The sequence below is a fragment of the Trichococcus patagoniensis genome (genome assembly GCF_003051085.1).
Taxonomy (GTDB): domain Bacteria; phylum Bacillota; class Bacilli; order Lactobacillales; family Aerococcaceae; genus Trichococcus; species Trichococcus patagoniensis.
Genome location: NZ_QAOM01000012.1, coordinates 1 through 57,671, shown reverse-complemented (window position 1 = coordinate 57,671; position 57,671 = coordinate 1). Strand labels below are relative to the sequence as shown.

General features: G+C 47.6%; 48 protein-coding genes and 1 other annotated feature. Of the genes, 5 read left to right on the top strand and 43 right to left on the bottom strand.

The genetic code is table 11. The features are described 5' to 3' along the window. Positions 1 to 110 precede the first annotated feature (110 nt). The 4 genes from C8U37_RS09395 to C8U37_RS09380 form a co-directional block, all read right to left on the bottom strand. Complete coding sequence (locus C8U37_RS09395; RefSeq protein ID WP_108032985.1) at positions 111 to 1,733, bottom strand: glycoside hydrolase family 43 protein; 1,623 nt, start codon at positions 1,731 to 1,733, stop codon at positions 111 to 113. 84 nt (positions 1,734 to 1,817) lie between these two features. Then, positions 1,818 to 3,230: an MFS transporter gene (locus tag C8U37_RS09390; protein WP_245879806.1), complete on the bottom strand. Its 1,413-nt coding sequence runs from the start codon at positions 3,228 to 3,230 to the stop codon at positions 1,818 to 1,820. Positions 3,231 to 3,400: 170 nt separating this feature from the next. After that, on the bottom strand, positions 3,401 to 5,836 hold the full coding sequence (locus tag C8U37_RS09385; RefSeq protein ID WP_108032984.1) for a GH39 family glycosyl hydrolase: 2,436 nt from the start codon (positions 5,834 to 5,836) through the stop codon (positions 3,401 to 3,403). A gap of 208 nt (positions 5,837 to 6,044) precedes the next feature. After that, complete coding sequence (locus C8U37_RS09380) at positions 6,045 to 7,586, bottom strand: DUF5597 domain-containing protein (protein ID WP_108032983.1); 1,542 nt, start codon at positions 7,584 to 7,586, stop codon at positions 6,045 to 6,047. Positions 7,587 to 7,695: 109 nt separating this feature from the next. Here C8U37_RS09380 and C8U37_RS09375 point away from each other — a divergent pair, with 109 nt between their 5' ends. After that, on the top strand, positions 7,696 to 8,514 hold the full coding sequence (locus C8U37_RS09375) for an AraC family transcriptional regulator (RefSeq protein ID WP_108032982.1): 819 nt from the start codon (positions 7,696 to 7,698) through the stop codon (positions 8,512 to 8,514). A 106-nt stretch (positions 8,515 to 8,620) separates the two neighbouring features. Here the strand turns inward: C8U37_RS09375 and C8U37_RS09370 are convergent, their stop codons facing one another. Then, entirely contained in the window at positions 8,621 to 10,825 is a 2,205-nt protein-coding gene (locus C8U37_RS09370) for a glycoside hydrolase family 3 N-terminal domain-containing protein (RefSeq protein WP_211306164.1), read from the bottom strand. A gap of 115 nt (positions 10,826 to 10,940) precedes the next feature. After that, on the bottom strand, positions 10,941 to 11,897 hold the full coding sequence (locus tag C8U37_RS09365; protein WP_108032981.1) for an alpha/beta hydrolase: 957 nt from the start codon (positions 11,895 to 11,897) through the stop codon (positions 10,941 to 10,943). 879 nt (positions 11,898 to 12,776) lie between these two features. On the opposite strand from C8U37_RS09365, the gene C8U37_RS09360 reads away from it, so the two are divergent. After that, the gene (locus tag C8U37_RS09360) at positions 12,777 to 12,965 is read left to right on the top strand and encodes a type II toxin-antitoxin system HicA family toxin (protein WP_108032980.1); all 189 of its coding nucleotides are present in this window, start codon (positions 12,777 to 12,779) and stop codon (positions 12,963 to 12,965) included. A 63-nt stretch (positions 12,966 to 13,028) separates the two neighbouring features. Continuing rightward, positions 13,029 to 13,409 (top strand): type II toxin-antitoxin system HicB family antitoxin, encoded by a 381-nt coding sequence (locus tag C8U37_RS09355; RefSeq protein WP_108032979.1) that lies wholly within the window; start codon positions 13,029 to 13,031, stop codon positions 13,407 to 13,409. Positions 13,410 to 13,650: 241 nt separating this feature from the next. Here C8U37_RS09355 and mmuM read toward each other — a convergent pair whose 3' ends face one another. The 17 genes from mmuM to C8U37_RS09270 form a co-directional block, all read right to left on the bottom strand. Further along, the gene (gene mmuM / locus C8U37_RS09350) at positions 13,651 to 14,571 is read right to left on the bottom strand and encodes a homocysteine S-methyltransferase (RefSeq protein ID WP_108032978.1); all 921 of its coding nucleotides are present in this window, start codon (positions 14,569 to 14,571) and stop codon (positions 13,651 to 13,653) included. Further along, positions 14,561 to 15,970 carry an amino acid permease gene (locus tag C8U37_RS09345; RefSeq protein ID WP_108032977.1) on the bottom strand — a complete coding sequence of 470 codons (1,410 nt, stop codon included), beginning with the start codon at positions 15,968 to 15,970 and terminating at the stop codon, positions 14,561 to 14,563. The genes mmuM and C8U37_RS09345 overlap by 11 nt, the downstream gene beginning before the upstream one ends. A gap of 53 nt (positions 15,971 to 16,023) precedes the next feature. Further along, positions 16,024 to 16,251, bottom strand: a binding site (T-box leader). Between the two features lie 338 nt (positions 16,252 to 16,589). Beyond that, entirely contained in the window at positions 16,590 to 17,336 is a 747-nt protein-coding gene (locus C8U37_RS09340) for an SDR family oxidoreductase (RefSeq protein WP_108032976.1), read from the bottom strand. Between the two features lie 533 nt (positions 17,337 to 17,869). Next, the gene (zwf, locus tag C8U37_RS09335) at positions 17,870 to 19,375 is read right to left on the bottom strand and encodes a glucose-6-phosphate dehydrogenase (protein ID WP_108032975.1); all 1,506 of its coding nucleotides are present in this window, start codon (positions 19,373 to 19,375) and stop codon (positions 17,870 to 17,872) included. Positions 19,376 to 19,646: 271 nt separating this feature from the next. Continuing rightward, entirely contained in the window at positions 19,647 to 21,413 is a 1,767-nt protein-coding gene (locus tag C8U37_RS09330; protein ID WP_108032974.1) for a 1-deoxy-D-xylulose-5-phosphate synthase, read from the bottom strand. Positions 21,414 to 21,760: 347 nt separating this feature from the next. After that, positions 21,761 to 22,564 (bottom strand): gluconate 5-dehydrogenase, encoded by an 804-nt coding sequence (locus tag C8U37_RS09325; RefSeq protein ID WP_108032973.1) that lies wholly within the window; start codon positions 22,562 to 22,564, stop codon positions 21,761 to 21,763. Positions 22,565 to 22,587: 23 nt separating this feature from the next. Further along, positions 22,588 to 23,427 carry a 5-dehydro-4-deoxy-D-glucuronate isomerase gene (kduI, locus tag C8U37_RS09320; RefSeq protein WP_170100241.1) on the bottom strand — a complete coding sequence of 280 codons (840 nt, stop codon included), beginning with the start codon at positions 23,425 to 23,427 and terminating at the stop codon, positions 22,588 to 22,590. Between the two features lie 69 nt (positions 23,428 to 23,496). Then, positions 23,497 to 24,144: a bifunctional 4-hydroxy-2-oxoglutarate aldolase/2-dehydro-3-deoxy-phosphogluconate aldolase gene (locus C8U37_RS09315; RefSeq protein WP_108032972.1), complete on the bottom strand. Its 648-nt coding sequence runs from the start codon at positions 24,142 to 24,144 to the stop codon at positions 23,497 to 23,499. A 25-nt stretch (positions 24,145 to 24,169) separates the two neighbouring features. Beyond that, positions 24,170 to 24,481: an L-rhamnose mutarotase gene (gene rhaM, locus C8U37_RS09310; RefSeq protein WP_108032971.1), complete on the bottom strand. Its 312-nt coding sequence runs from the start codon at positions 24,479 to 24,481 to the stop codon at positions 24,170 to 24,172. A gap of 27 nt (positions 24,482 to 24,508) precedes the next feature. Then, positions 24,509 to 25,363 (bottom strand): AraC family transcriptional regulator, encoded by an 855-nt coding sequence (locus C8U37_RS09305; RefSeq protein ID WP_170100249.1) that lies wholly within the window; start codon positions 25,361 to 25,363, stop codon positions 24,509 to 24,511. Between the two features lie 97 nt (positions 25,364 to 25,460). Beyond that, positions 25,461 to 26,303 carry a sugar phosphate isomerase/epimerase family protein gene (locus C8U37_RS09300; RefSeq protein WP_108032969.1) on the bottom strand — a complete coding sequence of 281 codons (843 nt, stop codon included), beginning with the start codon at positions 26,301 to 26,303 and terminating at the stop codon, positions 25,461 to 25,463. 6 nt (positions 26,304 to 26,309) lie between these two features. Next, positions 26,310 to 27,605 (bottom strand): TRAP transporter large permease, encoded by a 1,296-nt coding sequence (locus C8U37_RS09295; RefSeq protein WP_108032968.1) that lies wholly within the window; start codon positions 27,603 to 27,605, stop codon positions 26,310 to 26,312. Positions 27,606 to 27,607: 2 nt separating this feature from the next. Next, positions 27,608 to 28,102 (bottom strand): TRAP transporter small permease, encoded by a 495-nt coding sequence (locus C8U37_RS09290; protein WP_108032967.1) that lies wholly within the window; start codon positions 28,100 to 28,102, stop codon positions 27,608 to 27,610. Between the two features lie 10 nt (positions 28,103 to 28,112). Next, positions 28,113 to 29,126, bottom strand: coding sequence for a TRAP transporter substrate-binding protein (locus C8U37_RS09285; protein WP_108032966.1), 1,014 nt, complete (start codon positions 29,124 to 29,126; stop codon positions 28,113 to 28,115). 24 nt (positions 29,127 to 29,150) lie between these two features. Next, positions 29,151 to 30,257, bottom strand: coding sequence for a beta-galactosidase BglB (gene bglB, locus C8U37_RS09280; protein WP_108032965.1), 1,107 nt, complete (start codon positions 30,255 to 30,257; stop codon positions 29,151 to 29,153). A 728-nt stretch (positions 30,258 to 30,985) separates the two neighbouring features. Beyond that, complete coding sequence (locus C8U37_RS09275; RefSeq protein ID WP_108032964.1) at positions 30,986 to 32,224, bottom strand: MFS transporter; 1,239 nt, start codon at positions 32,222 to 32,224, stop codon at positions 30,986 to 30,988. 112 nt (positions 32,225 to 32,336) lie between these two features. Next, positions 32,337 to 34,715 carry an alpha-L-rhamnosidase gene (locus C8U37_RS09270; protein ID WP_245879805.1) on the bottom strand — a complete coding sequence of 793 codons (2,379 nt, stop codon included), beginning with the start codon at positions 34,713 to 34,715 and terminating at the stop codon, positions 32,337 to 32,339. Between the two features lie 168 nt (positions 34,716 to 34,883). Here C8U37_RS09270 and C8U37_RS09265 point away from each other — a divergent pair, with 168 nt between their 5' ends. After that, the gene (locus C8U37_RS09265) at positions 34,884 to 35,837 is read left to right on the top strand and encodes an AraC family transcriptional regulator (RefSeq protein ID WP_108032963.1); all 954 of its coding nucleotides are present in this window, start codon (positions 34,884 to 34,886) and stop codon (positions 35,835 to 35,837) included. A 331-nt stretch (positions 35,838 to 36,168) separates the two neighbouring features. On the opposite strand, the gene fic is transcribed toward C8U37_RS09265, so the two are convergent. The 16 genes from fic to sufC form a co-directional block, all read right to left on the bottom strand. Then, positions 36,169 to 36,771 carry a protein adenylyltransferase Fic gene (gene fic / locus C8U37_RS09260; protein ID WP_108032962.1) on the bottom strand — a complete coding sequence of 201 codons (603 nt, stop codon included), beginning with the start codon at positions 36,769 to 36,771 and terminating at the stop codon, positions 36,169 to 36,171. A 330-nt stretch (positions 36,772 to 37,101) separates the two neighbouring features. After that, on the bottom strand, positions 37,102 to 37,545 hold the full coding sequence (locus C8U37_RS09255) for an Lrp/AsnC family transcriptional regulator (protein WP_108032961.1): 444 nt from the start codon (positions 37,543 to 37,545) through the stop codon (positions 37,102 to 37,104). A gap of 86 nt (positions 37,546 to 37,631) precedes the next feature. Beyond that, positions 37,632 to 38,825: an MFS transporter gene (locus C8U37_RS09250; protein ID WP_108032960.1), complete on the bottom strand. Its 1,194-nt coding sequence runs from the start codon at positions 38,823 to 38,825 to the stop codon at positions 37,632 to 37,634. Positions 38,826 to 38,837: 12 nt separating this feature from the next. Beyond that, positions 38,838 to 39,590 (bottom strand): amino acid ABC transporter ATP-binding protein, encoded by a 753-nt coding sequence (locus C8U37_RS09245; RefSeq protein ID WP_108032959.1) that lies wholly within the window; start codon positions 39,588 to 39,590, stop codon positions 38,838 to 38,840. Between the two features lie 26 nt (positions 39,591 to 39,616). Continuing rightward, complete coding sequence (locus C8U37_RS09240; RefSeq protein WP_108032958.1) at positions 39,617 to 40,588, bottom strand: NAD(P)-dependent oxidoreductase; 972 nt, start codon at positions 40,586 to 40,588, stop codon at positions 39,617 to 39,619. Between the two features lie 16 nt (positions 40,589 to 40,604). Beyond that, a complete protein-coding gene (locus tag C8U37_RS09235) occupies positions 40,605 to 41,825 on the bottom strand; it encodes an aminotransferase-like domain-containing protein (protein ID WP_108032957.1) in 1,221 nt (406 codons plus the stop codon). Between the two features lie 13 nt (positions 41,826 to 41,838). Next, positions 41,839 to 42,585, bottom strand: a complete 747-nt coding sequence (locus tag C8U37_RS09230) for an amino acid ABC transporter ATP-binding protein (RefSeq protein ID WP_108032956.1) — start codon at positions 42,583 to 42,585, stop codon at positions 41,839 to 41,841. Next, positions 42,582 to 43,292, bottom strand: a complete 711-nt coding sequence (locus C8U37_RS09225; RefSeq protein ID WP_108032955.1) for an amino acid ABC transporter permease — start codon at positions 43,290 to 43,292, stop codon at positions 42,582 to 42,584. The genes C8U37_RS09230 and C8U37_RS09225 overlap by 4 nt, the downstream gene beginning before the upstream one ends. Positions 43,293 to 43,307: 15 nt before the next feature. Then, entirely contained in the window at positions 43,308 to 44,126 is an 819-nt protein-coding gene (locus C8U37_RS09220; RefSeq protein ID WP_108032954.1) for a transporter substrate-binding domain-containing protein, read from the bottom strand. A gap of 14 nt (positions 44,127 to 44,140) precedes the next feature. Continuing rightward, on the bottom strand, positions 44,141 to 44,914 hold the full coding sequence (locus C8U37_RS09215; protein WP_108032953.1) for an amino acid ABC transporter permease: 774 nt from the start codon (positions 44,912 to 44,914) through the stop codon (positions 44,141 to 44,143). A 592-nt stretch (positions 44,915 to 45,506) separates the two neighbouring features. Beyond that, positions 45,507 to 46,280: a hypothetical protein gene (locus C8U37_RS09210; protein ID WP_108032952.1), complete on the bottom strand. Its 774-nt coding sequence runs from the start codon at positions 46,278 to 46,280 to the stop codon at positions 45,507 to 45,509. Between the two features lie 396 nt (positions 46,281 to 46,676). Then, positions 46,677 to 48,071, bottom strand: coding sequence for a Fe-S cluster assembly protein SufB (gene sufB / locus C8U37_RS09205; RefSeq protein WP_108032951.1), 1,395 nt, complete (start codon positions 48,069 to 48,071; stop codon positions 46,677 to 46,679). Further along, complete coding sequence (gene sufU / locus C8U37_RS09200) at positions 48,068 to 48,553, bottom strand: Fe-S cluster assembly sulfur transfer protein SufU (RefSeq protein ID WP_108032950.1); 486 nt, start codon at positions 48,551 to 48,553, stop codon at positions 48,068 to 48,070. Before sufU ends, sufB begins: the two co-directional genes overlap by 4 nt. Beyond that, on the bottom strand, positions 48,540 to 49,775 hold the full coding sequence (locus tag C8U37_RS09195; RefSeq protein WP_108032949.1) for a cysteine desulfurase: 1,236 nt from the start codon (positions 49,773 to 49,775) through the stop codon (positions 48,540 to 48,542). The genes sufU and C8U37_RS09195 overlap by 14 nt, the downstream gene beginning before the upstream one ends. Beyond that, entirely contained in the window at positions 49,772 to 51,064 is a 1,293-nt protein-coding gene (gene sufD / locus C8U37_RS09190) for a Fe-S cluster assembly protein SufD (RefSeq protein ID WP_108032948.1), read from the bottom strand. The genes C8U37_RS09195 and sufD overlap by 4 nt, the downstream gene beginning before the upstream one ends. Before the next feature lie 11 nt (positions 51,065 to 51,075). After that, the gene (gene sufC, locus C8U37_RS09185) at positions 51,076 to 51,849 is read right to left on the bottom strand and encodes a Fe-S cluster assembly ATPase SufC (protein ID WP_086629058.1); all 774 of its coding nucleotides are present in this window, start codon (positions 51,847 to 51,849) and stop codon (positions 51,076 to 51,078) included. 255 nt (positions 51,850 to 52,104) lie between these two features. On the opposite strand from sufC, the gene C8U37_RS09180 reads away from it, so the two are divergent. Then, positions 52,105 to 52,830, top strand: coding sequence for a gamma-glutamyl-gamma-aminobutyrate hydrolase family protein (locus tag C8U37_RS09180; RefSeq protein WP_108032947.1), 726 nt, complete (start codon positions 52,105 to 52,107; stop codon positions 52,828 to 52,830). A 284-nt stretch (positions 52,831 to 53,114) separates the two neighbouring features. Here C8U37_RS09180 and C8U37_RS09175 read toward each other — a convergent pair whose 3' ends face one another. The 4 genes from C8U37_RS09175 to C8U37_RS09160 all read right to left on the bottom strand — a co-directional run bounded on the left by C8U37_RS09175 (position 53,115) and on the right by C8U37_RS09160 (position 56,188). Beyond that, entirely contained in the window at positions 53,115 to 53,471 is a 357-nt protein-coding gene (locus tag C8U37_RS09175) for a glycine cleavage system H family protein (protein WP_108032946.1), read from the bottom strand. Between the two features lie 18 nt (positions 53,472 to 53,489). Beyond that, positions 53,490 to 53,843, bottom strand: a complete 354-nt coding sequence (locus C8U37_RS09170; RefSeq protein ID WP_108032945.1) for an arsenate reductase family protein — start codon at positions 53,841 to 53,843, stop codon at positions 53,490 to 53,492. A 30-nt stretch (positions 53,844 to 53,873) separates the two neighbouring features. After that, a complete protein-coding gene (locus tag C8U37_RS09165) occupies positions 53,874 to 55,070 on the bottom strand; it encodes an FtsW/RodA/SpoVE family cell cycle protein (protein WP_108032944.1) in 1,197 nt (398 codons plus the stop codon). Positions 55,071 to 55,198: 128 nt separating this feature from the next. Next, positions 55,199 to 56,188 carry a YihY/virulence factor BrkB family protein gene (locus C8U37_RS09160; RefSeq protein ID WP_108032943.1) on the bottom strand — a complete coding sequence of 330 codons (990 nt, stop codon included), beginning with the start codon at positions 56,186 to 56,188 and terminating at the stop codon, positions 55,199 to 55,201. Positions 56,189 to 57,671 lie beyond the last annotated feature (1,483 nt).

Genomic DNA, 57,671 nt, shown 5'->3' with positions numbered 1-57,671 from the left:
AATATGAATCACACAAATTTAATCCAAGGTGCAAAAAAAAAGATCCCACTGCAGTTGCAATGAAATCTTACAGGTAAACATCCCCTTGCCTTCTTTTCTTTGACTAATTACTAGTGGATAGGATTATAGGAAAACCAATCGAATAAGACTTGCTTATTCTTCGGCTCGCTCACCCCGCTGCCAAACATGCCAATATAAGCTCCAACGAATCCACCGGCCGTCTCTGACCCCAAGAAACTACCATCGATATTTTCTGAAACTGTCGCCATGTTTTTTTCATCAGCTCCCGCATAGAAGCTGTATTTTGTTTCATCCGACACTATTTTCAAGAACAATACATTGTCCAGGGAATTGTTAATTTCGATCGCATTGTGGCTGCTTTCTCTATAATAGAGTTTCTTATTCTCAACATAGGAATCAGCAGTGATGCATCTAACACAAGTATTCCCGGCATTATTTTGAAAAACTTCCAGTCGCAGCTGATGGGCATTGTTTTGTAGCATAACCAATCCCGCTGTTTCTTCCTGCTCGGGTTTGAATATCATTTTAGTGATTGCTTCAAACTTCAAATGCTGTTGTCTTTTGCCGATGAAACTGACACAGTCCTTTGTCTTACCGCTCTTTTGATATCGTTCCATCATATCAGCGCTGAGGCCCTGAAGCTCCCACGGCGTGACTTGCTTTTGTAAAAGTTTCAATCTTAAGTGCCCATCTTTGATGTCAGCAAAATCTTCGTATGGCGTTCCCAGATAATTCCATTGTAATCCGATTTTTTCATCATTGAAGTCATCAAAGAATTCCTCAGTCTTTTTTGGTCCGACAGGGAGATCGGTGGGGTTCGGATAGGTAAATTCGACCTTACCGGTTCCGTAGCTCACAATCGGCCAGCCATCTTCCCATATGACCGGAGTAATAAACGTTTCCCGGCCCAATATTTTATGGTAACCACCCATCAGTCTTGAGCCCAGCATGACCATATACCAAGATCCATTTGCTAATTCCACAAGATCACCGTGTCCAACATTGCATATCGGATAATTTTTGCCAAGGTGCCTGTGGGTTAAGATAGGATTGCCTTTGTACCCCTCATATTCCCCCATGACCTCCTTGCTCCTACTGATTGTGATTGCATGAAAGTGTTCTGTTCCTCCTTCAGAGATCATAAGATAATACCAACCGTCTTTTTTATACAGGTGGGGGCCTTCGGGAGAAGCGGCATTCTTCAAAGCACCGCTCCACAACAATTTTCTTTCCCCAACAAGTTTCATGGTTTCTAAATCAATTTCGCTGCACCATATTCTGGGTTCTTCTCCGAAACCGGTAGTACCCGTATAATATGCCTTGCCGTCATCATCAAAAAATAATGAGGGGTCTATTCCGTCAGCCCCATGGATCACATTAATTTCAGACCAAGGCCCTTTTGGGTCCTTAGCCGTAACGATGAAGTTATTTCCTTGCATCGTTACGTTGGTGGTAATGACGTAGAAGATTCCATCGTGGTAACGGATAGTGGGTGCAAAAATCCCCCCGGAAATCATTTCATAGGTCAAAGGAAGTTGACTTTTACGGTCCAGAACATTGCCGATTTGTTCCCAGTTGACGAGATTTTTACTGTGAAAAATAGGAATACCTGGAAAAAAACTGAAGCTGGATGAAATTAAATAAAAATCATCTTTCACACGCACTATTGATGGATCCGGATAACATCCCGGAAGTATAGGATTTTCAATCATATTTCCCACTCATTTCTTAGTATTGGTTCTCATGGTTCATGTTTCTGAAGCAGATTTCCTTACCAAATGCCTTGCTTCAATTAATCAATTTTCTTCTAGTTCTCGGATTTCCAATTCAACTGCGATTTGATCCATTTGTTTTTTATCAAGTTTGTACCAATACAAGGGAAGAATGCTGAGTACCATTAAAATCGCAGGGACTAAGTTTACTACCACATTTATTCCTGTGATAGAGGCTTGTGACTGTACTGCTCCTGGTACATAACCGGTTGCTGAAAGCATCAGTACTCCCCCGGCTCCGGCTATCGCTGATGCAAGTTTTACACCAAATCCTAAGAACGAGAATGTCAATCCTTCATCTCGCACTCTATATTTCCAATCTCCATATTCCACACAATCAGATAACATTCCTGTGGAAACACTGCCAGCTGAGTTCGCAAGTCCAATAAATGCAGCAGTCGTCAGCAAGAAGGCGGTGTTACCGGACGGGAAAAGATAAAGAACGAATATAGATATAATACTGATTAGACTTAGTATCAGCAACCAATTTTTCTTACCAAATTTCTTTGTAGCCACTGGCAACAACATACTACCTATCAATTGAAAAACAGTCATACTTGTAAAAATTGGTGCAATCATTGTATAAGATCCGACTACATAAATTACATAGTATGCAAGTAAGGTCATTCTTCCAATAACGGCCATTGCCCCTAAGAAAACACTCCAAACTGTGATCAACAGCATCTTGTTTTTAAATAGCGCTTTCAAAGATGTCGTAACAGAAATTTTTTGTTTCTCTCTATTCCTTGAATCCGTTCTCGCTGTTTCCTTACAATGATATGCTGTTAGCCAAAAAGCTGGAATCATGATTAGGGAACAAATAACAGTGACCCAAAAGAAGCCTCGAGAATTAGCGACATCACTGTTACTGAAAAATAAGATGGCTGGCATTACTGCCATGGACAAAACCATCTGAATGACACTGCCACCAACTGCTCTTGCTGACGTGTAATTCATTCGAACTTGTGAGTCTTTTGCAATTCGGTTCACTAGACTGGCATACCCAACCGAAAGTGCAGTATAAGACATTCCTGCGCCAATATATAAAACTAAGCAAAGAATTACTTTCGTTACACCTTCTACAGGGAATACAGTAAACGTAAGAATATTAAATATAGCTAGGAATGGTGGAGCGAAAATGAGATATGGCCGGAATTTTCCCCATCTAGTTTGTGTTCTATCAGCTATGATGCCCATCATAGGATCGTTCACAGCATCCCAGATACGAGCAACAAGCATGATCATTGAAATCGCAGCAGCAGAAAGCCCAATAATATCAGTGTAAAAAATCATCAGATAGGTATTGATCATATACCAACTCAATTGACTTCCAACTTCACCGAAGCTGTAAAAAACAGCTATCTTTTTACTTGTTTTTTCTTGAATTTGCACTTTTTGACTAGTTACCTCAAAATTCATATCCACCTGTTTTTCCATTTGTCTTCCTCCTAATAGTGAATTATAAGACTATTTGTAATCGATTACATACATAGTTTATACCGGGACGGAAGTTTCCTCTACTTTGGTAGCGTTTAAATTCATGGTACTTCCATGACGAGAAAACGCTACCTTTTATTGTTGTATAAATTTGTGTGGTACATCATTAACTAATCAGACACTTTTTGGATGTCAAAGAGGCAAATATCATACGGGGACAGATGGATTTCCAGTACTAATTTATCATCGCTGATGATCTGTGTCTGTATTTCGATCTTCGGAACGCATTTTTGCTTCAGATATTGGATCATTTCTTTATCAAAATGATCGATTTGGCTGATCGCATTGACCTCTTCCAAAAAATTGCCGTTGTTCTTCCCGATGCTGTACTTGGTGATCCGGTATTTACCGGCTGCTTCAAAGCCATTCAGTTCAATTGTCCAATCGATCGGCTGTTCATTGTCAAAAATGGCGTAGGCATTGTTTTTGTGGAAGCCTCCGATGGTGTCGTAGTAATAGGTCGCATTCAAATGGCTGTAGTGGTAGCACAGCAACTGATATTGCTTTTCTTTTCTGGTCACGATCAGATTTTCGGAAGCGAAGATTCTTTTCGGACCCAATTTCTTCAGAAATTTGAAAGCATAGTAACCGATTTTGGGGACTCCGTTTTTGGATAGGATACCGGCTCCGCCAAAGATTTCTTTTTTTGCTGTATCAAAACTAGTCACCGTCAAATCCGACAATTGCCAATACCCGATCAGATCGCAATAGGACAGGATCGACAGGATATTCTTCAGGATATAGGCGCCTTTGAAGGCCGTATCATTGACGATTTCCCTGTTCAGGATGGTCACGTTGAACTCCGTCACGTACAACTTCGTACCCAAATCCAATTCATCCAACAAGGTGCGGATGTCCTTGATTTTATTCAGCATATAATCTTCATCATGGGAAATCGGATTCGCACGCTTCTCTACAACATAGCCATGTTTGATTTCATCGATCGGATAGATGCCGATGCTGATGAAGTCCGGTTTGACTTTTTCCTGTTTCCATTTGCGCAGAAAATTCCGCATGTCTCCCCGTTCGATGTCCAAACTCAGTCCACAGCCACCTACTTGAATTTCCGGTACGATACGCTTGATCGATTCGCTGATTTGGCTGAAGTAACGGATATAGTGCGGATACTGCGAAATATCCACCTGTCCATCATTCATCTCGATCAGGGATAGTTGTTCTTGATCCGTGTTTTTAAGGACGAATGCATTCGGTTTCCATATTTCGATGATCCATTTCGAGACTTCCTCATCGCCGTACTTATCGATGCAATGGTTGAGAAAGGTTGTGAATCTGAGCAAAATTCCGTCCATTCTGTTGGTCTTCAGCTCAAACGGTTCTTTCTTAATGATTTTTGTGTGGGTTTCATGTATCAGTTTGCCTTTGAATCCAAGTTCCAAAAACGGAATCATCCCGGCATCGAGAACCGTCTGCAGAATTTCATCAACTTTTGTGAAGTCGAATTCATCGCCAACTTGTTCAAACAAAACATTGTTGAACAAGCCCCAAATCCGGCCGTAGCGAAAAGCATTCTGCTCTTGTGTGTATCGGATCTGTTGGGAGAATGACGTGTGGAGCAGGTCCCCGGCGTAACCGAGATTGATCAGATATTTGTCGTAATCGAAATCTTCCGACTCTGAGACATCGATTTTCAGCTTGTCGGCACTATTGCCTTCCTCCTCTTCCACAAAGTATTTCTGCAGATCCGTCAATTCTTCATTCGGTATCGCAAAAGGGGATGATTGGATTTCGATGCCCTTTTTCGATTCTCTGCGGTACTCGCTGGGAGTCAATCCTTGATATTTTTTGAACAGCCGGTTGAAGGAATTAATGTTGGAAAATCCGGCTGAAAACGCAATGTTGGTCACGGATTTTTCTGTTTCGAACAAATCTTTCCGCACTTTTTCCAGACGTTTTCTGATCAGATACTCGCTCAGTGACAAGCCGATTTCGTTCGAGAACAGTTTGGAAAGGTATTGTTCCGACACGAACAGTTTCCCCGCCAAATCAGATAAGCGGATCTCTTTATCAAAGTTATTATCGATGTAAAATTTGACTTCCTCGACTTTTTGCTTGATGCTCCTGTCCGACTCAAGTTGCACTTTCACAAAATACTTCTTTTCCAACGTATTGATGAGGTTGAAGTACACCTCAAAGATTTCCGATATCCGTTTCTGTTCCTTAAAAATGTACAGTTCCACCAATTGGTTCAACAGATAGGTTACCTGCATATCAGAGCTGTGGGTATTTTTGACTGAATCGCCGGTAAAATAGTAGCTGTACGGGTCGGACTCATCCTCTTCGGAATAAAAATACTGCAGCGACAACTGAAAAACTTTCGAATCGCCCGTATGGCATGTATACGATTTGGATTTATGCAGAATGAAAAAATCGTCCTTTTGCAAAGTCAAATAACTGCCTTCGGATTCTACCGACAGTTCCCCGACCAACACATACAGCAGATGGATATCATCATCAAAATTTTGGATGACTTCCTTGTTTCCGATTTTTTTGATCTTGATGTTTTCCCATGGATTGATGAGTTTCATCCAATCACCTCTTTCAGGTATTACTATATGCTATTCAGGCAGCTCCTCACAAGAGCATACAGCATAAAAACAGTGCTGCACTTAAAATAACAAACTGGATTTTAGGACAATATCAAAAAGTCCTTGATAATGGTTTGTCAGAATACTCATCCAAGACCACTAAAAAGGACTGAAGCATAATCAATTCTAGTTCAATTCGAATGCTACCTTAATATTTAAACAATTCAATGATGTAGCAACTTGGCATTGCATCAAAACTAACCGACATTTTTTCATCACCGTTCAGAACTCTACCGGCTATAAATTTCCCATCTTTTAAATCGCCTTCTTCAAATTTGATCACTTCTACTTTATAATTTTCACCTGGCTTAGCCCGGAAGCTAAGCTTGCTCATCATTCCTACAAGTAAGAACTTGTTTTCTTCAAGTTCAAAAATCGCCCCTGAAGCAACAGGTTTTTTGTCCATTCTCGGTGCATAAGAAACAACTAGATCATAATTAGTCAGGTTGATGAAAGCCCCAAAATCGGTTTCGTGTTTTTTAACATAACTATGCACTCTACCCGTTCCTCGGTACTCCATCAAGAGTGGTTTTATGTTTTCGATTATTGAGTATGTTTTGGCCAAATAGTTCTTACTGCCTTCGATATCAAAAGCGGATGGATCTATATTGAGAGCCAGCATCACATCCATTGGAGGCTTATTGATACTTTCTGGAGGGAGCACCAATTCTTCAATCCCAAATGGAGAATACCCAATCGCATTATGCTTCGTAAACGCATACAAACAGTAGGAAGAAGTGACTGCATCTTTTCTGACTTCCGGAACCAATAGCGGATTTCCTTCATACGCATACTCATCCAATACTTGTGGCACGTAAGGAACGTAGATGTCTGGGGCCAAAGTAAATAAAGAGGGTGCAATGGCTTTCCAAATTTTATGAACTTCTTTTACAGGGCCGCCGCTAGGATACGAACCAGGATACCATGGATACTGTTTTAGCCAAGCGTTTGTGAAATATGGAATTGGATATTCGTATTTTCCGGCTGAGGTAATTTTTTCAACCGCGCTTGCGTAGTGATAGGCCATAAAGCTTTCATTAGCATCTTTCCCGAAAGCCTCGTCCCATGTGCCAACTAAGTTTAGATTATCCGCTAAGTCTTTGGGGATCTCTTTGCTGATGAGTTCATTTGCTAGGGGACTATAGTCTCTGTCCGTTCCTAATAAACCGATTTCATTTTCGACCTGAACCATGATAACAGTTGAATGTTCTTGGTCTGTCTCTTTAATGTGCTTCATAACTTTGGAAAAAGCGTAGGCATCTTTCTCGACAGCCAGTTCACATAAAGGCGAAATGGAATGCAGCTTCTCTCCTTTAGCAGTTTGCACTCTGCTGTATTTACTGGAATCCTGTTTCATCCACTTGGGCGTATACATGCTTTCCGCATTTTTCCAAAGTCCAAACCAGATCAAGATGAGGTGCATCTTTTGCTCTCTAGCTTGGTTGATGAGTCCATCCAACAAAGTGAAATCAAACTCCCCTTCTACAGGTTCTATCAACTCCCAATAGATTGGCGCAACTACAGAATTCATATTAAGCGGTTTCAAATTCGGCCACACGTTTTCCTCCATGTATTTTAGATCGCTGGTACTCGAATTATGAAGTTCACCGGCTAATGAAAAAAATGGTTCTCCCTTTACGTAAAGTGTTGGAAATCCATTTTCGTTTCTGATTTCAGGTATTTTTGTCATTGAAATTCCTCCTTTTCTATCTACGCTTAGTATAGTGCCTATTGACAATCAGCGTCCATCTTAATATATTTATAATCATAGTAAAATATTAAGACGAGGAGGAAAACACATGATCATCACCATAAATAATCTGGATTATCGTTCCACGAACATTCCGATGATGGTATTGACCCTAGGATTCAAACATAATCAAGAATCCATTAACCGGATAGAAGGCGTCTCCCATTTCCAATGGTTTTTTTGTGAAAAAGGCCAAGGAGAAGTAATCATTGATGAGAAAAAAATGATCATCAATGAGGGGCAAGGTTTCCTGATTTATCCAAACACTGCTCACGAGTACCATGCACTATCCGATGAATGGCTGCTTGATTTTGTAGGATTTAATGGAGATATTTGTCTTGAACTCTTAACAAATCTGGACATGACACAATCAGGCGCTTACCACTTATCCGATACGCAGATTTTTTCAACCTCTGTTCTTGAAATGATAAACACTTATAAGACTAGTGCGAATTTTAAAATTGAACTTTCAACCTATTGTTATAAACTTCTATTAAATTTGGCCAATGCAGTAAGGTTGATTATTGGAGAAAATCAATTTGGAACAAACAGAACCGTTAACAGTATCATTTCGTTTATCGAAGAGAATTATCACCAGCCTATCAATCTTGATGATATCGCTTCATCATGCGGAATGACAAAGGAACATATTTGTGGGGTTTTCAAAAAAAATATGAACCAAACAATCAATCACTTTCTGACGAATGTAAGAATTATCCACGCCAGAGTGGAATTGTTGCAGTTCCCAGAAAAGAAAATCCACCAAATTGCAGACTCTTGCGGGTTCCGGGACTCGAGTTATTTCTGTAAAGTTTTCAAAAAGCATGTCGGGTATTCTCCAGAGCAGTTCAGAAAGGTAAGATATTAATGCTGCTCCCCTCGGTAAATCCAGCATCATAGACAATAGGGCAAGGACGTGGATGTCCAAAAATCCATGTCCTTGCCCTATTATTGTCCGAAGTGTCGCCAGCGGATCAATCAAATATTATGGTGATTTTCTCTTCTAAGTATTCCTGAGAGTTTTTGCCCAAACAAATCAAAAATTCCCCGTCTTCAAATTTGAAGTCACCTTTATTGTCATAGAATCCCAATTTTTGCTTCGGAAGGTCAAAACTGACCGTCCGCACTTCTCCTGGGAGCAGCGTTACTTTTTGGTAATCTTTCATTTCAAGCACAGGACGAACAATAGATCCAACGATATCGCGGACATATAATTGAACAATCTCTGTTCCTTGTCTCTGACCTGTATTTTGGATATCAGCGGACACACGGATGCTGTCAGTGAACCTTTCCAAAATAAGGTTGCTGTATGTATATTCGGTGTAAGATAGACCGAATCCGAATGGATACAACGGTCCGTTTTCTATATCCATGTATTTCGACGTAAACTTACTCTTTCCACCGGGCCTTCCTGTATTCGGATGATTGTAATAGATTGGGCATTGTCCAGTCACTCTTGGGAACGATACTGATAATTTGCCGCTCGGATTGGCGGCGCCAAAAATGACATTCGCAACGGCAGTCCCCATCTGAACCCCCAAGTGCCACGTTTCCAGGATAGCATCAACATTTTGGTGCTCCCATTCCAATGCCAGTGGACGGCCATTCATCAAAACGGCAACGACAGGCTTTCCTGCTTCTTTGACCTTCTCAAGCATCCGTTGCTGAGATCCTGGTAAAGTAATCGTCGCACGTGAGGCTGCTTCTCCGGACATCGACACGGTTTCACCCACCACAGCGACGATAACATCACCGTATGCGAGGGCTTCTTTCAACTTATTCTCATCCAACGGAGACGTCAGACCACCTGTGGCAAAGTATTTGACCCGCTCCCCTTGTGCCGACAGGCCGGACAGCACCGATACACAATCTTCCGCTTTCCAACTTATCGACCAAGCACCAACAACTTCAGCGGCCATATCAGCGAGCTCGCCGATGACACTGATTTTAGCAGTTCTGTCCAAAGGCAATAGGTTATTCTCGTTCTTCAACAAAACAATGGCTTTCTCGGCTGCTTCCAAAGCTAACTGGGTATTGTTCTGGGGAACTTCAGCCTCTTCCTCGATTTCCACATAAGGCTCAGCGAATAAGCCCAACCACATTTTTATTGTTAGAATGCGGGTTACAGCCTCATCCAGGAGACTTTCGTCCACTAGTTTTTCCTCAATCAGCGTTTTCAGATGCGCACTGTACAAGCCTGTCCCCATATCCATGTCCAAGCCAGCTGTTGCTGCCTGCCTTGCTGCAGCTTTTTCATCCTCAGCAATTCCGTGAGTGACACATTCCCTGATGCCATTCGCATCACTGACGACAAAACCTTCGAAGCCATAATCCTCTTTCAGCACCGCTCGCAGCATGTCTTGGTTCACTGTACAGGGGACGCCGTTCAAATCGTTGAAGGCAGCCATAACCGTGGCCGCACCTTCTTCAATTGCAGCTTTAAAAGGCGCCAGGTATACATTATGCAGCAAGGAATCCGCCATTGAAGTCGTGTTGTAGTCCTTGCCCCCTTCCGCTGCGCCGTAAGCAACGAAATGCTTCAGGCAGGCGGCAACATAATTCTCTGTGCTGCTCTGATCTCCCTGCAGTCCTTGGATTTTTGCTTTTGCAAATTGAGACACTAAATACGGGTCTTCTCCCGGGCCTTCAGATACTCTGCCCCATCTAGCGTCCCTCGATACATCAATCATCGGTGCAAAATGCCAGTTCACCCCTTGCTTGCGGGATTCTTTTGCCGCCATTCTTGCGGTTCTTACGAATAGTTCGTCTTCAAAGGAGCAAGCTTCGGCCAATGCAATCGGAAACACGGTGCGGAAGCCATGAATCACATCCAAACCGATAATCAAGGGAATCCCTAACCTGCTTTCTTCGACTGCAATTTTCTGCAGCTCATTCGCCTTTTTTGCATCCTGCAACATCAAGGAACCGACTTTTCCTGCTCGGATTTCATCTTCGTGATAGTCCTGCTCTGCTGTTGACATGATTTTCTCAAATTCGGTATGGCTGATACGGCCATCCGTAAGCATTTCAATCAATTCCTCAAAAGGTACTTCAAAACCTCCGACTATAGATACAGCGGCCTGATTCATCTGGCCGATTTTTTCATCAATGGTCATCGATTGGATCAACTGGGAAATGTGGTTCTTTTGTTCTTCTGTAATTGCTATGATGGGGATCACTTCATTTCTGTATAGATTTTTTTCTTATGGTTTCATTATCACAGATGGGCCATCCGTCAACATTTCAACAAGCTCTTCAATATGTTTAAGTTAAATATAAAAATCCTCCAATTTATTATAGTAGCTGCTCAAAATTAAATATAGGTGTTTTCTCTACCAAATCTAAAGGGAATCGATTATTCAACCAAGTTTCTGCAAGTCCAATCCAATTATCTACTTCATGAATAATATCTTCCTTAGATTTAGCGGTAGCCTGTGTGGATAGCGAGAGACCATGATGTCCTTTTTCATATACATGAGCCTCAAAAGGAATCCCCTTCATCGCAAGAGCGTGAGCCATTCCTGTCGTTTGAGTAACGCTGACAACATTATCTTCACGTGTGGCCCAAAGAAACATTGGTGGTGTATCTTTGTCTACTAATTTAGCTGGGCTGCTGGATAATATTAGATCATCAGTCACCTTTGTTTTTCCAAAATACGCAAAGTTGAAGGCATCATTCAACTTTACTTGCCATTCATCCGCACTTTCAGTCTTAAAATCTTTCTGTAATTCAAAATCATAAACACCGTAACCTAGAATTGCGGCTGCTGGTTTAAGTCCCTCTTGAGGACTATTAAAATAGTCCGTTATGACTGGTTTATTCCAATTTACGCAGTAGAGGGCACAATTATGCGCCCCGGCAGAATAACCAGAGAGAACGATCTGATCACTGCGAACTTTCCATTCTTCAGCATGTTCATTGATGATAAGGAGTGCTTTCCCGATTTCTCTGATAGGATTAGGGTACGTGCTATTCATATATATATCATCTTTTTTGGGATCAGGAAAAGCAAGGCCACTGTTACTGAATACCGAGTACCTTAAGACGAATGCATGATAGCCCATAGAAGCAAACCGTAAAGCGAGTGGCTCTGCTTCTCGATCAGAGGTAAACATATATCCACCGCCAGGACAGATTAAAACTGCGGGTCTGCTCTTTCCGATCAACATTTCTTCTGAGTCATCCAATAAATAAGTTGTTAATGTAACATTCGTATCATCTTCATTTAAATTAATTTTTTCGATTTTCATAATAGCTTTATTTCCTTTCTTCATCTTTCTTAATTGAGCTGAAAGCCAAGATAGTTATTTTCCGTATCAACTGATCAGATAAATTCTGACATTATCCCGCAGCTTCTTCGCTATTTGTAGTTTCATTTCCAAATTCAAGATTCCTCTATTTTCCATTTGTCTTTCTACTGATTGTAAATTATAAGACCTCTTGTAATCGGTTACACAAATAGTTTAAACCTGGACGGACGTTTCCTCTACTTTTTTAGCGTTTAAATTCATGGCACTTCCATAACGAGAGAACGCTATCTTTTATTTTTGCATAAATTTGTATGGTACATTCTTAACTAATCTGACACTTTTTGGATATCGAACAAGCAAATATCATACGGAGACAGATCAATTTTCAGTACAAATTGTTGACGCCGGACTGTGGCCAAGCGAATACGGCGAAGGCAAGACGGCAAAATGCTGGAGCGTCTGCAGACGGACACTTGCGGAACAAGAAGAAGCGCTGAGCCAATTTGTGTGGTTGACTAAGAAAAATAATTAATTGAACCCCCTCTTAAAATGCCCTTATATGGGCATTTTAAGAGGGGATTCACTTTTTTTGCTTAATTCGGCTGTTAGAAAGATTTAGTATTTGATTGTGTTATCATCCAATCTTACAAATTAAGCCTACGTGATCATTGATGAAAATTCAAAAAATTTTTTTTACGTTTTATTGCGTATCTATACTTTGATGAGCAGTCTATTTTTGGTATTGAACACCAGCATCGCAGTTCCCCCCATTCCATGAACAGTAAACAATCAAGAATCACCACAACGTGAATCAATAAAAACCCCATTTGACAAATGCGCATTATGTACGCATAATATATACAGAGAGGATTAAGTACAATGCCAATGACACCAAGACAAATGGTAAAACTCCTACAAAGAAATGGGTTTGCGCGAATAACTCAAAATGGTAGTCACCTGAAATTATTCAATAAAATTACTCAAAAAACTGTAATTGTTCCACTTCACAATAAGGATTTGGGAATCGGCTTAGAACAGAGCATTCTCAAACAGGCTGGGCTTAAATGATACCCAATTAAATATTGGAACTCCAGTAAAAAATATTCCAACGATGATAAGGAGCGGATGAAAATGAAGTTAGTCTATCCAGCTACATTCGAAAAAGATGGCAAGTATATCCTAGTTCAGTTCCCTGATATACCGGAAGCTATCACGCAAGGTGCTACAATCGAGGAAGCTTATGAGATGGCCGAAGAAGTATTAGGTCTCGCATTAGAGGATAAAAAAAATTTCCCTGTTGCTACACCCGTGGACATCATTCAAAAAAAATATCCAAGCAAAACTGTCGCTCTGATTGGAATTGATCTTGCTGCATACAGACGGAAGTATCATTCCAAAACAATCAGAAAGAATGTGACGATCCCTGAATGGTTGGCTGATCTGGCATCCGAGGAGAACATCAATTTTTCACAGACTCTGACGGATGCTTTGAAGGAAAAACTGCGGGTATGATTCCGCCCTGCTCTTCTCCGGTTAGGCTGTTTTCGTCGAAGTTGGGGTTCGTTTTCCTTGCCCACCTCCGATTAGCCAGCCCTAACCGGAGGTGAACAACATTCTGATCGCCCGATCTCCGGTGAAACGCCCCTCGCCGGAGATCGGAGATAGCAAACGGTAAAACACAAAAACCTATCATCCTCTTGTTTGTGGGGTGATAGGTTTATTTTTACTGATTTCGATAAATAACTGATACCTACTAAAGAACAGCAGCGAAGGTTTCCTTCAACAGCTTGATTTCTTTGGCGGATGTGCAGCAACAGCCACCGATCCATTTGCATCCCGCTTCGTGCCACTGTAGGGCTTGCTGGGAGAACACGTCATCCACCGCATGACTGTGTGTCCATACTTTTGTGGTGGGATCATAGGTCGCTCCCGAATTTGGATAGGCAACCAATGGTTTGGTCGCATTTTGTTTCAGATACTCCAGTGCCGGCAGTACCAGATCAGGCTGCACGCAATTGACGCCGTAGGCAATGAGCTGCTCGGATGACTCCGCCAATTGTTGGAATACACGCAGATCGGTACCGTCGCATAAATGGTGTGCGTCCTTCAAGGTTACCGTCAGCCAGGCTGAAGCCTTAGGATGTTGGGACAATAATTCAATCAGTGCCTGAATTTCCGTTATGTCCGGAATGGTTTCGATGGCCAGCAGATCAGCCCCTGCTTCCAGCAGCAACTCTAGCCTTTCGCGGTGGAAATCAACCAATTCGGTTTGCGACAGACCGTAATTGCCCCGATACTCAGAGCCGTCCGCCAAATAGGCACCGTATGGCCCGATTGAAGCCGCCACCCATTTTTCTTGGATGCCTTGGCTTTTCGCTTGTGCCTGTTTCGCAAGTTCAACTGTTTTTTTGATCAAAGTACGGCTTTCTTCGGTCGTGTGGCCCAAACGCTCAAAACCGGCTACTGTTGCCTGGTAGCTGCTGGTGATGGCGATGTTTGCCCCTGCATCGTAATAGTTCTGATGGACTTTTTCGATTTTATCCGGTTCGTTCACCAAGGCTTTTGCGGTCCATAACGCATCGTTCAGGTCCAAGCCCTGTTCCTCAAGCCCCAGGGACATCGAGCCATCAATGAGGATCACTTTTTGATTTTGTTGCCACTCCTTAAAATTCATCGGAAAGCTCCCCCACTTCCTGATTTCCGATTGTTGCGGATGCTTTTTTGCTGAATACTAATTGATAATAGAAGAAACACAGGATCGTGAACGGGATGCCAATGATTAAGGCAATCCGCTGGTTCGGATCAAAAGCGATGCCGATGATCGACACAGAGCAGAGGATGATTACGAGCCACGGCACGATTGGATAGAATGGCGTTTTGTAATCCAACGCATCGAGCTTATGTCCAGATTTCAGGTACTGTTTCCGGAAATTTAGTTGCGCCCAAGCGATGCTCAACCACACCGCCACGACCGCAAATGCCGAGATCGAAACCAACGCCAGGTAAACGGTGTCCGCGGAATAGATGCTGGAAAACAGGGAAAGCAGTCCGCCCAGAATGGTCAGCAGCAACCCGTAGATAGGCAATCCGCGCTTAGATAATTTGGCGAAGCGTTTCGGCAGCGTGCCTGCATTTGCTAATGACCAGAGCATTCTCGATGCTGCGTAAACACCGGAATTGGCGCCGGAAAGGACCACAGTGATCAGGACAATGTTCATGATATCAGCGGCGTATGGGATGCCCATCAAATTCAGGATGACGGTCACCGGACTTTCATCCAAATTCGCGGCAGTATCCGGAAGCAACGCACCTATCACAACAATCGTCCCAATGAAAAGGACCACCAGAATGACGATCGTCTGCAGGATCGCTTTCGGGATGTTTTTCTTGGGATTTGTCGTTTCGCCAGCGGCTACGCCGATCAATTCCGCACCTGAAAAAGCGAAGTTAGCCGACAGTATCGCCAAGAAAACAGAGCCTGCACCTTTCGGGAACCAACCATTTTCCGTCAGATGATTAAAAAGTGGTGCTGATTCATTTCCCTGAATCGGTATAAATCCAAAAATGCCGCCCATACCCAGGATCAGGAAAATCGCCAGTGCGAGCACTTTGATCAGCGACATCCAAAATTCGCTGACGGAGAACCAACGCACATCGATGATATTTGAAAGTAAAATAATGCCGATAAAAAAGATGCACCAAATCCATGTGGGAATGCCAGGAAACCAGCGTTGCGATAAAATCGCCAAAGTGATGAATTGCGAACCCAATGCCACCGTCCAAGTCAGCCAATAAAGCCACGCCACCACGAAACCTGCTCCGGGATGGATATATTTTGAAGCGTAGTTGTGGAACGAGCTCGTGCTGGGCTCATGGACCGACAATTCGCCCAAACACATCATGACCAACGTCACCAAAAATGCCCCGACCAAATACGCGATGATGGTTCCGATCGAACCCGTCGTTTGAATCAAATACCCTGAACTCAAAAAGATTCCCGTTCCTATAACTCCACCCAATGAGAGCATAACTAAATGCTTTGATGTCATTTCCCTTACAAATGATTGCTCCATATTATTCCCTCCAAAAATGTTTTAAAAATATATAAAAAAAGCATCCTCCCTCGTAAAAGGGCGAATGCTCGCGTTACCACCTTAATTCATAATCGCAATGATTATCTCTGCAAGGGACTATCATCCCTCAACGCTCTAACGGGCGTACCCGTCACTTGCTAAGTTTCCCTCACAAGCGATCACTCAAAGACCATTTTCGCTAATGCCGGAACATCTGCTTTCACCATGCGCAGACTCTCTGTGGTTCCTTTCAAAGCTACTTATCTCATCAAAGTTTCATCTATTTCTAATTAATATACAAGAATGCTGTGACCTTGTCAATTAATTTGTGAAATATTTTCCGCTTACTTTCATTCTTGTTGTTTTGGGGTGGTTTGGCCGGAGGAAATGGTGCTTTGATGGGGTTGTTATCCGGTGAAGCAGCCTTCGCCGGAGATGCGATACCGGTCACGTCGCTCTGCTCCGGTGAGGAGACTTTCGCCGGAGATCAGATTCGTTCACGTTGTTCTCCTCCGGCCAAACATTCCTTCACCGGAGGAAAATTCCTCCGGTAACATTCAGAAAAAGAAAGCCCGCTGCACCGAAATGAACCGGTGCAGCGGGCTTTGATTTATTGTTATCACCAAGGTTGGATTGTCGGTCCGATCGTAAATTCGTTTACGTTTGTATCCTCAGGCTGGTCAATCGCGAATGCGACCACATTGGCTACGCGATCCGGGCTGATGCCGTATTGCTTGTAGATGATCCCCATATCCTTGGCGATCTTATCATCGCTGATGGTTTCCAGCAATTCCGTGTTGATCGCGGCCGGATAGATCGTGGCCGTTCTGATGTTGGTTCCTTCCATCGCGGATTCCATTCTTAGCACTTCCATCAGGTCGCGCACAGCCCATTTTGTCGCGCCATATACCGCTCCGCCTGGATATGCCTTGAGGCCCGCAACGGATGAGGTGGTGATGACATGACCGGATTTTTGTTTCACAAATTCTGGCAGGACCGCTTCGATCCCGTTCAGTACGCCTTTGATGTTGACGTCAACCATCAGATGCCAATCCTTCGTTTTCAACTTCGATAAAGGCGAATTCGGCATCACGCCGGCATTCAGGAAAATGACATCCACTCTACCGAATTTTTCTTTTGCCAGATCAACCAGTTTTTGATTGTCTTCGATTTTGGTGACATCCGTTACGCGGTAAACAGCTTCCCCGCCATCCTGAACGATTTCGTCAACCAATTTCTGTAATTTTTCTTCTCTGCGCGCGCCGAGAACCAATTTGGCTCCTTTGCTCGCCAACAGTCGGGCTGACGCCTCGCCGATCCCTGAAGAAGCTCCCGTGATGATCACTACTTTGTCTTTGATTGCCATTATCTTCATCCTTTCCATTCTGACCCGGAGTATCAATAAAGAATCGAAAAACAGTTTTCTGCATCTGAGTACTGCTTGTCCATTTTTATTATACCACCGAGTACCTGTTATAGGCTTACTTGAACCTTACTCCTTAACCTCAAGGTGAAGTCAAGGAATGGCAATTGGAAATTCAACAAAAATTGGCTATCTACAGAACGGTATTCGCCGGTGAAACAATTCTCGGCGGGAGTTCGGCTCCATATTTGAAACTATCCCTACCGCAAACCGCAAAAAGGAGTGCTCAGCTGGTTAGTGAGCACTCCTCTGTTATTTGGTTAAACGCCACTGGCCGGAGATCCGGCCTTGTTTGCTTCGCTGTTCTCCGGTGAAGCGGCTTTGGTCGGAGATAAGCTTCCGCTCGTTATGCTGTTCTCCGGTCAACCGGTCCACACCGGAGAACAGTCCCGGTATCTCGACTCTCCTCCGGCCAGGCAGCCTTTCACCGGACGAGAGCAAGCCCGGTCACAATAAACACGTGCTCAACACCGGTTTTATCCCTTCAACAACCCACGCTCACGGTACCATCCATCCGGTCTCCAGGCCCACTGGTGGTTTTCTTTTTCCAACAGATCAAATGCTTCTTTTGGTCCCATTGTCCTTGCCGCATACTTCGGAATCTCGGTATCTTCGCTGTCCCACGTTTCGCGGATTGCATCGACGATTCTCCAGGATTGTGCAACTTCTTCCCAGCGCGCAAAGTTGGTTGCATCCCCCAAAATCACATCATAGGTCAGACGTTCATACGCTTCCGGCGTATTCTCCATCATTTCGCTGTCATGGCGGTACTCCAATTTGATCGGCTGCGTATTGAATCCCTGTCCGATTTCTTTACGGTTCATTGTCAAAGCAAAGCCTTCTGTCGGCTGGATATAAATGGTCAGATCATTTGCTGGGACTTCTTTTTCAGCATCAAATGGGTTAACGGGAACTTTTTTGAAAACGATATTGACGCGCGTTCCTTTTTCGGTCAGGCGTTTTCCGGTTCGCACATAGAAAGGCACCCCGTTCCAGCGCGGATTATCCACCATGAATTTCCCGGCTACAAAGGTTTCCGTCTTCGAATCGCTTGCGACATTCGGCTCTTCCTGGTACCCAACAAATCCCTGATCACCCAAACGACCTGCCGCATACTGCGCTCTGACGAAGTTTTCGCGTACTTCTTCAGGGGAATAGACGCGCACATCATTCAGTGCTTTGATCTTGGCTGTTTGGATATTTGCATCCGATACGGAAGCTAAAGGTTCCATCGCCAGCAAGGACAACACTTGCAGAATATGATTTTGGACCATGTCCTTCAAGGCCCCGCTATGGTCGTAGTAGCCGCCGCGCTCTTCCACGCCCAATTCTTCGGAAAAAGTGATCTGAACATTTTCGATGTACTCACGATTCCACGAGGGTTCAAGGAACGGATTCGTCAAACGCACGGCCAAAATATTTTGGATCATTTCTTTGCCCAAATAATGGTCGATCCTGAAAATATCCTCTTCCGGGAACACTTGCGTGATTTGATCATTCAATTTTTCGGCTGATGCATAATCCATTCCGAATGGCTTTTCGATGACGACGCGGTTGAATCCTTTATCCGTCACGATCTGCTGACCTTTCAGATGCGTCACGATCGGTCCGAAAAATTGCGGTGCCATCGCCAGATAGTACATCCGGTTCTGGTCCAAATCATATCGGGCATCCAATTCGTCAGCCAGTTCTTTGAGACGAACGTAATGTGCCACATCGGAAACATCATGGGCACGATAGTAAAAGTGGCTTAAAAAAGCAGCTTTTTCCGCTTCTGTCGGTTGGAATGATTGAATCGATTCCGAAACCACATCCCGAAAATGCTCGTCGCTCCACTCTCTTCTTGCCGTCCCGATAACTGCGAAACGTTCTGCCAACGCACCGCTTCGAAACAATCGGAAAAATGAAGGATATAACTTTCTTTGGGCTAAATCACCTGTTGCACCGAATAAAACAATCAATACTGGATTTGTCTTTACCACTCTATCGCCTCCTGCTTAACTTAGTATCTTTATCATACCATGAGTTCCGGAAAGTTCCTTAACGATTTTTGCGTATACGCCCCAAAATAATCGCATTGTTCTTGGTTAACGTTTTGCTTGTTTTTTAAGTTTGTTATCCGGTGAGGCCGACTTCGCCGGAGCTTCACTATTTCAGGAAAAAAAATAAAGTATCGCGGAGCTTTACTTGTTCCGCGATACTTTTTATTTGTAATCAGTCATTCTTCGGCGAAAGATCGCCGTACAAGTATTGTTATGCTAATGTTTTAAGGATATCTTCGACAATGAGTTCAGGCGTCAGGTGGTAGCGTTCATAAAGATCCGCGGTGGAGACGTTGTCGGTGAATTCCTTGTGGGCGCCGAAATTCAGCACCTTCATGTTGGAACCGCCGTAATAGCGCGCGATCTTTTCGCCGAAACCGCCCTCGATGCTGCCGTCCTCAAGGGTGATGACCAGGTCGTGATTGGCCTTCAGATTTTCCAGCATTTCTTCATCATAGTTCGTGATGAAACGCGGATTGATCAACGTAGCATTTATGTCTTTTGCAGCCAGTGCTTCTTGCACGCTGCCGCCCAGCCCGATAAATCCGCCGAGCGCCAAGATGGCGACCTTGCTGCCTTCAATCAGTTGTTCAAAGGTCGGTTTTGCATAATCGATTGTTTCCGTCGGGCGATGGATCACGCCATGTGCCGACAAGCGGACCGCGACGGGACCTTCTTTTTGGGTCAGTGCCCAATCCATCATCGCCACCAGTTCTTCCGCCGAAGTCGGCGCCAAATATTTGATGTTCGGGATGCTGCTGAGCAACGGAATATCAAACAAACCTTGATGAGTCGCAGCATTTTTTGTGATCGTTCCGCCTCCGATCACGATCACAGCCGGATTTTCATTCAATGCCAAATCGTGCGTCAATTGATCATAGGCGCGCTGCAGGAATGTGCTCGAATGGAACACGACCGGGCGCGCACCGCCTGCGGATAAGGCGGATGCGAAAGTGACGGAATGCGCCTCAGCGATGCCGACATCGACATACCGGTGCGGATGCCGCTCCTGGAATTGGCTCAGCCCGAACATACCCGGAATCGCCGCATTGATCGCCACGATCGGTGCATCTTCATTATCGACCTTCTCAATCAGATAGTCCATCAGGATGCCGTTATAGCTCTCGCCAGGTTGGCCGGCAGGAGCCTCCCCTGACGCCAGATCGAATGGGGTGCGCCAGTGGTAACGCATTTTTTCTTCGGTCGCCTTTTGATAGCCGTGCCCTTTTTCCGTATGCACGTGCAGGACAATCGGATGGTCGCTGTCCTTCACTTTTTCGAAGGCGGCAATCATCGTCTCCATATCGTTGCCGTCTTCCACGTACAAATAATCGAAACCGAATGCCTTGAAAAGGTTGTTTGCGGCTTCGCCGTTCGAAGCGCGCAGCTCCGCCAGGTTGCGGTAGATGCCGCCGTAGTTCTTGTCGATCGACATATCATTGTCGTTCACGACCACGATCAAATTGGAATCCAAGTCGGCACCATTGTTGAAGCCTTCATAGGCCAAACCGCCGCTCAAGGAACCGTCCCCGATGACGGCGACCACGTTTCCTTTTTCATTTTTAAGATCGCGCGCCTTCGCCAGCCCGACCGCCAAACTCACTGATGTGGACGTATGCCCGACGTTGAAATAATCGTGCGGGCTTTCATTCGGGTTGGTATAGCCGGTGACCGAATCGAAGCTGCCTTCCTCGAAGCCGGCTTTGCGGCCGGTCAAAATCTTATGCGGATAGGATTGGTGGGAAACGTCCCAGACGATCTTGTCCACCGGCGATTCGAATACATAGTGGAATGCCAGCGTCATCTCCACCACCCCTAAATTGGGTCCGAAGTGTCCGCCGACCTTGCTGACTTTATTCATGACCAGCTCGCGGATCTCCTGAGCCGCAGTCTCCATTTCACCGATCGTCATATTTTTCAGATCCATCGGTTCCGTTATGCGGTCCAGGATGGGTGTTTGTTTTGTCGTTGTGGCCATATGATCTACACTCCTTTTCGATTGTCCGTTACGGACGATAAACCCATCATAAACCTTAAACTGAACTCTAAGTCAAGGGGTGAAATGACTTTTTTGTCACTTTGCTTTCTTGAAGCGGCAATTTGATCAACGGTTGTCCGATTCTTTCGGATTATCGGACAAGTTAGCCGGCGACGGTGTTCCGCTATGCCCGGCCAGCCGTGCCTCGCTGTCGACCTGCGGGCTTGCCAGCTCCGGTGAGGCGCCGTTCACCGGAAAACCGATTACAGCATCAGGCGCTTGCATACAATACCAAACCCCAAAAAAGCACCCCTGCCATACCGGCCTGGGTGCCCACATATATGCTCTTAAGGTTGTTTGCCGATGTAAGCCAAGATGCCGCCGTCGACATACAGCACATGTCCGTTCACAAAGTCGGATGCGCTGGATGCCAGGAAGATCGATGGGCCAGCCAAATCAACTGCTTCGCCCCAACGTTCGGCCGGCGTGCGGCCGACGATGAATTGGTCGAACGGGTGGCGTTCACCGTTTTCCTGCAGTTCTCTTAAAGGTGCAGTCTGCGGTGTCGCGATGTAGCCGGGTCCGATGCCGTTGCACTGGATATTGAATTGGCCGTATTCGGAAGCGATGTTTCTTGTCAGCATCTTCAATCCGCCTTTAGCGGCTGCATAGGCGCTGACGGTTTCACGGCCAAGCTCACTCATCATTGAACAGATGTTGATGATCTTGCCGCTTCTTTTTTCGATCATGTCCGGAAGCACGGCTTTGGCCATGATGAAGGGTGCAGTCAGATCGATATCGATGACTTGGCGGAAGTCCGCCACGGCCATTTCGATCATCGGTGTACGTTTGATGATGCCGGCGTTGTTGACCAGAATATCCACGGATCCGACATCCTCTTTGATCTGTTTGATCATTGCTTGCACGCCTGGCTCGTCTGTCACGTCGCAGACATAGCCGCGCGCTTCGATGCCAACCGCTTTGTAGTTGGCGATCCCGTCATCCACCGATTTTTGGTCCAAATTATTGAAAACGATCGTCGCGCCGGCGGTAGCCAACGATTTCGCGATTTCGAAGCCGATCCCATATACCGCACCTGTGATGAGTGCCACTTTTCCGTCCAAACGGAACATATCCATTGTAAAATCCATACGTATCCCTCTTTCTTTTTCGTTTATTTTAATTGGTCCATCGGAACCATATCCATGTCAGTGTACGTGATGTTTTCGCCGCACATCGCCCAGATGAACGAGTAGTTGCTGGTCCCTACGCCGGAGTGGATGGACCAGCTTGGTGAAATCGCAGCCTGTTCATTTCCCATGACCAAGTGTTTCGTTTCATCCGGTTTGCCCATCATGTGGAAAATGCGTGTGTCTTTTTGCATGTCAAAATAGACGTAGGCTTCCATTCGGCGTTCGTGCGTGTGGGTCGGCATCGTGTTCCACGAGCTGCCCGGCTCCAAAATCGTGTAGCCCATCTGCAGTTGGCAGCTTTCGCAGACATTCGGGTGGATGTACTGGTAAATTTTGCGCTTGTTCAGCGTCAATGGTTCGCCGGTTTCCATCGGCGTGATGGTGTCGATGCTGATTTTTACGTTCGGATGTTTGTGGTGCGCCGGCACGGAGCTGATGTAGAATTTGGCCGGGTTCGCTGCATCCTCGGACGTGAAGACGACTTGGCGCGTTTCTTTTCCGATGTAATAGCCGTCCTGCTTCTTCATTGCTTCTTTTGCGCCGTCGATTTCGATGTGGCCCGGTCCGCCGATGTTGATGACGCCCATCTCGCGGCGCTCGAGGAAGTAATCGACGCCCAATTCTTTGTCCAGGACGATTTCTAATGCTTTATCGGTTGGAGTGACGCCGCCGAAGATCATGCGGTCATTGTGGGTATACGTCAGGCTGATTGCGCCCGGTACGAATACTTTCTCGACCAGAAATTCCTTGCGCAGTTGTTCTGTCGAATAGTGACGGATATCCTCCGGACTGTGTGTATAACGTGTTTCCATGTTTTGCATGTGATGATCCCCTTTGTTTTGTATTTCGTGTTGTTTCATATATAATCTTGCAGACTTTCCTTTGACCTTTTACTTCCCTTTGATCTCCGCGAACTTATCCGCATACTGTCTGGCCACTTCGGTCACCTTAGCGAAGTCACCGGTCGCGGCTGGTGCCAGCAAGTTGCCGCCGACACCGACCGCGATGACGCCGGCATCGAACCATTCCTGCATGTTCGCAAGACTGACGCCGCCAGTCGGCATCAGGTTCAGGTGCGGCATCGGCGCTTTGAAGCTGGAAATGATGCTCGGACCGTAGGCGCTGCCCGGGAACAACTTGATGATGTCGGCACCACTTTTCAGCGCCTCCTTCATTTCCGTGATGGTCATGCAACCCGGCAGATACGGAATCTGGTACAGATTGCATAATTCAGCCGTCTCTTTATCGAAGTTCGGGCTGACGATGAACTCGGCTCCGGCCAGTATCGCCAGGCGGGCGGTGATGGCATCCAGCACCGTCCCCGCTCCGACCACGACTTCCGACTGATCCTTGTAGAACGCCGCCAGTTCGCGGATGACTTCATCCGCGTTCGGGACCGTGAATGTCAATTCGATGCCGTTCAGACCGCCCGCGACGATTGCGTGGCTGGCCTTCAGTGCTTCTTCCTTCGTGGCGCCGCGGACGACTGCCACGACCCCTGTTTTTTCCAAACGATTCAAAATGGATACGCGTTTCATCCGACTCCCACTTTCTATTTTTCTATTACAACTCAAACACTTGCACTAGTTCTTTTGACACCGGCGATTCGTCCGGATTGGTCTCCATGATGTCCGCCATGTAGTGCCACCATTTTTGGTTGATGGCAGTGGCGGCGGTTTCCGCCCAGCGCTCTTCGTCTTCGATCTCGAGGTAGCCGAATAATTCGCTCGACTCCGGATTAAGGAAGATCGAATACTGTTTAGCGCCGTGCGCCTTCAGCATCTCGCGCATTTCCGGCCAGAGCTCGTCATGGCGCTTCTGGTATTCCTCGTGCTGATCGGGATAGATTTTCATAGCGAAAGCTTTTTTGATCATGCCTTTCCTCCTCTCCCTAACCTAAGTTCAGGCTTCAAAATGCTCATAATGGATTTTCTGGTTCTCTTTATTCTTCGCCAAAAACTCTTTCGGCGTCATGCTGAATTCCTTTTTGAAGGCCTTCAGGAAATGCGGATACGAAGCGAAGCCGCATTGATTGTAGACGACATTCGAACTTTGGTAGGTCTTCAGCAACTGCTTCGCGTAAAGCAGCTTTTTCTTCATCACAAACTGATGGAACGTGAAGCCCGTATGCTTCTTGAACTCGCGCGTGATGTAGTATTTCGACACAAAGAAATTCTTTTCCATCTCCTCCAGCGTCAACGGATTGCTCAAGTTCGCGGAAATATAGTCGATCATCTTCTCGATCCGCTCGTTCTGCACAATAACTTTCGGCTCCTCTTCGTTCTCCTCCGACTGCACCAACTGATTCAAAAATACCAGGTACTCGATTAGGTTCTGTTCGTACTTGATGTCCGATCCGTAGATCGAAGCATCCGGCTGATGGTCGATGAAAGAAAGCTTTTGCCGCAACAAATCGGCATCAATCTTGAGGACCTTGCTGCGGCGTTCGCCGCCCCCACTGAAACATTCCTCCAGATTCGTCCATTTCGTGGAACTGCCCTGCAGAAATTCCGGCGTCAAAAAGATGTAGACGCGCTCACAAAGGTCCGTATTCTGCTTGACGATCCGGTGCAGGTCATTGTAATGGATGAGGAGAATCGTCCCTGCTTCGATATCGAACTGTTTGCCGTCCAAATAGAACGTGGCTTCCCCTTCCAAAGTCGCATGCACTTCATAATAATCATGATAGTGGTAGAGCGTCTTCTCCTGGCTGATGACGTCCTTCACGTGATAGACTTCGTACTGATCGGAAGCCATCGTATTCACGTTGGAGGATTTTTTTAGTTGCTTATCGGTGTTCATGGCTATTCTCCTCACCTTTTCTTGCGTGCGTTTCTTCTATATATAAATGAAATTATGGTTTGGCTTCGCTTGCTTCCAACAGCTGCAGCGCCTTTACGATATGGTCATCCTTGGTTTCTTCGAGGACGACGTAGGAAAGTGGCTTGTGCTTGGCAATGATTGCCGTTATGGCTGCGTAATCGATCAGGCCTTCCCCAAGGTTGACTGGGATGATTTGGTTTTCTTCTATTGTATAATCCTTCAGGTGCACAGCTACGATTTTGTCTCCGAACCGTTCGAAGGCCTTCTCGACCAAGGCAACCTGCTCCTGATAATCTTCGCTCGTAATCAGATTCGTGGGATCCAAAATGATCCCCAGATAATCCGATTCCACCGCATCCAGCAGTTGCTCCACCCGCTCCAATGAATAGAGCGGATGATTCAAGCCGGGCTCGATGCCCACCAGCATGCCTGCTTCTTCGCCAGACTTCACGAGCCGGCGGATGACGCCGACCATGTCGGCGAAAGCTGCATCACTGAAGTTGTCTTGGGTATAGCGGATTTCCGGCAGCACGCAGCCGGTCTCGGAGGCGACCATCGCCGCCCCGAAATAGCGGGCATGGCGCAGGTAGCTTTCGAATTTTTGCAACAGCCCTTCGCGGATTTCCGCATCAGGATGGATCATATTGACGTAGCAGCTCAAGATTCCGACCTGTACATCCGCTTGGGCCAGTTCGCGTCTGATTGCCGCCCCCATGCCCGGGTTGAGGTTGCCGGCTCCGGAAGGCAGGTCCGGAAAGGACATGCCCAGCGCCAACTGCAGATTGTGGATACCTTGTTTTTTCGTTTGCTTGGCCAGCTCCTGCACGGTTTCCACACCGGACAGGTCATGGCCGCGGATCGTAAAATTCAGCATAGTGTCTTACCCCGCCATGTTCGGCAGCCACATCACCAAGCCAGGGAAATACGTGATGAGGAACAGCACAGCCAGGATCGCCAAGTAGAACGGCACCAACGGCTTGAGCATCTGCTCGGCTTTGACGCCGCCGACGCTGGCCCCGACGTACAATCCGGTTCCGACCGGTGGTGTGATCGAGCCTACGCACAAGTTCATGATTGCGAACAATCCGAAGTGGACCGGATCGACGCCGATGCTGGTCATGACCGGCAGGAAGATCGGTGTGAAGATCAGGATTGCCGGACCGACGTCCATGAACATGCCGACAATCAGCAGGGCAATGTTCACCAGCAACAGAATCAGGAATTTATTGGTCGTCAAGCCCAAGATTGCCGCGCTGATCGCTTGCGGGATGCCGGTGAAGGCCATCGCGAAGGACATCATCGAAGAAGTCGCCAACAGGAACGTGATCGCTCCGGTCGTCAGCACCGCTTCCTTCAGCATCGGATAAAAATCCTTGACTGTTACCGTTTTATAGAAGAACATCGCAATCAATAAAGAATAGGCTACAGCGATGGCGGAAGCTTCGATGGCCGTGAAAATACCGGTCAGGATCCCGCCGATGATGATCACGATCAGCATCACGCTCGGGATCGCTTCCTTCAGGACCTTGAAGGCTTCTTTTCTGTTGACGCCGCTGATGGTCTTATAATTATGTTTTTTAGCGTGGAAATAGGCAACGAGCATGATAGCCAGACTCCACAGCGCCCCTACGAGATATCCGCCCAAGAACAGCGAAGATATGGAAGCTCCACCTGCTACCAATGAAAACATGATGAATGCCGTGCTCGGCGGAATGACCATCCCGGTAGGAGCGGACGCGATGTTCACGGCTGTCGCGAATTTCCGATCATAACCCGCTTTGATTTGTTGCGGGATCAATACCCCACCGATAGCGGTAGAAGCCGCAATTGCGGAGCTGGACATGGAACCGAACAAAGCATTCCCCAGCACGTTTGTATGCGCCAAGCCGCCTGGGATGCGCCCAACGAACAGCATCGCGAAGTTGACTAGCTTCTCGGCGATTCCACCATTATTCATGATGATGCCCGAGAGCACAAAGAACGGAATGGCGACGAGCGAGAAACTGTTCAGACTGGAGACCATTTTCTGAGCGGAAGTGAAGACGGCAATATCAAAGGGAACAACCAAAAGCAATGTAGCGATTGAGGAGACCGCGATGCTGATCGCAATCGGCATCCCGACAATCAGCAAGATCACAAAAACGACGAATAATATCAAACCTGCCTGTAAAGCCATAATTACATTTCCCCGCTTTCTTCTGCATTCTCAACCGAATCCTTGCCTTGCAACAGATTCAACAAGCTATAGATGAACATGAAGACACCTGCAATCGGAACAGCCAGATACACATAACCCATCGGAATGGAGAGTGACGGTGAAATCTGACCCATCGTGACAGACATGGCTTTCCAACCTCCGTAGACCATGATGAGTGCAGCGAAAATCAAAAACAATACTTGAACAACAATTTCCAATTTTCGCTTATTTGCTTCATTCAGGTTATCGCTCAATAAGGTCACCGACATATGACTTCTCTTGCCGACGACATAGGCCAGCGCCAGCATCGATAGCCAAACCAATCCAAAGCGGACAAATTCCTCTGTCATTGTGTTCGGATTGTTCAAAACCGTTCTTGTAAAGATTTGATAAAGTACCGTAGCAATCATGACCACGAAAATGGCGGAACAGACCAACTCCAGCAGTTTATCAAGCGTCATTCTGATTTTTTCCATGTCGGTTTCCTCACTCTTCTTCTGCGTGCGCGCGAATCAGCTGATACAATTCGCTGTACGTTTCATTGTTTTTGAATGTCTCGTGCAATGGTTGGACCGCTGCCTGGAAAGGTGCGATGTCAACTTCATTGAAAATGATGCCGTATTCTGCCACTGCTGTTTCTTTTTCTTTCTCGACCGCTTCCTTGAATACGCTCTTCTCGTACACCGTCGACTCTTCAGCCGCTTCCAGAACTGCTTCATACTGTTCGTCGTTTAAGCGTTCTTTCACGGAATCGTTCATGATCACGACATCGGGAACACGCGTATGGGCATCATAGGAATAGTACTTCGCGACACCTCCGTGCCCGGCTGTAAACAAAACGAATTCATTGTTTTCGGCACCGTCGATCAGGTTCGACTGGAGCGACGTGTAGACTTCACCGCTTCCCATCGGAACAGGGGACCCGCCGAGCAGCTCGACCATTTTGATCGCCGTTTCACTCTGCATGACGCGGATCTTTTTGCCTTTCAAATCGTCCGGCGTATTGATTGGGCCGTCCGTCATATAGAAGCTGCGCTGTCCGGAATCGTAATAGGTCAAACCAACAAAACCAAGCTCGGCTGTCGAATTATAGATGCCATCCATGATTTCCGGATCTTCCATGACTGAGTAGAAATGCTCCTCGCTGTCGAAAATGTAGGGCACCCCGAAAATGGAATAATCTTTCGAGAAACTTTCCAAAGCGGATCCGCTGACTTTCGTGAAGTCGATCCCGCCGGTTTGCGTCAACTCGATCAGTTCGGTTTCACCGCCGAGCTGGCCGTCCGGGAAATACTCAACAACCACTTCGCCATCGGTCTTTTCTTCGATCAGACGACCGAATTCCTTCATCGAATCGATAACCGGTTGGCTATTGCTGGCATAGGCATAGCGCAGCACGATCGCATCATCGGCGGATGATTCTGTGTTTCCGCAACCTACCAACAAGCCGCTGCCAAGTACGGACATCAAAACAACTGATAATAAATGTTTCTTCTTCATGATCTTTCTCCCTTGTCTGTATGATCAGCAGTATGAAACGAGAAGTTCCGTCAAGCACAATACTGTCAATGATTGTCCGTACGGCATCGCCGTTTTGTCGATGTTCTTGTAGAATTCCAAGCAATCGCCCATGCCGGTTCCGACCGACACGTTCTGCACTTCGCCGTTTTCGTCGATCTGTTCCAACAGACCGCTGATGGCTTTGTAGGCGACTTCTTTGTATTCCTGCGGCAAGTAACGTTTATGTACCGCTTTCAACAAGCCGTAAGCAAAACCAGCTGTCGCGGATGATTCGATATAGGAAGTCGGATCGTCCAATAGCGTGTGCCATAAACCGCATTCATTCTGAAGTTCCGCAATCGCTTTTGCCTGCGCTTCCAATGTTTGGATCAAGAATTCACGGAATGCATCGCCTTCGCGCAAGTCCAAAATCTCGATGATTTCCGGAATCGCGATTGTCAACCAGCAATTCCCTCGCGCCCAGAATGCTTCGGCATAATTGTGATTTTCTTCAAAAGTCCAGCCATGGTACCAAAGCCCCGTCTTTTTGTCCATCAGGAATTTGATGTGCAGCAGGAACTGGTAACGCGCCTCCTCCAGGTATTCGGGACGGTCCAACAAAACGCCGATTTTCGCCAGCGGCAATACGGTCATCATCAAGGTGTCATCCCACAGCTGGTTCGTGTTCGACGGTCCGTAAGTTTCGTGCTGCAGTCCGTTTTCGTTCGTCCGCGGCATATCCTTCATGACCCATTCCGCCCATTGTTCCAGGTAAGGCAAGTAGCGCGAGTCTTTTGTGTCTTCGTACAGATACGCCATCGTCAGCAGCGGCGCCATCGTGTTCACGTTCTTCGGCGGCGCTCCTTCGGCCATCCGCGCTTCGAACCATTCTTCTACGACCGCCAACGAGCGCGGATTTTTTGTGTTGCGATAATTTTTATAGATGCCGTACAAGCCGACCCCTTGCGGCCAATTCCAGATCGTCCAGCTTTTGTCGTCGACTTTCAGTCCGTCGAAGTCCAACAGGAACTCTCCGCTGTTATCTTTGATGGTCGTCAGATTCTCGATCAACAAATCGATTTTTGACTCGACCAATTCCTTCGTCACAAATAATTGTTCAGTTATCACCATTACTTTACCACCTTTTCGAAATTATGAATCGCTTTCATTTGATGAGTTAATAATAACAAGCAATCCAAACGAAAAATATGGCGGTTATTGAACAAAAACTGTCTAAAGTTGCACACCCATTGTATGCGGATGCACGTTAGGATGCAACAAATAATTGTATTAGAGTGCTTTTGGATATGTCTAGGCTTAGTTTGGTCGGCAGCTCCGATGAGAAGCGGCTTCGTCGGAGCTGGCGCGTCTTTGGGGCGCTGTCCTCCTGCGAGCCAACCCTCGCCGGAGATGGTGCATCACTTCCCAGCATTACCTCCGGGGACGCACGGCTTCGCCGGAGGTACGGTGCCCTTTGCGGCCGGATCCTCCGGCCAAACATTTACCTTGAATCACCACCGCTCCTAAAATTCAACAAATCTCATTTCCCGGGATTAATGACATTTGTTTGAAAACGAAAGAACCCCGCTGAACAGGCTGGATCGGTATGATCAGCTGCTCAGCGGGGCTCTTTACTCTGTTAATTTTCTGTTGTGGATTTCGTTACTAGTTTCGAATTTATTTGTTCTCCGGTGAACACTGCCTTCATCGGAGGTGGCGCTTCTTTTCTGCCGCGTTCTCCGGTGAAGCAACCCTCGCCGAAGTTGATGCATCATTTGCCAGCATTACCTCCGGGGACGCACGGCTTCGCCGGAGGTAGACTGCTCTTTAAGGCCGGATGCTCCGGCCAGCCCTAAATTTTATGCTTGTGCTTCATCCAGTACCGCATCTGCCTCGACTGCCTGGTGTTCATACCTGTTGGCCAAAGCGTTCTTGCCAAAATTGATGACGAGCAGGCCGAAGCCGATCACGAAGCAGCAGATCGCTCCGAAAAGGACGGCGCTCGGACCCGAGGCAACGCCCAATCCGGCCAGCACGATTGGGGAAATGATGCCACCCAGTCCGTTCAGGAATTGGAAGATGGACATTGCGATCGCGATTTGGAACGGTTTTGCGATGATGGAAACGTAGAACGGGATGGTCGAGTAGATCATGGCCATCGCGATACCGGACAGGCCGGCACCCAATACTATCATCACGATATTTTGTGCGTAACAGACCAAAAGATAGGATACGGCAATCAAAATGAAGCCGATTGCGATCGATTTGTCTTTCAGGACGCGGTTGATGCGGCTGATCGTAAAGCCGGCGATTAGGCCACCGACCGTGCCGAGCGCATTAACGAGCCCGGTAATGGCGGTTCCGCCGAAATTCTTTTGCGCGATGACAAGCGACAAGTTGCTCGGATAGATCGTATAAAGGAATGAAATTGCAAACGCCAATAAAGATACCCACAGCACATACTTGTTCATGTCCTTGAATACGGACAGGAGCGACGGTTTGCCCTGCGGACCATGCGCGTGGCCTGCGTTACCGTTTTGCGTTTCCACTTTATCCAACGGCAGGAACAGCATCACCACGAAGAAAATCAGCAAAGCAAGCAGGAAAACCAGATAGGTGTTTTCCCAATTTTGTGCCCCGAGCGTGCTACCGACAATCATCATGACCATCAGGCCGATCGAGTTGATGGCCGTCCCGACGCCCATCAAGGAGGCGCGCTCTTCCCCGTCAAAATACATGGAAATCAGCATCGGATTGATCGTGCCGATGAAGCCCAAGCCGATTCCCATGATCAGTGCGCACACGAGTAAAGCGTTTACAGTTGAGTGAAAAGCAAGCGGCAGCAACCCGCCCAAAGCGACGCAGAGGATACCGATAAGCGCCAAGAATTTCTTGGGGATGCGCATCGCCAAAACCCCTACCACCAACGTGATCAGCATAGAACCCAACCCAGGGATTGTGCCGATCATCTGGATTTTCGAAATCGGTTCACCCGGAAACGATGCCATGATTGCTCCGAAAGCGCTCGTGATTACCAAGGCGCTCAGGTTCAACAAAGTCATGCTCAAAATGCCAACCTTCAATTTTGTCTTTTTCATTACATCTCTTCCCTTTCGTTTTTCAAATTGGATTCCGCTCTGGGGCGACAACCCGCCCCTGATGCGGAAATGGTTTTGTTGCTGGATGACTAGTGTTTTTGTTTCGGGTTGGTCAGCCGATCGTAGGGACCGCTACGGGCTCTTGCAGGTCGAAAGTATAGCTGCCGCCAATCAATTCTCTTTCGCCAGCCGGTAGCTTGACGAAGGCGCGTGTCTGCTCCGGTACGCGTACCGTCAGCTGGTTTTCCTGCAGAACGATTTCGATCGAGCCGTAAGCCGTTTCGTACGCCAACTCGAAGGCTTCGATGCCTAAGCGCGTGTTCGGGGTGACGTAGAACTGCTTGAATCCCGGTTCCTTCACCTGCAGCCCGGCAATCTTGCGGACCATCCAGTCGCCCACGCAGCCGAAAGCGTAGTGGTTGAAGGAATGGTCGCCCACTCTGCCGTCGGGCTGGATACCTGCCCACGATTCCCAGATGGTCGTCGCGCCATTGTTCACTTCATACAGCCAGGACGGACATTCTTCCTGCAGGAACACGCGGCGGGCTGCCTCCTCTTCTCCGTTATCTACCAAGACATCCAGCAAATACGGAACCGACAAGAAGCCGGTATCCAAACGGTTGCCGTTGGCCGCCACCAATTCGACCAAGCGCTTCACCGCCGACTGCTTGGCGGATCCGCTCAGCATATCGAACGCGACCGCAATCACATAGCAGCCCTGCAGATCGACCTGCAGGAGGCCGTTCTGCCAGTAGGCCTCCTCGAACGCGGCCTTGACCTTTTCCGCATAAGCGCGGTATTCCGCAGCCGCTTCATCCTGGCCGAGGACTTCGGCGATGTCGCCCAGCAACGCGCTGGAATGGGCCAAAAAGGCTGTGCCGAAAATTTCCTTCGTCGCTTCCGAAGTCGCAATCGGCCCTTTGAAATCCGGACCGATCATGTAGCTCGGGAACATCCAGTCGCCGAAATGGAACTTGGTATCCCAGAGATAACGTGCATTCCCCGCTTTGTCTCCGGCCGCGCTTGCTTTGCTGAACGCATGCCATTTGAGCATTGCCGCATAGTTCTCGGCCAGGATTCCCTTATTTCCATAGCGCTGATAGAGCGTCCACGGAACCAGGATGATCGCATCGCCCCAACCTGCCGACGAATGGGTGCCGGTCAGGGACGGCAGGTTGAAATAATCGCTCGGCGCCGGGGAGTAATCGACCACTTCGCCGTTTTCCAGCTGATCTGCCCTGACGCTGTCCAGCCAGCGACCGATGAAGTCGTAGACATCCATGAAGAAAGTCGCTGTCGGGGCGAACACCTGCATGTCGCCGGTCCAGCCAACCCGTTCGCGCTGCGGGCAATCGGTCGGAATCGACAGCATGTTGCCCTTCTGGCTCCACTCGATGTTGTGCAGCAGCTGGTTGACTTTTTCATTATCCGTCCGGAAGCTGCCGGTCTTCTGCATATCTGTATGCAGTACGATCGCCTTCAGCATTGATTTATCCAGAACACCGTCGTATCCGTTCAAACGGACGTAACGGAAGCCGTGGAATGTGAAATCCGGCTCCAACTTTTCTTGTTGCCCCCGCCCGATGTAGACGTCGCGCTGATCCTTGTTGCGGCCGACGATGTTGTTGAAGAACAGCCCCGCTTCGTTCAACGCTTCGCTATGCTCCAGCACGATTTCCTGCCCTTTTGCCAAATCGATTTCCAAGCGCACGCGTCCCGCGATCACCTGGCCGAAGTCGATGATCTGAGCAACGCCCTCTTTCCATATCGCGATTGGCTCGAGCTTTTCCTGGGCTTTGACGTAGGCGCCTTTTTGCGGGACCAGGTTGTCGAAAGGATAGTCCGATTCCTGAACGTTTTCCAAGCCTGCCACATCGACGCTCGTCTCCCAATCAGCCGATACTAAGCTCAGATCCTGTTTTTCGCCGATGAATATGTCGCTGTATATATACTTTCCGGTAGTGGATACGAATTGTTCGTCGGTTCCTATGCATTCGGTCGTGCCGTCAGTATAGGAGATTTCGATTTCCCCCAATATCCCCAGCTTGTTCCCGAATTGCGCGCTGCCGCCGTTGACGCTTACGCGACCGCCGTACCAACCGTCAGCCAAAGCGACGGTCCAAACATTCTCTTCTGACAAGTGGTCGGTCACATCATACTCCTGATACTGCAAATATTTGTCGTAAGCGGTATTATCAGGCGTGAACAAGGCAGCCGTCACTTTCCGCCCATTTATCTTGGCCGTGTAAATCCCGTGCGCCGTCAGCGTCAGCGTCGCCTTTGCGACTTGTTTCCCCTGCGCTGTGGTGAAGATCTTCTTCAACAATTGCACAGGATGCAGCCGTTCCTCTACCGGCGCTTGCGGCAGGATTTTTCCGGAAAACATTTCCTGCAGCGTAAAAACCGGCTCTTCCATGATCGTCGCTTGGACCGGTTCGATCCATTTCCCTTTCCATTCCTTCACTTCTTTATTCATTTGATTTTGCAACACAGCATTTCCTCCTTGTAGTCGGCTTCAAAAACTGTTATCATCGAGTCAAAATATCGCATCGGTCGGTGATAACCTTTACATGCACAACTTTAACACCGCTATGTATGCGGTATCAATAGCATCTCTTGTCCTCATCATGCGTTTTTTTGTCCTAAGGAGGTTTTTTGATTGAACAACGTACTTTTTCAACATTACGATAAAATTCTGATGGATGATTTCATGCCATCGGTCGATTTCGAGGGGGTGTGGGCCGACAACAAAATCACGACCGACAAACAGCTGAAGGGCATCGAGGCCGCCGAGCAGCAGGATATTTTCCTGATCGGCCACCGGATGTCGCAGGAAACACCGCACCACAGCCACAATTTTTACGAAATCATCTGCATCCTGAACGGCGTCATCGAAAATTGCATGGGCTCCAAATCATTCTACATGAGCAGCGGCGACATCTGCATCATGAACCTGGCCAGCGCCCACTCGCTCAAAGTCGTCGATCCCGACGCGATCATCTTCAACATCTGCATCAAGGCCGACGAGATGCAGCATGGCACTTTCCGGAATCTTTTCAACTCCGATAATTTCATCGGCACGTTTTTGCGGGAAAATGATAATCTCGACTATCTCTATTTCCCGAACAACCACAAACGCAATTTGGCCGGACTGCTACAGGTCATCTTGACGACCTACGCCCGAGAGAGCGCCGCCAAGCCCTTTTTGCTGGCCAGCGAGGTTTTGCAGCTGTTCGCCGAATTGCTCGAGTTCAATGAATACAGCTATTACGGAATTGACGACAAAGTCCTGGCACTGTTGAGCTACATTGAAGCCAATTACCAGACGACATCCCTGGCCGATGTCGCCGAACGCTTCAACTACAGCGAAAGCTACCTGTCGCGTTACATCAAAAAACACACCGGCAAACAGATCACCAAAATCATCACCGAAAAAAAGATGGAAAACGCCGGCCTGCTGCTGCAAAATACCGACCTATCCATCCAAAATATTGCTGCCGAAGTAGGTTACCAAAGCTACAGCCATTTCCATAAGATATTCAAATATTGGTATAACCAGACCCCGGTGACATACCGCACACAGTATGAGATGCGGTTGCCGCAGAATAAATAGCAGCGTGCTCGCTTCCGCTGTTGCGCTGACCGGCGGTTTGGTCGATATCAAGTGGCCGCAGAAGGTGTTGCTGTATTTGGTGTCCTGTTCTCCGGCGAAGCGCTCCCCGCCGGAGGACAGTCTCCATTTTTCCCGCTCATCTCCGGTGACACGGGCTTTATCGGAGTTGAGATTCGGTCTTTGGTGCTGATCTCCGGCTAACGGGTCGTTCCCCGGAGATCCGGACCGATTGAATCTCTTTACTCGCCGAACCCCGTCTTGGGGCTGGCCTGAAACGCAACAAAAAAGCCGCAAATGTCAAATTAGTGACGTTTGCGGCTTTTTATCAACATTAAAGATCCTCAGTCGTATATTCTGTGTATCCCTCATAATAATAACTGACATCAATGCCCTTCATGTATACTTCCCGATCATCAATCGATGCGGTCAAAGCATTGCTTATCAGATATCTGATTTCCAGATCGTTGACAGGACTGCGTTCCATGGCTGACTGATAAGCATCTTTGTCGATCAGGTTCCAGTCCACCACTTTCTTCAGTTCTTTCTTCAGAATCAGATCCAACCAAATGCGTGTGCTGCGTCCATTTCCTTCACGGAAAGGATGGGCAATGTTCATCTCTACATATTTTGCAACAATTTCCTCGATTGTGGATTGTGGCATTTTATCAATTTGATTTAGTGAAACTTCCAAGTACATGACAGGTGCAAATCTGGAATTCCCCTTCGAGACATTCACAGTCCGGGTCTTGCCCGCAAAATCATAAATAGCTTCAAACAAATATCTGTGGATATCAGCCAAGCCTTTAAATGTACCGATTTCCAATTTTTCAATATCACCTGAATCGAATAGTCGTTTCGCATTCGCTTTACTGACTCGCTCTTCCGCCTTAGCCAACTCAACTTGACTGGTGATACCCAGTTTATTTTCCAGCACTCCGGCGCCCCCTCTGTTTCGGTTTAATCCCTGTTGGTATAATTGTATCAGATGACCCCTCGATTTCAAATAAGTAAACAGAATCGCACATCCTTATTGTGTGCTTGCTGACGGGAAGATAGCGACTGACACGAGCGTCAGCTCCGGCGAGACGACCGCCCACCGGAGATCACCGGTAATGATCAGCCGCAGCTCCGACGAAGCCGCGCTTATCGGAGATCGCATCATGAATGTTGGCTCAACTCCGGCGAAGCCTCCGTTCACCGGAGAAGAGCGAGAAAAACGCGAATAATAAGCAAGAACGCCGAAACTGGCTCTCGGCGTCTTTGCTTATTCGTTTATTTGGATTTGCAGGCCGCGTGGACCGACATTTGTTGAAAAGACGATATGCGTCTTGGTATCGCCAAAGCGCTGCAGGTCAGTAATAAATTCATCAAGTTCGATCGTGTTGGTAAAGTAGACCTTCAACAACATCGAGAAATCCCCGGTAATGCAGTCGCATTCCACGACATTGGGGATTTCTTCGACGTAACGGTAAAAATCTTGCTTATCTTTTGCATTGACTGCACAATTCACATAGGCCTTGATCAAAAAGCCCAATTTCTGATGGTCAAGAACAGCTTGATACGTACGAATGTATCCCATACCTTCCAAATTCTGCAAACGCACGGATACAGAAGGAGACGAAATGAAACACTCTTCAGCAATCTGTTTGACAGTGATTCGACTATTTTTTTGCATAATATTTAAAATTTTCCGATCTAATACATCCATAAAGGCCCCTCCGTTCTCATCATTTTCTTAATTTTAGTAAGAAATGATAAGAGTTGCAAGGTTGGGCTCACAAGATGTGTCATTCTTTATGACATTTGCTTTTTCTTGCCATTAAACAGAAGGTAAGTAAATAGAGCTGCTAGTCCAAATCCTCCGCAAAACAGGTACATGACTTGAAACCCATACAAACTGGCGATTACGCCCCAAAGCATTGCGCCACCACCGTAGGCTACATCCAGAGCAGCCGAGAAAATCGCTATCGCGCGTCCGCGTTCATGATCGGAAATACTCTGCAAAACAATTGTGTTCATGACCGGCAGCAAACTGGCAAAACCAATTCCATATAGGACAGCCGCTAAAAGAAGCTGGACAAGATCATCGGCATAAGCAAGTATGCCAAACGCTGCACTGATACTCAATATACTGCCGCAAATCAAAAACGTTTGATTGACGCGATTCATCATATATGGGAAGAGAAAACGAATCAGAACCGTGACAACCGTCATAACGGTGAAGTAGTAGCCTGCTCCGTTTATTTTCTTTTCGATAGCAAACTGCGCAATAAATGCGATCACACCGGAATTCGCAAAACAGATCAAAAACATGATCAGGCTAGGGAACGTGACGCCTCTATTCTTCATGACGGACAACGCTTTCGTCGCTCCGCCCTTCGTCTTTGGCTTTTCTCCGAAAAAAAGCGTTCTTGGCGATTCCGCACTTAAAAAAAAGCTTAAAACAAACGCGACGCTCGTCAACAAAAGCGCCACTCGAAACAACGCCTCAAATCCGTATGTTTCCACCACCGCCAACCCCAGCAGAGGCCCGATTGCGCCTGGGACTGCTTGGGCGATGCTGAAATAGCCTAAGCCGACGGATAACTGTTCCTTTGGGATCAAATCCGCCGCCATCGTCGCAGCACTTGTTGCTTGGATGCTGTTGCCTATTCCTTGGATCAAACGTAAACAAAACAGCATCAAGAGCGTTTGTAGCACATTCAATAAGGCGAAATCAAGGAAAAGAATCCCTAAACCAATCGTGAGCAGCAATCTGCGACCGTATCGGTCCAACAATATTCCGATCGGCAAGCGGAAAAATAAAGCCGAGATGCCTAAAATGCCTACGATACTTCCGGCAACCGCTTTTGACCCACCCAGTGCAGTCACATAGAGAGGCAACGTTCCCATTTGGGTCGTGATTGCCGTCATTGCCAAAAAGGTGATGCTGTTAACCAAGAGGAAATCTTTGGTCCAAAGCTTGCTTTTTACTTCCGTATATTCCACGTGTCATCCCTCTCAGACTGCTGTTTTGAAACGAACTTGCATTAAGAATTGTTTTGTCCGCTCTTCTTTAGGATCATCAAAGACTTCTGAAGGTGTTCCGGATTCAACGACAACCCCATCCGCCATAAAAACAACTTTATCCGCCACCTCTTGGGCAAATTGCATCTCATGGGTAACGATGATCATCGTTTGACCACTGTCGGCCAATTGCCTCATCACATTCAACACATCCCCGACAAGTTCCGGATCAAGCGCCGATGTGGGCTCATCGAACAAAAGGAGCTCCGGTGATAACGCCATCGCCCGGGCAATGCCGACCCGTTGCTGTTGTCCTCCCGATAGTTGGATAGGATACATCCCTGCTTTGTCCGCCATGCCAACTTTTTGCAAGACGGATTTGGCAACTTCTTCTGCCAGTTTTTTGGGGACTTTCCGAGGTGTAACCAAGCCTTCCATCACATTTTGCAAAACCGTCATATGGCTGAATAATTCATAGGATTGAAACACCATCGCTGTTTTTCGGGCAATTTCCCGGCTCTGATGCGTACCGATACGACTGAGATCATAGCGGAGGTCGCCGAGTTCATACATGCCTGCATCCGGCTGTTCCAAGAGATTCAAACAACGTAAGAAGGTGGTTTTGCCAGAGCCACTTGGTCCGATGATGCAGACAACTTCGCCTTTATTGATGGTCAAACCTACGTTTTTCAATATTTCGTTCTTACCGAAACTTTTTTTCAGTCCGATTATTTGCGCCTGGATCATCGTCATCTTCTCCTTCTTTTGGGTTCTCAAAGTGAAATCGTATTCCGGCAATTTCCTGCGATTATGATATCCCGCGCATTGGTCAAAGAGGTCTCAACAATTTCTTGCACAGCCAATTCTGTATGGTAGGCAATATGCGGTGTGATCATCACATTCTCGAAGGACATCAAACGGGAATAGTATGGGTTCTTTTCCCAACCGACGGAAAAATATTTTTCCTCATCTTCCAACGCATCCAATGCTGCACCAGCCAGTTTTCCGGTTGCCAGAGCCTGGATCAGCGCTTCGGTATCGACAATTTTCCCGCGCGCTGTATTCACAAGACAACTGCCGGATTTCATTTTTGCAAATGTTTCTTCAGAAAAAAGATGCGAGGACTTTTCGGATAAGGGAATGTGGATGGACAAAACATCCGATTCCTTCAACAGTTCTTCAAAAGAAACATAGCTGACTTTCCCTTTCAGACGCGGATTTTCTTGTGAGCTTGAGGCGATCACGCGTCCGCCCAAAGCATGGATCCCTTCTGCGACGACAGAGCCGATCCGGCCTGTTCCCAAGATTCCGACCGTCACATCCTGCAATTCTCTGCCGATTGTTGTTTTTCGGGATGATTTTGTCTGCAGGACGGTCGGAATATTCCGCAGTACCATCAAAATCGACATGATTGCAAAATGACCGACCGAAGTGGGACTGTAGGAAGGAACATTCGTCACTGTCAAGCCATATTTTTGGGCCCATTCGAAGTTGATCCCATCCACACCGGTTGATTTGACCGACAATTGATGAATCCCTTGTTCCCGCAACTTGCGGTAAAGCAGCTCGCTTTGGCGCATTTCCGGACTCGGATACAGGCAAATCCCATCATGGGGGCCGGCGAAATGGACATTTTCGCTGGATATGCCTTCGTTAATGATGGTCACGGGTATTTTGTTGCTGAAACTCCAGCGCTTGATGAATTTTTCTTCGTCTTCGCTGACCCCATAATATATCAATCTCATCTTTCCAGATCCCTCCCTAAATCACTTGTTTGTATGATGCAGGTGTCGCTTGTTTCAAAGCTTCACCGATTACTTTTACCCCGTCCACGATTTCCGAAAGTGTAGGTTTTGTGAAATTCAAACGGAAATAACTTTCATACCCTTCTTGCGCCACGCTCATCACATTTCCAGGGATAACGGCGACCTTGGCTTCATCCAATGCCGTATAGAATATTTCCGGATCCAATTCATCCGCCATCTTGCAGCAGATAAAATAGCCGCCAGTCGGTTTGATGAACTGAATTTTGTCTTCAGGCAATGCTTCAAGGCCTGCAACCATTGTTTCGAACTTTTCTTTATAATACAGTTTCAACGCCGAGACATGTTCTTCAAATTGATGATTCTGCATGAATTCCGCCAGCATCACTTGCCAATAAAAATTGGTGTGGGAGTCAGAAACCTGCTTGGCTAAAGCCAGTTTTTCCATGATTTCATCCGGCGCCATAATGAAGCCTAACCGCGCGCTAGGTGCCAAAATTTTGGAGAACGAACCCGCATACATGACACGCCCGTCCGTATCCATCTCCTTCAGCTTCATGATCGGTTCCCCGTAGTACAGGAGATCTCCATAAGGATCATCTTCGAAAATCAGCACATCATATTTTTGGGCCAAGCTGTAAATCGCTTGGCGTTTTTCCAGAGGAATCGATGTCCCCAATGGATTTTGAAAGGTGGGAATGAGATAGATAAACTTGATGCGTTGGTCAAATCGCAACAGTTCTTCAAGTGCTTCCACATCGACGGATTCTTCTGCGACATTCATCGGAATCGGTACGGGAATTGCTCCGTAGCCTTTGATCGCATTCACCGCGCCTGAGAAGGTTTGTTCTTCGCACAGCACGACGTCGCCCTCATCACAAAAGACTTTCACGGCAATATCCATAGCTTGGGTGGAACCCGATGTTATCAGTACCTGTTCCTCATTGTGAAGATTGGCGGTTGCCGCCAGCCTTTCTTTGACCAGCTTGCGCAGCAAGGGATAGCCTTCGGAAGCACCGTATTGCAAAAACGTTTCCGGATCGACTTCCGTGTATAATTTTTGCGAAATTTTTTGGAGGGTCTCCATTGGAAAGGCTTCAACCGGCGGAAAGCCGTAAGCAAATGAGATCACATCTTTGAGTTCCATGTTTTTACTTGCATTTTCCCGTAAAGGAGATGTTTTCAACCCCTTGATACGATTTGCGAAACGATATGCCATCTGATTTCCTCCTCTATCTAGCCATTTGAGTTGTGAAACGGGCCAAAAATGCTTTGGTCCGCTCTTCTTTTGTTTGCTCGAACACTTCCTTGGGTGATCCTTGTTCCACCACCAGGCCGTTTTCCATAAAGACGATTTTGTCCGACACTTCATAAGCGAATTTCATCTCATGCGTCACCAACACCATGGTTGCGCCTGTTTCGGCGATGTCCCGCAGGAGCGTCAGCGTTTGCCCAACCAGTTCCGGATCCAAAGCCGAAGTCGGTTCATCGAACAAGATCACTTTGGGATCCAACGCCAGCGCCCGCGCAATGCCGATGCGTTGCTGCTGGCCGCCTGACAGTTGGCTGGGATAAAAATCTTTGCGGTCGGACAAGCCCACTTGTTCCAACAAAGCATCCGCTACTTCATACGCTTCCTGCTTTGTCTTTTTTTTCGTCAGCAGTAGCGGCATCACAATATTTTCGCGCGCTGTCTTGTTGTGGAACAACGCATAATTCTGGAAGACCATCGCAGTCTGGCGTTGGTGCGCCAAAATCTCTTTTGGATTGGCTGTATTCACGATCGTTTCGGTCTCTCCCAGGAGAATGCTGCCTTCATCCGCCCGTTCCAAAAAGTTCAGACAGCGGAGAAAGGTTGTTTTGCCGGAACCGCTTGGCCCCAGAAGGGTGACCACTTCTCCTTTGGCGACATCCATATCGATGCCTTTGAGGACTTCTTGCTTGCCGAAGCGCTTGTGGATATTGCGTACTTCCATCATAAAATCGCCCTCCTCAATTTACGGGTCATGCGCTCTTCCAGGAGTTGCGCACCCTTTTCGATCACCAGGCTGATTCCCCAATAGATGACCGCAACCGCCACATAGGCTTCGAGGAACCGGTAGTTTTGCTGAGCTGTTATCTTCGCAGCTGCAAAGACATCGACGACACTGACCATCGAGGCTAAGGAAGACGCCTTAACCAAGCCGATCAATAAATTACTGAACATCGGCAAAGAGATAGGAATGGCTTGCGGCAACAGAACCCGGCGAATCGTCTGAAGGTTGGTCATGCCCATCGATTTGGCTGCATCGAACTGGCCTTTTTTGACAGCTGCAAATGCCCCGCGAAAAATCTCGCTGCTGTTGATCGTAGCCAATAGCGTCAATGCGGAAATGGCGATCCATACCATGTCGAAATCCCGGAAGCGAAGCGACCAATTCATGGATTCCGACCAAATGTCAAACTGTTTGGAAGCAACCAAGTACAGAGCGAGAATGATCAGCACCATCGGAATGCCTTTCAACAAAGTGACGACCACTTGAAAAAACTGGCTCAGTCCTTTGATGCGATAAAGCCGGATCAACGCTATGCCTAAGCCTAAAATAACGCCGATGACTATCGCTGTTACGGCCATGAATAATGTTGTGCCAATGTATTGGCTTGCTACTTGCAATGATTGGATCATCACCTCAAATTTGAAACTCATGGCCCTCATCCTTTCTTATTCTGGCACGTAATCACCATCTAAATATTCTTCGGAAAGCTCTTTAATGGTTCCATCCGCTTTTAATTCCTCTAACGCTGTATTCACGGCATCGATGAAGGCTTGATCAGTCTTTTTGTTGAACAGCAGGTAGGCATCCGAATTATGGACTGGCTCACTGCCGATTGCTAAGTTTTCATCAAAGGAACGGTTCCAGTTGTCGACTTGATATTTTGGTGCCAAAGATGCATCCACTGCTCCGGACGTGATCGCTTGAACGATCTGTTCGTTGTTGTATTCGCCGTAAACCAATTCAAAAGCACCGGGATTTTCTTCTAAATAAGTTTCAGCCATTGCTGCCTGGTTCGTTGCTGTTGTGGCGTAGACTTTTTTGCCGGCAAGATCGTCATAGGACTCATAAACGGTTCCTGCATCCGGATCCGATACAATGTACGTATCCCATACCACGTAGCCGACATCCCCGTATACAAATTTTTCTTGGCGCTCTGCATTTACTTCAAGTTCAAAGGCTGCCATCTGAACCTTATCGCTCTCCAGGTTAGACAAGGTTGTAGGGAAGTCCGCTCCTTCAAAAGTGAACGTGTAATCCGTCAGTTTTTCATCAATGGCTTTCACTACAGCGACATCATAACCATCATATTCGCCATTTTCATCCAAATAAGCATACGGCAGAGCTGCATTCCCAGTACCGACTTTGATTTCTGTCGCGCCGCTATCTGCAGCACTCTCGGTTTCAGCAGACCCGCTGCCGCACCCAGCCAATAGTACCCCTGATAACAATAAACTTGCTCCAAATCCCACTGTTGACTTTTTCATAAATAATTCCTCCTTCAATTTATCTCGATTTTTTGAACCTCTTTAATTTGAACATTTTTATTTTTAATGAGTAATATTTTTGGCAGTTGGAACGATGATTTTTTTGCTTCTGTGAAATTCATCCGTTTTTCCAACACGTCAAAGATTCGTTCAAGAATAATGCTCAAGGTAATGAACAGCACTGCCGCGCCTACGTAGCCTTCCAGCGTGTGGAAGGTCACAGCACCAATGGCACGCGCTTTCCCAACCACATCCACTATGCCGATCGTAAACGCCAGTGAGGTATCCTGCAGCAAAGCGACGGTGGTGGTACCAAACGACGGTAATGCCACGAGTACAACTTGCGGAAGAATAACACGCAGGTACATTTGCGACTTCGTCAGTCCACAAGCGATGCTGGCTTCTTTCTGCGTGATCGGTACACTCAAGATTGCGGCCCGAATGGTTTCCGATTGAAACGCTGCGGTATTCAATCCGTACGTAATGTAGATGAAAATAATTTTGTCCCATGATGACACATCAATTTGGATCGCCTGTAAGAGGCTGGGTACACCGTAATAAACGATGTATAACTGGACAAGAATCGGCGTTCCGCGAATAAAGGAAACAAATACTGCGGCTATTTGATTCAATATCGGTATTTTTTCCACTCGTATGAACGCAATAAAACTTCCTAACACCAAGCCTACAAGAGTCGCAATGCCTACAATCAACAAGGTCACGGGCAACGCACTGAGAATTTTTGGAAAAAATTCCCATACTATATCCCAACTAAAGAAACTTGACATTTTATTCCCTCCTCTCACATTTCGTTCAATTCATTCCTTTCTGAATTTCCAATAGAATACCTCACTGCCCCGTCCTTCCACAATATGTAGTGGCTTCTTGATACTTTAATTCGTAAATATCGCGCTTTTGATTATGAAAGTAAAAAATGAAGCGTTACCATGGTTAGATTATTTTGTGGGGGAAAGCGGGGCGGATTGCTTCCGTCGTGGGCAACCGGAGGAGCGGGCTCGGAGTTTTGCTTTTCTCCGGTTGCCGGGTCCTCGCCGGAGATCAGATCCTTCTTTGGTCACCTCCTCCGGTGGAGCGATCCTCGTCGGAGGTGAAAATACATTTCATTGCTGACCTCCGACGAGAGGGTCTTGGCCGGAGGTGCGGTCCTATTTAAGGTCAAGTCGCTATTCTCCGGAACCCCAGCCAACTCGGCCACCACGCAAAAAAAACAGCAAACGTCATACATTCAACGTTTGCTGCTTTTTATTTGTATTAACTACGCTGCCTTCCATATAATTTCAATAAAGACATTCGGAAAAGAAAGAGTTGTACGAAAAGCTATTAATTTCAATATTTTAATTATCATCAATTCATTTATTTTTATATTTCAGCGCTTATCATATTTTCAGCATCGTATTTTATTGGATTTTTTTCTAATTCTTTGATATCTAAGACACAAACCTCAGGTAAAGCTACTTTAAGATTATCTGATATTAAATGTTTAAAAGGTGTGAACCATATTAAATAGTCAATCTCACTTCCTCTTATAACTTCTAGGAACATATCATCCATCCAATGTAAATGTGGTCTTCCCTTCAAGATATCCCCCAAGGAAAGTTGCCCTTCCGAGGGAAAAACTACACTTTGAAAGTATGCGGATGACTCATCCATAACAAAAAATATAACCTTAAATTCAGGGTGATTTTGCCTATAACTCTTTATTTTATTGATATGATTACTGATAATATTCTTAAAATTTTTCTGATAATAAATATAATTATGGTCTTCTATAGTAGGCAGCCCTGTGTCTGGAATAACAAAAACATGTGGAACCTTGTGCAAGATTTCAGAATTCTTCAACTCATCCTCTAGTTGGCTTTCTCTAGCGTAAGTTGGATTTACAATTTTACCTTTCTTATTTTTAAAACCATGATCATCTATCCTCATAACATCCATCATCAACCCAAACTCTCCGCTAAAGTAATCTGGTGGCAAATCAGCTTTTCCAGAACTATCTTTCCAGTTGCTCCAATTCTTTTCATTGTGAATTAAAGAAAAAATTTTCTTTTCAGGTTCACTAGAACAATAACACTCGCTAATAGGTACACTTCTAAATTTTTCTAATATATTCTTCTCGTCATTGAAATATTTCAACTAACTATCACTCCTATTATTGAATTAGATTCGTACCTCTTTTTTTACCTTAGCACAATCCAATATTCGATTCTAGTTTAAATAAGATGGATTGAAAATATATATATCTATCAATTTTAGCGTCAATATAAAATTTGTCAGTTAACTTTGATTTCTGTGATAACCATAGAATTCAAATCATCAATGACATCTGTGTCTGTAAAGCTCCTCCAATAGTTTATGTTTTGTAAGTCGGTATCTGTCTAACCAAAGTACGTGGTTCATCAAACTCAACGGAAAACGTTGGTTTTGAAAGCTCTTCCCCATATTTTATACATTTTCTATTACATCCTAATTTTAGAACATAAAAAAGCCAAGAGCGCTGATAAATCAACATTCTTGACTAAAATCTATTTATTATCCCACTGATCCTTCCATTTCATACGCAATCAGTCTGTTCAACTCGACTGCATACTCCATCGGAAGTTCTTTGGTGAATGGCTCAACAAAGCCCATGACGATCATTTCGGTCGCTTGGGATTCGCTGAGGCCGCGGCTCATCAGGTAGTACAGTTGCTCTTCGGAGATTTTGGAAACTTTGGCTTCGTGCTCCAGGGAGACTCTGCCGTTGTGGATTTCGTTGAACGGGATTGTGTCGGAAGTGGAGATGTCGTCCATGATGATCGTATCGCATTCGATATGCGAGATCGATCCTTCCGATTTCTTGCCGAACTTCACTTGTCCGCGGTAGTTTACTGCTCCGCCGTCTTTGGCGATCGACTTGGAGACGATCGAGCTGGACGTGTACGGTGCGTTGTGGATCATTTTTGCGCCGGTATCCTGCAGTTGGCCTTTGCCGGCGAAAGCTACGGAAAGCATCGTTCCTTTGGCGCCTCGGCCATTCAGGAAAACACTCGGGTATTTCATGGTCACTTTGGCACCCAAGTTGCCGTCGATCCATTCCATTGTTGCATTTTCCAGGGCTACGGCACGTTTCGTAACCAAGTTGTAGACATTTGCTGACCAGTTTTGGATGGTCGTGTAGCGGCAGTAAGCATCCTTCTTCACGACGATCTCAACGACTGCGGCATGCAGGCTGTCGGCCGAATAAGTCGGTGCGGTACAGCCTTCAACGTAGTGGACGCTGGCGCCTTCGTCGACGACGATCAGCGTGCGTTCGAACTGGCCGGAGCCTTCGTTGTTGATACGGAAGTAAGTCTGTAATGGCACATCACATTTGACGCCTTTAGGCACATAGATGAACGTGCCACCGGACCAAACGGCCGAATTCAAGGCTGCTTCGAAGTTGTCCGTCGGCGGTACAACAGTGGCGAAGTGCTCCTTGAAGATTTCCGGATATTCCTTCAGGGCTGTATCCGTATCGGTGAAGATGATGCCCAGTTTTTCGAACTCTTCCTTCATGTTGTGGTAGACGGCTTCCGACTCGTACTGGACCGTTACGCCGGCCAGGTATGCGCGTTCGGCTTCAGGAATCCCGATCTTTTCGAAGGTTTCCTTGATTTCGTCAGGCACATCTTCCCAGGTCCGGGCTACTTTATCAGTGGCCTTCTGGAAATAGGTGATTTCGTCGAATTTGAGAGTGGATAGATCCGGTCCCCATTTCGGCAACCCTGCTTTTCTGTATGCTTCCAATGATTTCAGACGGAAATCCAACATCCATTGCGGTTCATCCTTTGATGCGGATACTTCTCTGACGATTTCTTCCGTCAGTCCTTTACCGGTGGAATAGATGATTTTTGCGTCGTCATGAAAGCCAAATTTATAATCGTCAACTACTGGTACTTCGCTCATAAGATCTCTCCTTCATGCGGGGATTCCGCTTGTTCTTCCCCTTTTTCTTTTTTGTCTTGGAGAATCGCTCTTTCCAAAGCCTTCCAAGCCAAAGTGGCGCATTTGATGCGGGCCGGGAATTTTGCGACGCCGTTCAAGACGATCGCTTCGCCGAGATGTTGCTCATTCGGCTCGATTTTGTCCTGGACCAGCAGGAAAAATTCTTCCGCCAAGGCCAATGCTTCTGCCTTCGTTTTGCCGATGACCACGTCCGTCATCATGCTGGCGCTGGCTGTGCTGATGCTGCAGCCGTGGCCGGAGAATTTGGCGGCCGTGATTGTGTCGCCGTCCATCGCCAATTGCAGCGTGATGACGTCGCCGCAGGTCGGGTTGTTCAGCTCGATCTGTTCATCGGCGTTTTCCAAGGTGCCGTAATTGTGCGGGTGACTGGAGTGGTCAAGAATGACATGGCGGTATAGGTTTTCTAGTTTAGATAAAGCCATCTTTGAAAAACTCCTTTATTTTATACAAGGAGGCGATGAATTGATCGGCCTCTTCGAATGTGTTGTAGAAATAGAAACTCGCTCTGGCTGTCGAAGATACATCCAAATAACGCATCAACGGCTGGGCGCAATGGTGGCCGGCGCGGACAGCGATGCCTTCCATGTCGAAAGCCGTAGCCAAGTCATGCGGATGGACCCCTTCCAGGTTGAAAGTGATGACGCCCGTATGCTTTTCCGGATCGGCAGGACCGTAGACAGTGATGCCTTCAATCGCCTGCAGTTTCGGCAGCACATAACGCACCATTTCCTTCTCGTAGGCTTCGATGGCATCCATGCCGATCGCTTCCAGATAGTCGACGGCAGCGCCAAGGCCGATTCCGCCGGCGATGTTCGGTGTGCCCGCTTCGAATTTCCAAGGCAGGACACTCCAAGTGCTTTCCTGGTCATAGACGAAATCGATCATTTCGCCGCCGAATTCGACTGGCTCCATTTTCTCAAGCAAAGCTTCCTTGCCGTAAAGAACGCCGGAACCGGTAGGCCCGAGCATCTTGTGGCCGCTGAAAGCATAGAAGTCGGCATCCAGTGCCTGCACATCGACTTTCATGTGCGGCGTCGATTGGGCGCCGTCCACGACGATGTAGCCGTTGTGTTGGTGGATCAATGCGGCAAGTTCCTTGATCGGGTTGGTGATTCCCAACACGTTCGAGGAATGGCAGACCGAGAGGATTTTGCCTTTTGCAGTGATGACTTCGGCCGATTTTTCGACATCGACGAAGCCGTCTGCAGTCAACGGCAAGTAGACCAATTTGGCCTTCTTGCGTTTCGCCAACTGTTGCCAAGGAACCACATTGGAGTGGTGCTCCATCGGCGTGATGTAGATTTCGTCGCCCTCTTCGACGATCAGATCGCCGAAGCCGACTGCGACCCAGTTCAGGCCGGTCGTCGTGCCGCGGGTGAAGAGAACTTCCTTCGTCGAAGCGGCATTGATGAAGCGGCGCAATTTTTCGCGGGCGGCTTCATAGGCTGAAGTCGCGCGTTCCGCCAGAGTGTGGACGCCGCGGTGGATATTGGCGTTGTCGAACGCATAATAGTGTTGGATGGCTTCCAGCACCTGTTTCGGTTTTTGTGAAGTGGCCGCGTTGTCCAGATAGATCAGCGGCTCATCGTTCACTGTCTGGAAAAGGATCGGGAAGTCTTGTTTGATTTTTTTAGCATCGATCAAAGCTTCATCAACTTCCTTTCGATCATCTCCACCAAACCGTCACGGATTTCTTTGACCGGGATGGCCGCGATGACCGTACCCAGGAATCCGCGGATGACCAGACGTTCGGCTTCCGCCTTAGGGATACCGCGGGAAAGGAGATAGAACATTTCTTCAGGGTCGACGCGTCCGACGCTGGCGGCATGGCCGGCTGTAACGTCGTTCTCGTCGATCAACAGGATCGGGTTCGCATCCCCTCTGGCGTTATCGGACAGCATCAGGACGCGGCTTTCTTGCTGCGCATCAGCGCCCTTCGCGCCTTTGATGATGTGGCCGATGCCGTTGAAGGTCAACGTCGAACGGTCCATGATGACCCCGTGCTGCAGGATATGGCCGATCGAATGTTTGCCGTAGTTCGTGACGCGGGTATCGATGCCCTGCACTTGTCTGCCTGTGGAAACGGCCACGACTTTGATTTCACTGTGGGAACCGTCGCCGATCAGATCGGAGTCGAAATCAGAGATGACATTGCCGTCGTTCATGACGCCGATTGCCCACTCGATGGAAGAATCCTTCAAGAGATGGCCGCGGCGGTTGATGTAAACGGATGTGTTTTCGCCCATGGTGTCGACTGCAGAAAATTTGACTTGCGCGCCCGTTTTCGTGATGACTTCAACGATGATGTTGGCGCTGTTCTTTTCGTTGCCTTCGGTTTCGTAGCGCTCCACGTATTTGACGGAGCTGTTCACGTCAGCGACCAAAAGCACGTGTTTGACAAAGCTTTCCTTCACGTGGGAATTCTGGATGAACAGAGCTTCCAACGGTTCTTCGATGACGACGTTCTTCGGCACGTAAAGGAAGACGCCGCTGTTCATGAAGGCTGTGTGGAAAGCGGTGAAACGGTCTTCTTCCGGCTTCACGGCTGTCGTCATGTAGTATTCTTGGACCAATTCAGCATAATCCTGAGCGGCTGTATATAAGTCGGTAAAAATGACGCCTTGATCGATCAAATGCTGTGGCAATTGCTCCATCAGCGTCACATTTCCGTATTGCACGATTTTCGGTGTGTCGCCCAAGTCGTATTGGAGACCTTGGCTGTTCACCAATTCCTCGCCGTATGCACCGGCAGAGATGGTTGTGTCAAGGAGCGGCCAACGGTGGTAGCTGATGCGTTCCATCAATGGGAAAGCCTGCTCTTCGTATTTTTCCAGCCATTCCAATCGTTTCGTGCGCATCCATTCCGGCTCTTCCTTTTCAATGGAAAACAGGCGAACCGCATCCAACAAGGACGTTTTTTCTTCGTTCAGCATGTGACGTCCTCCTATTCTTCATCCAAATGGATATCTAGACCTAATTCGTCGCGGATGCCGCGGTAGCCTTCCGCTTCCAGACGTTTCGCCAAGCTGGCGTCGCCGGATTTCACGATGCGGCCGTCCATCATGACATGGACGAATGTAGGGTGTACATAATTCAAGAGACGTTGGTAATGGGTGATGATCAGGACGCCGAAGTCAGGACCGGCCATCAGGTTCACGCCTTTGGAAACGACTTTCAGAGCATCGATATCCAGACCGGAGTCGATTTCGTCAAGGATGGCGAATTTCGGTTCGATCATCATCAACTGCAGGATTTCGTTGCGTTTCTTTTCTCCGCCTGAAAAGCCTTCGTTCAAATAGCGTTCAGCCATTTCTTCCGGCATGTTGAGGATTTCCATTTTTTCGTCCAATTTCTTGATGAAGTTCATGACCGAAATTTTGTCGTCTTCCGGGCGGCGGGCGTTGATGGCTGCGCGCATGAATTCAGCGTTTGTGATGCCGGCGATTTCGCTCGGATATTGCATCGCCAAGAACAGGCCTGCGCGTGCGCGTTCGTCGACTTCCATTTCCGTCACATCTTGGCCGTCCAAAAGAACTTGGCCTTGTGTGATTGTGTAGCTCGGATGACCCATGATTGCTTGTGACAAAGTCGATTTACCCGTTCCGTTCGGCCCCATGATGGCATGGATTTCACCGGTGTTCATCACCAGGTTGACACCCTTCAAAATTTGTTTATCCTCAATGGAGACATGCAGATCTATTATTTCTAAAGTAGACATAAATTAACTCCTCACAATCTATATATTTTAATCGAACCTTCATAATTAACACTACGACTATTTTAACCCAATTGAAAACCTTTCGCAATGGAATCATTATGAAAACCCCATTCATCAACGATAATTTTTTTCAATTTATAATCATTATAAACTATCGGCCAGTTTTGTCCACTTATAAGAACGATTCTTTCCCATATTCTCAATTATGATGTAAAATGGTAAAAATCAGCCAAAAGCGAAAGGAAGACAACATATATGAGACCATTGATCGGCATCACCGGCAACCAATTACTGGAGGCGGTCCCTGCTTTCTCAGGGATTTCCGTCGCCTATACTCCCATCGGATTCGTGAAAGGAGTCCAGGCCGCAGGAGGCAATCCGCTGATCATTCCGATCGGTGCGCCCAAAACGGCAGCGGACTATATCGCCAAAATCGACGGGCTGTTGTTGACGGGCGGACAGGATGTTTCCCCGAACTTTTACGGCGAAGAACCGAGCCTGCATATCGGCGCGACCTTCCCTTTGCGCGATGACTTCGAAATGGCGCTTGTAGAGGAAGCCCTGAAACAGAAGAAGCCGATTTTGGCGGTCTGCCGCGGCTTGCAGATTTTGAACGTCCAGATGGGCGGCAGCCTGTACCAGGACCTTGCCCATGAATATCCGGAAATGCGCATCCAGCATAATCAAAAAACAAGTTTCGCCTATGCCACCCACTCCGTCGTTGCGATAGAAGGCAGCCACCTCCACGAACTGGTCGGCGAAAAGCTTTCGGTAAATTCCTTCCACCACCAAGCATTGAAGGTCGTCGCCAAAGGTTTGCAGCCGGTAGGCTACAGCCCGGACGGTCTTGTTGAAGCCGTCGAAGCAACGGATCCGGAACAAAGCATTCTCGCCATCCAATGGCACCCGGAGACGATGATACCGGAAGCGAAAAACATGCGCCTGTTCTTTGAGGATCTGGTGGCGCGGTCAGCGCACTGAGTGTGTTTTGACTGGATGGGGGTCGCCTGCTCCGGTTAGGGGGCGTCGGCCGGAATTGCGGACGAATATGTCAGCTGTTCTCCGGTGAGGGAACCCTCGCCGGAGGAAAACATAGGATAATCAAGCTCTCCTCCGGCCAAGATCCTCTCCCCGGAGGACAGAGCCATACGACGCCGGCTCCTCCGGCCAACCCGGCCTTCGCCGGAGAAAAATCAAAACAACAAAAAAGGCAAGCACTCGGACTCGACGTCCGGCTGCTTGCCTTTTTAGCTTTTCACATTCTTCTAAAGTCCGGATTCGTTCTGCAAAGCTTCGAAAGCTTCATCCGAGACGTCCGTCAGAGCGACGATCCAGTTCACTGTTGCATCGGTGCTGTTCAGGTTCTCCGGATTGTTTTCCAGCGCTTCATTGACGGCTGTGATCGTGCCGGCCAAAGGTGAAGTCAAATCAGTCATTGCTTTGGCGGCTTCGACGCCGATCAGGGTATCGGTCGTTTTGATTGCGCCCGTTTCAGGAAGATCGATGAAACTGACTTCGCCCAGGTCATCCTGGCCTTTTTCGGATAGGCCGATGATGTACTTGTCCGCTTCCTTCTTGATCCAGAAGCCGTTCTCGCTGTATTTCACTGTATTTTCAGTCATGTTGTTTTCCTCCTTCGCTTATTTCCAGGTAGTGGTTAATTTCTCTTCGTCATGGCCGACCGTAATCTGCGTGCCGTCTGTGACGAAAGGCCGACGGATCAACATACCGTCCGATTCCAGCAGGTCCAGCGCTTCATCCAGCTCCATGCTGTCGAGTTTGTCCTTCAATTGCATTTCCTTGTACAAGTTGCCGCTCGTATTGAACATGCGGCGTAGCGTCAGATTGCCTGATGTGATCGCTTGGCGGATGCTTTCCCGGTCCGGGCGCTCTTCGCGGATGTCCTTCAATTCGTAGGCGATGCCTTCTTCGTCGAACCAAGCGCGCGTCTTTTTGCAGGTCGAGCATTGGGGATGTTGGTAAATGGTAATCATACGTTTGCCTCCTGGCGTTAGGGTTTAGGGTCAGATTCCGAAATGTTCGTCCTCTTCCGAGAACATGTAGCTGCGGTAATGGTACCGCATCGACATGACCAGTCCGATCCCGAGCATATTGCCGAGGAGCGCCGAGCCCCCTTGCGAAATGAACGGCAACGGGATACCGGTGATCGGCAACAGCCCGATCGTCATGCCGATATTTTCCAACACGTGGAACAGGATCATCATGATGACGCCCGTCGCCATGTAGGCATAAAATTCATTTTTCGTATCGAAACAGATGCGGATCATCTGATAGATCAGCAGGAAATAGATGAAAATGAGAAAACACCCGCCGATGAAGCCAAAATTCTCGCCGATCGTTGAGAAGATCATATCGGAAACGCGCACCGGCACGTAGACTTCGGAAACACCGAGGCCTTTGCCGAACAGTTTGCCTGATCCGATCGCTTTCATGCTTTGCGCCAGTTGATAGGCATCCCCGGTGCTGTCCCCAAACGGGTCGAGCCAGGAATCGATCCGGGCGAATTGATAATTCTGGAAGCCGAAATTCAGGAGCACATCGCGGTTATAGACAACCAGGTAGATGAGCAGCGATCCAAGGGCACCGATCGTCCCGAATACGGGCAGCAGGATTTTCCAGGATACACCGGAAAGGAACGTCATGCCGATGATGATAGCCAGGAACACGAGTGTCGTCCCGAGGTCATTCTGCAGGATGACCAGCAAAAGCGGCGCTGCCGACCACATGGCGATCTTCAGAAGCAGATTCATGTCCGTCTTTTCGGTCCGGTCATCGATATGCATATTGTGCTCGGTGATGACGCGTGCCAGCATGATGATGAGCGCGACCTTCACGACCTCCGAAGGCTGGAAAGTGACGCCACCGAAGCGGAACCAACTCTTCGCCCCTTGCAGCGCATAAGTGTTGCGGTCGTAGAAGATCAGTACCAGGAACAGAAGCAGAACACCCGCTCCATATGCAATCGGCGCTACTTTCCAGAGTTGTTCGGAATCAAAATGCATAACGATGGCCGCGGCGATGATGCCGATGCCGTACCAGACGAGTTGCATGATGGTCGTTTCGATCCCTCCGTCCGTCTGCAGGACAGTGGTTGAATAAATCGTCAGGATGCTGATGATGGCCAGAAGGAACACGGACAGGATAATGCCGTAATCGATCTTCGAAACATCCGCATTCTGCGTAGTTTGTTGATTTCGCATGATTAAATCCTTTCTTTCTAAAACAATAGGCTTACTATCTTTTCATTATATAGAAACTTCGCCCAAAAAAAAAGGCGAGGAGGTTTAAAAAAAAACTAAACCTCTCTGCCCTGTTTTTCAGGATTCAATCATACGTCTGCTTGTTTGTTCCCTTGGATGCGCAGTTTTTTGCGGATCAGACGCCTTTTCAGCGATTGTTCGTTGACGGTCAACGCCAATGCGTTCTTCGAATAACGGATCGCATAGCGGCTCTCTTCCTTCAGGACAATCGGCAACGGCCGGAAATAATGGTACAGCATCACGTTGAGGAAGCCTCCCAGTATCAACACTGTCCCCATCAAATACAGCCACAACATCAGCGTGATCACGACCCCGATTGCACCGTTCCCGATGGCCTGTCTGCCAGCGATTCCGACGTAAAAGGAGAACAGTTGCGAAATCAACAGAAAGCCGATCGTGGCGAACGCCGCACCAGGCACCGAAAATTTGAATGACCAGCGCACATTCGGCACCACGTAATAAATGACCGTCATAATGATGGCGATGATCAGGAAGGCACCGATCCACCGGACATTTTCGAAGGCTGTGATGAAGTCCAACTGGATGGACAAAAATTCTTCAAAAAAATGCTGGATGTATCGGCCGAACATGAACAGAAAGGCGACCAGCGCAATCATGGCGACCAACAGAAAGGCGATCACAAACGAAAAAATCCTGTGGACGATGAAATTCTTGCGCATCTTCGTGTTGTACACTTGATTCAGAACATTCTGAAAGACATTGAATGCTTTCGAAGCCGTCCAGATCGACAGCACCAGCCCGAATGAAACGACCTCACCGCTGCCGCTGTTCAAGTATTGTTCAAGTATCGGCGTAAGCGTGTTACTGACTTCAAGCGGCAAGGCCATCTCCACGTAGGCCAGCACCTGCTCCCGCGGTAACGGCAACAACGGAATGACGTTTCCCAGCAACAACATTGTCGGAAGCAGTGCCAGCAGCACATAGTAGGCCATCTCAGCCGACTGCCGCCCGATCTCCATCCGGCCCCAATGTTGTTGAAACAAGCCGATGATTTGGCGCATTTTTGGATTTTTGATGTATTTCCCTAGTACGTTCATTATTTTTTCCTCCCGCCAAACTCTATAGCTTAATCATAGCCAAAAGCGGCTGCGATTGCTACAGATATCCCTTCAGATTGTGGCCTTCATCGGCGCTGCTCGCCGATGCGGACGGACTCTGTGATCCGGTTAAGGGGTCGTTCGCCGGAGCTGGAGATACAAAAAGAATATTACCTCCGATCAGCACGGCTTCGCCGGCGTTCGGCTGCTGGAAAATGAATCAGCTCCGGCCAGCATTCCCTTGCCGGAGTTGGTCGACGGCGCAGACGCTGTTCTCCGGGCAGCGCACCTCTCACCGGAGCTGGCGATTTTCTCCGGTTAAGGGGTTGTTCGCCGGAGATGGAGATCCGAAAAGAATATTACCTCCGATCAGCACGGCTTCGCCGGCGTTCGGCTGCCGGAAGATGAATCAACTCCGGCCAGCATTCGCTCGCCGGAGTTGGTCACCGGCGCGGATGCTGTTCTCCGGTCAACACATCTCTCACCGGAGCTGACTCTGTGCTCCGGTAAGGGGTCGTTCGCCGGAGATGGAGATCCGAAAAGAATATTACCTCCGATCAGCACGGCTTCGCCGGCGTTCGGCTGCCGGAAAATGCATCAGCTCCGGCCAACATTCGCTCGCCGGAGTTGATTACCGGCGCGGATGCTGTTCTCCGGGCAGCGCACCTCTCACCGGAGCTGACTCTGTGCTCCGATGAAGGGGTGGTTCGCCGGAGAAGGAGATCCAAAAAGCGTATCACCTCCGATCAGCACGGCTTCGCCGGCGTTCGGCTGCTGGAAAATGAATCAGCTCCGGCCAGCATTCGCTCGGCGGAGTTGGTCACCGGCGCGCACGCTGTTCTCCGGTCAACGCATCTCTCACCGGAGCTGACGATTTCCCCCGGTTAAGGGGTGGTTCGCCGGAGAAGGAGATCCAAAAAGAATATTACCTCCGATCAGCACGGCTTCGCCGGCGTTCGGCTGCTGGAAAATGAATCAGCTCCGGCCAGCATTCCCTTGCCGGAGTTGGTCACCGGCGCGGATGCTGTTCTCCGGGCAGCGGATCTCTCACCGGAGCTGACGATTTTCTCCGGTTAAGGGGTCGTTCGCCGGAGAAGGAAATCCAAAAAGCGGATTACCTCCGATCAGCACGGCTTCGCCGGCGTTCGGCTGCCGGAAAATGCATCAGCTCCGGCCAACATTCCCTCACCGGAGTTGGTCACCGGCGCGGACGATTTTCTCCGGGCAATGCACCTCTCACCGGAGCTGGCATCCAGAACCGCAAAACCTAAAAAGGCACAAAACTGAAAAGGAGCAACACTCCTGCAGCACAGCGGCTGCAGGAGTGTTGCTCCTCAAACAAAGGTTCTATAATAAATGGTGTTGATGAAGTAAATTTCATCAACACCTTTTTTGTGAAAAGTGCAAAAAAAAGGACAAATGAAATACTCTGTTAAAATAAAGGTGACTAAGCCAGATATTTTAAGGAGTGATTTCATTTGTC

Bases quoted from the DNA above. Each gene is read 5' to 3' on its own strand.
- C8U37_RS09375 (WP_108032982.1), top strand. From the start codon at position 7,696: ATGATCATCACCATAAATAATCTGGATTATCGTTCCACGAACATTCCG.
- C8U37_RS09220 (WP_108032954.1), bottom strand. From the start codon at position 44,126: ATGAAAAAGTCAACAGTGGGATTTGGAGCAAGTTTATTGTTATCAGGG.
- C8U37_RS09285 (WP_108032966.1), bottom strand. From the start codon at position 29,126: ATGAAGAAGAAACATTTATTATCAGTTGTTTTGATGTCCGTACTTGGC.
- C8U37_RS09225 (WP_108032955.1), bottom strand. From the start codon at position 43,292: ATGAGTTTCAAATTTGAGGTGATGATCCAATCATTGCAAGTAGCAAGC.
- C8U37_RS09255 (WP_108032961.1), bottom strand. From the start codon at position 37,545: ATGGATGTATTAGATCGGAAAATTTTAAATATTATGCAAAAAAATAGT.
- C8U37_RS09315 (WP_108032972.1), bottom strand. From the start codon at position 24,144: ATGAAACGCGTATCCATTTTGAATCGTTTGGAAAAAACAGGGGTCGTG.
- C8U37_RS09175 (WP_108032946.1), bottom strand. From the start codon at position 53,471: ATGACTGAAAATACAGTGAAATACAGCGAGAACGGCTTCTGGATCAAG.
- sufC (WP_086629058.1), bottom strand. From the start codon at position 51,849: ATGTCTACTTTAGAAATAATAGATCTGCATGTCTCCATTGAGGATAAA.
- kduI (WP_170100241.1), bottom strand. From the start codon at position 23,427: ATGCAAAACATGGAAACACGTTATACACACAGTCCGGAGGATATCCGT.
- C8U37_RS09340 (WP_108032976.1), bottom strand. From the start codon at position 17,336: ATGGCAATCAAAGACAAAGTAGTGATCATCACGGGAGCTTCTTCAGGG.
- sufU (WP_108032950.1), bottom strand. From the start codon at position 48,553: ATGGCTTTATCTAAACTAGAAAACCTATACCGCCATGTCATTCTTGAC.
- C8U37_RS09365 (WP_108032981.1), bottom strand. From the start codon at position 11,897: ATGAAAATCGAAAAAATTAATTTAAATGAAGATGATACGAATGTTACA.
- C8U37_RS09295 (WP_108032968.1), bottom strand. From the start codon at position 27,605: ATGGCTTTACAGGCAGGTTTGATATTATTCGTCGTTTTTGTGATCTTG.
- C8U37_RS09290 (WP_108032967.1), bottom strand. From the start codon at position 28,102: ATGGAAAAAATCAGAATGACGCTTGATAAACTGCTGGAGTTGGTCTGT.
- C8U37_RS09355 (WP_108032979.1), top strand. From the start codon at position 13,029: ATGAAGTTAGTCTATCCAGCTACATTCGAAAAAGATGGCAAGTATATC.
- C8U37_RS09305 (WP_170100249.1), bottom strand. From the start codon at position 25,363: ATGGCTTCCGATCAGTACGAAGTCTATCACGTGAAGGACGTCATCAGC.
- C8U37_RS09300 (WP_108032969.1), bottom strand. From the start codon at position 26,303: ATGCTGAATTTTACGATCCGCGGCCATGACCTGTCCGGTGTGGAAACC.
- mmuM (WP_108032978.1), bottom strand. From the start codon at position 14,571: ATGAATTTTAAGGAGTGGCAACAAAATCAAAAAGTGATCCTCATTGAT.
- C8U37_RS09325 (WP_108032973.1), bottom strand. From the start codon at position 22,564: ATGGATTTTACAATGGATATGTTCCGTTTGGACGGAAAAGTGGCACTC.
- rhaM (WP_108032971.1), bottom strand. From the start codon at position 24,481: ATGATCAAAAAAGCTTTCGCTATGAAAATCTATCCCGATCAGCACGAG.
- C8U37_RS09180 (WP_108032947.1), top strand. From the start codon at position 52,105: ATGAGACCATTGATCGGCATCACCGGCAACCAATTACTGGAGGCGGTC.
- sufB (WP_108032951.1), bottom strand. From the start codon at position 48,071: ATGAGCGAAGTACCAGTAGTTGACGATTATAAATTTGGCTTTCATGAC.
- C8U37_RS09245 (WP_108032959.1), bottom strand. From the start codon at position 39,590: ATGATCCAGGCGCAAATAATCGGACTGAAAAAAAGTTTCGGTAAGAAC.
- bglB (WP_108032965.1), bottom strand. From the start codon at position 30,257: ATGGTGATAACTGAACAATTATTTGTGACGAAGGAATTGGTCGAGTCA.
- C8U37_RS09345 (WP_108032977.1), bottom strand. From the start codon at position 15,970: ATGGAGCAATCATTTGTAAGGGAAATGACATCAAAGCATTTAGTTATG.
- C8U37_RS09380 (WP_108032983.1), bottom strand. From the start codon at position 7,586: ATGACAAAAATACCTGAAATCAGAAACGAAAATGGATTTCCAACACTT.
- C8U37_RS09275 (WP_108032964.1), bottom strand. From the start codon at position 32,224: ATGAAAAAGACAAAATTGAAGGTTGGCATTTTGAGCATGACTTTGTTG.
- C8U37_RS09160 (WP_108032943.1), bottom strand. From the start codon at position 56,188: ATGAACGTACTAGGGAAATACATCAAAAATCCAAAAATGCGCCAAATC.
- C8U37_RS09330 (WP_108032974.1), bottom strand. From the start codon at position 21,413: ATGGCCACAACGACAAAACAAACACCCATCCTGGACCGCATAACGGAA.
- C8U37_RS09170 (WP_108032945.1), bottom strand. From the start codon at position 53,843: ATGATTACCATTTACCAACATCCCCAATGCTCGACCTGCAAAAAGACG.
- C8U37_RS09395 (WP_108032985.1), bottom strand. From the start codon at position 1,733: ATGATTGAAAATCCTATACTTCCGGGATGTTATCCGGATCCATCAATA.
- C8U37_RS09390 (WP_245879806.1), bottom strand. From the start codon at position 3,230: ATGGAAAAACAGGTGGATATGAATTTTGAGGTAACTAGTCAAAAAGTG.
- C8U37_RS09240 (WP_108032958.1), bottom strand. From the start codon at position 40,588: ATGAGATTGATATATTATGGGGTCAGCGAAGACGAAGAAAAATTCATC.
- C8U37_RS09385 (WP_108032984.1), bottom strand. From the start codon at position 5,836: ATGAAACTCATCAATCCATGGGAAAACATCAAGATCAAAAAAATCGGA.
- C8U37_RS09230 (WP_108032956.1), bottom strand. From the start codon at position 42,585: ATGATGGAAGTACGCAATATCCACAAGCGCTTCGGCAAGCAAGAAGTC.
- C8U37_RS09360 (WP_108032980.1), top strand. From the start codon at position 12,777: ATGCCAATGACACCAAGACAAATGGTAAAACTCCTACAAAGAAATGGG.
- C8U37_RS09235 (WP_108032957.1), bottom strand. From the start codon at position 41,825: ATGGCATATCGTTTCGCAAATCGTATCAAGGGGTTGAAAACATCTCCT.
- sufD (WP_108032948.1), bottom strand. From the start codon at position 51,064: ATGCTGAACGAAGAAAAAACGTCCTTGTTGGATGCGGTTCGCCTGTTT.
- C8U37_RS09215 (WP_108032953.1), bottom strand. From the start codon at position 44,914: ATGTCAAGTTTCTTTAGTTGGGATATAGTATGGGAATTTTTTCCAAAA.
- C8U37_RS09165 (WP_108032944.1), bottom strand. From the start codon at position 55,070: ATGCGAAATCAACAAACTACGCAGAATGCGGATGTTTCGAAGATCGAT.